The 55627-nt window shown below is 67.4% G+C and carries 55 protein-coding genes (1 of these 55 running past the window's edge); 24 read left to right on the forward strand and 31 right to left on the reverse strand.

What is annotated here, in order from left to right:
- Window positions 1–16 precede the first annotated feature (16 nt).
- The 6 genes from VIK36_RS00845 (at window position 17) to VIK36_RS00870 (ending at window position 6984) form a co-directional block, all read left to right on the forward strand.
- Complete coding sequence (locus VIK36_RS00845) at window positions 17–1057, forward strand: Gfo/Idh/MocA family oxidoreductase (protein WP_324643739.1); 1041 nt, start codon at window positions 17–19, stop codon at window positions 1055–1057.
- Window positions 1054–1869 carry a hypothetical protein gene (locus VIK36_RS00850; protein WP_324643740.1) on the forward strand — a complete coding sequence of 272 codons (816 nt, stop codon included), beginning with the start codon at window positions 1054–1056 and terminating at the stop codon, window positions 1867–1869. The genes VIK36_RS00845 and VIK36_RS00850 overlap by 4 nt, the downstream gene beginning before the upstream one ends.
- 148 nt (window positions 1870–2017) lie before the next feature.
- Window positions 2018–3514 carry an MFS transporter gene (locus tag VIK36_RS00855; RefSeq protein WP_420716238.1) on the forward strand — a complete coding sequence of 499 codons (1497 nt, stop codon included), beginning with the start codon at window positions 2018–2020 and terminating at the stop codon, window positions 3512–3514.
- 16 nt (window positions 3515–3530) lie between these two features.
- Window positions 3531–5096: a GMC oxidoreductase gene (locus tag VIK36_RS00860; RefSeq protein WP_324643742.1), complete on the forward strand. Its 1566-nt coding sequence runs from the start codon at window positions 3531–3533 to the stop codon at window positions 5094–5096.
- Between the two features lie 74 nt (window positions 5097–5170).
- On the forward strand, window positions 5171–6127 hold the full coding sequence (locus VIK36_RS00865) for a LysR family transcriptional regulator (RefSeq protein ID WP_255173973.1): 957 nt from the start codon (window positions 5171–5173) through the stop codon (window positions 6125–6127).
- A 116-nt stretch (window positions 6128–6243) separates the two neighbouring features.
- Window positions 6244–6984 (forward strand): SDR family NAD(P)-dependent oxidoreductase, encoded by a 741-nt coding sequence (locus VIK36_RS00870; protein WP_324645341.1) that lies wholly within the window; start codon window positions 6244–6246, stop codon window positions 6982–6984.
- 22 nt (window positions 6985–7006) lie between these two features.
- Here VIK36_RS00870 and VIK36_RS00875 read toward each other — a convergent pair whose 3' ends face one another.
- From VIK36_RS00875 to VIK36_RS00915, 9 genes are all read right to left on the reverse strand, one after another.
- Window positions 7007–7783, reverse strand: coding sequence for an SDR family oxidoreductase (locus VIK36_RS00875; protein WP_324643743.1), 777 nt, complete (start codon window positions 7781–7783; stop codon window positions 7007–7009).
- The gene (locus VIK36_RS00880; RefSeq protein ID WP_324643744.1) at window positions 7784–8782 is read right to left on the reverse strand and encodes a fumarylacetoacetate hydrolase family protein; all 999 of its coding nucleotides are present in this window, start codon (window positions 8780–8782) and stop codon (window positions 7784–7786) included.
- Between the two features lie 11 nt (window positions 8783–8793).
- Window positions 8794–9867 (reverse strand): amidohydrolase family protein, encoded by a 1074-nt coding sequence (locus tag VIK36_RS00885; protein ID WP_255173977.1) that lies wholly within the window; start codon window positions 9865–9867, stop codon window positions 8794–8796.
- Window positions 9864–10988 carry an FAD-dependent monooxygenase gene (locus VIK36_RS00890; RefSeq protein WP_324643745.1) on the reverse strand — a complete coding sequence of 375 codons (1125 nt, stop codon included), beginning with the start codon at window positions 10986–10988 and terminating at the stop codon, window positions 9864–9866. Before VIK36_RS00890 ends, VIK36_RS00885 begins: the two co-directional genes overlap by 4 nt.
- 51 nt (window positions 10989–11039) lie before the next feature.
- Window positions 11040–12071, reverse strand: coding sequence for a cyclase family protein (locus tag VIK36_RS00895; RefSeq protein WP_324643746.1), 1032 nt, complete (start codon window positions 12069–12071; stop codon window positions 11040–11042).
- On the reverse strand, window positions 12068–13030 hold the full coding sequence (locus VIK36_RS00900; RefSeq protein ID WP_324643747.1) for a fumarylacetoacetate hydrolase family protein: 963 nt from the start codon (window positions 13028–13030) through the stop codon (window positions 12068–12070). The genes VIK36_RS00895 and VIK36_RS00900 overlap by 4 nt, the downstream gene beginning before the upstream one ends.
- Before the next feature lie 6 nt (window positions 13031–13036).
- Window positions 13037–14056, reverse strand: a complete 1020-nt coding sequence (locus VIK36_RS00905; RefSeq protein ID WP_324643748.1) for a VOC family protein — start codon at window positions 14054–14056, stop codon at window positions 13037–13039.
- Between the two features lie 133 nt (window positions 14057–14189).
- On the reverse strand, window positions 14190–14966 hold the full coding sequence (locus VIK36_RS00910; protein ID WP_324643749.1) for a matrixin family metalloprotease: 777 nt from the start codon (window positions 14964–14966) through the stop codon (window positions 14190–14192).
- A gap of 471 nt (window positions 14967–15437) precedes the next feature.
- Window positions 15438–16616, reverse strand: coding sequence for an ABC transporter substrate-binding protein (locus VIK36_RS00915; protein ID WP_324643750.1), 1179 nt, complete (start codon window positions 16614–16616; stop codon window positions 15438–15440).
- Between the two features lie 299 nt (window positions 16617–16915).
- Here VIK36_RS00915 and VIK36_RS00920 point away from each other — a divergent pair, with 299 nt between their 5' ends.
- A complete protein-coding gene (locus VIK36_RS00920; RefSeq protein WP_159634671.1) occupies window positions 16916–17062 on the forward strand; it encodes a lmo0937 family membrane protein in 147 nt (48 codons plus the stop codon).
- Window positions 17063–17169: 107 nt separating this feature from the next.
- Here VIK36_RS00920 and VIK36_RS00925 read toward each other — a convergent pair whose 3' ends face one another.
- Window positions 17170–18468, reverse strand: a complete 1299-nt coding sequence (locus VIK36_RS00925) for a Y-family DNA polymerase (RefSeq protein ID WP_324643751.1) — start codon at window positions 18466–18468, stop codon at window positions 17170–17172.
- Between the two features lie 23 nt (window positions 18469–18491).
- Window positions 18492–18923 carry a LexA family protein gene (locus VIK36_RS00930; RefSeq protein ID WP_159634668.1) on the reverse strand — a complete coding sequence of 144 codons (432 nt, stop codon included), beginning with the start codon at window positions 18921–18923 and terminating at the stop codon, window positions 18492–18494.
- 141 nt (window positions 18924–19064) lie between these two features.
- Between VIK36_RS00930 and VIK36_RS00935 the strand changes: the two genes are divergently transcribed.
- The 4 genes from VIK36_RS00935 (at window position 19065) to VIK36_RS00950 (ending at window position 22058) form a co-directional block, all read left to right on the forward strand.
- On the forward strand, window positions 19065–19868 hold the full coding sequence (locus VIK36_RS00935) for a hypothetical protein (protein WP_324643752.1): 804 nt from the start codon (window positions 19065–19067) through the stop codon (window positions 19866–19868).
- Window positions 19869–19972: 104 nt separating this feature from the next.
- Window positions 19973–20791: an HAD family hydrolase gene (locus VIK36_RS00940; protein WP_324643753.1), complete on the forward strand. Its 819-nt coding sequence runs from the start codon at window positions 19973–19975 to the stop codon at window positions 20789–20791.
- A gap of 123 nt (window positions 20792–20914) precedes the next feature.
- The gene (locus VIK36_RS00945) at window positions 20915–21178 is read left to right on the forward strand and encodes a hypothetical protein (RefSeq protein ID WP_324643754.1); all 264 of its coding nucleotides are present in this window, start codon (window positions 20915–20917) and stop codon (window positions 21176–21178) included.
- Between the two features lie 40 nt (window positions 21179–21218).
- Window positions 21219–22058, forward strand: coding sequence for a glycerophosphodiester phosphodiesterase (locus VIK36_RS00950; RefSeq protein WP_420716239.1), 840 nt, complete (start codon window positions 21219–21221; stop codon window positions 22056–22058).
- A 21-nt stretch (window positions 22059–22079) separates the two neighbouring features.
- Here VIK36_RS00950 and VIK36_RS00955 read toward each other — a convergent pair whose 3' ends face one another.
- Complete coding sequence (locus tag VIK36_RS00955) at window positions 22080–22439, reverse strand: hypothetical protein (RefSeq protein ID WP_324643755.1); 360 nt, start codon at window positions 22437–22439, stop codon at window positions 22080–22082.
- A 134-nt stretch (window positions 22440–22573) separates the two neighbouring features.
- On the opposite strand from VIK36_RS00955, the gene VIK36_RS00960 reads away from it, so the two are divergent.
- Window positions 22574–22810 carry a DUF6480 family protein gene (locus tag VIK36_RS00960; RefSeq protein ID WP_324643756.1) on the forward strand — a complete coding sequence of 79 codons (237 nt, stop codon included), beginning with the start codon at window positions 22574–22576 and terminating at the stop codon, window positions 22808–22810.
- Window positions 22811–22873: 63 nt separating this feature from the next.
- Here VIK36_RS00960 and VIK36_RS00965 read toward each other — a convergent pair whose 3' ends face one another.
- From VIK36_RS00965 to VIK36_RS00975, 3 genes are all read right to left on the reverse strand, one after another.
- Window positions 22874–23938 carry an EAL domain-containing protein gene (locus VIK36_RS00965; protein WP_324643757.1) on the reverse strand — a complete coding sequence of 355 codons (1065 nt, stop codon included), beginning with the start codon at window positions 23936–23938 and terminating at the stop codon, window positions 22874–22876.
- A gap of 170 nt (window positions 23939–24108) precedes the next feature.
- Window positions 24109–25659, reverse strand: coding sequence for a putative bifunctional diguanylate cyclase/phosphodiesterase (locus VIK36_RS00970; protein WP_324643758.1), 1551 nt, complete (start codon window positions 25657–25659; stop codon window positions 24109–24111).
- Between the two features lie 20 nt (window positions 25660–25679).
- Window positions 25680–27323, reverse strand: a complete 1644-nt coding sequence (locus VIK36_RS00975; protein ID WP_324643759.1) for an ATP-binding protein — start codon at window positions 27321–27323, stop codon at window positions 25680–25682.
- A 207-nt stretch (window positions 27324–27530) separates the two neighbouring features.
- On the opposite strand from VIK36_RS00975, the gene VIK36_RS00980 reads away from it, so the two are divergent.
- The 4 genes from VIK36_RS00980 to VIK36_RS00995 all read left to right on the forward strand — a co-directional run bounded on the left by VIK36_RS00980 (window position 27531) and on the right by VIK36_RS00995 (window position 31164).
- Entirely contained in the window at window positions 27531–28307 is a 777-nt protein-coding gene (locus VIK36_RS00980; protein WP_255175706.1) for a class I SAM-dependent methyltransferase, read from the forward strand.
- Window positions 28308–28678: 371 nt separating this feature from the next.
- Window positions 28679–29125, forward strand: coding sequence for a hypothetical protein (locus VIK36_RS00985; RefSeq protein ID WP_324643760.1), 447 nt, complete (start codon window positions 28679–28681; stop codon window positions 29123–29125).
- Window positions 29126–29143: 18 nt separating this feature from the next.
- The gene (locus VIK36_RS00990) at window positions 29144–29953 is read left to right on the forward strand and encodes an SDR family oxidoreductase (protein ID WP_324643761.1); all 810 of its coding nucleotides are present in this window, start codon (window positions 29144–29146) and stop codon (window positions 29951–29953) included.
- Window positions 29954–30039: 86 nt separating this feature from the next.
- Window positions 30040–31164: a glycerate kinase gene (locus VIK36_RS00995; RefSeq protein ID WP_324643762.1), complete on the forward strand. Its 1125-nt coding sequence runs from the start codon at window positions 30040–30042 to the stop codon at window positions 31162–31164.
- On the opposite strand, the gene VIK36_RS01000 is transcribed toward VIK36_RS00995, so the two are convergent.
- From VIK36_RS01000 to VIK36_RS01010, 3 genes are read right to left on the reverse strand one after another with little or no spacing between them, the layout of a single operon-like run.
- Window positions 31161–31496, reverse strand: a complete 336-nt coding sequence (locus tag VIK36_RS01000) for an LPXTG cell wall anchor domain-containing protein (protein ID WP_324643763.1) — start codon at window positions 31494–31496, stop codon at window positions 31161–31163. The two genes, VIK36_RS00995 and VIK36_RS01000, sit on opposite strands and share 4 nt — an antisense overlap.
- Window positions 31497–31530: 34 nt before the next feature.
- Window positions 31531–32193 carry a DUF6766 family protein gene (locus VIK36_RS01005; RefSeq protein WP_255173996.1) on the reverse strand — a complete coding sequence of 221 codons (663 nt, stop codon included), beginning with the start codon at window positions 32191–32193 and terminating at the stop codon, window positions 31531–31533.
- A 2-nt stretch (window positions 32194–32195) separates the two neighbouring features.
- Complete coding sequence (locus VIK36_RS01010; protein ID WP_324643764.1) at window positions 32196–32714, reverse strand: DUF6328 family protein; 519 nt, start codon at window positions 32712–32714, stop codon at window positions 32196–32198.
- A gap of 221 nt (window positions 32715–32935) precedes the next feature.
- Between VIK36_RS01010 and VIK36_RS01015 the strand changes: the two genes are divergently transcribed.
- The 3 genes from VIK36_RS01015 to VIK36_RS01025 all read left to right on the forward strand — a co-directional run bounded on the left by VIK36_RS01015 (window position 32936) and on the right by VIK36_RS01025 (window position 35409).
- Window positions 32936–33835, forward strand: a complete 900-nt coding sequence (locus VIK36_RS01015) for an SDR family oxidoreductase (protein ID WP_255173998.1) — start codon at window positions 32936–32938, stop codon at window positions 33833–33835.
- Between the two features lie 89 nt (window positions 33836–33924).
- Window positions 33925–34302 carry a hypothetical protein gene (locus VIK36_RS01020; RefSeq protein WP_255173999.1) on the forward strand — a complete coding sequence of 126 codons (378 nt, stop codon included), beginning with the start codon at window positions 33925–33927 and terminating at the stop codon, window positions 34300–34302.
- Window positions 34303–34533: 231 nt separating this feature from the next.
- Window positions 34534–35409, forward strand: coding sequence for a glycosyltransferase family A protein (locus VIK36_RS01025; protein ID WP_324643765.1), 876 nt, complete (start codon window positions 34534–34536; stop codon window positions 35407–35409).
- Here VIK36_RS01025 and VIK36_RS01030 read toward each other — a convergent pair.
- The 10 genes from VIK36_RS01030 to VIK36_RS01075 all read right to left on the reverse strand — a co-directional run bounded on the left by VIK36_RS01030 (window position 35381) and on the right by VIK36_RS01075 (window position 45743).
- Window positions 35381–36313, reverse strand: coding sequence for a biopolymer transporter Tol (locus VIK36_RS01030; protein ID WP_324643766.1), 933 nt, complete (start codon window positions 36311–36313; stop codon window positions 35381–35383). The two genes, VIK36_RS01025 and VIK36_RS01030, sit on opposite strands and share 29 nt — an antisense overlap.
- Window positions 36314–36321: 8 nt before the next feature.
- Window positions 36322–37323: a sugar phosphate isomerase/epimerase family protein gene (locus tag VIK36_RS01035; protein ID WP_255174002.1), complete on the reverse strand. Its 1002-nt coding sequence runs from the start codon at window positions 37321–37323 to the stop codon at window positions 36322–36324.
- A 51-nt stretch (window positions 37324–37374) separates the two neighbouring features.
- On the reverse strand, window positions 37375–38553 hold the full coding sequence (locus VIK36_RS01040) for a Gfo/Idh/MocA family protein (RefSeq protein WP_255174003.1): 1179 nt from the start codon (window positions 38551–38553) through the stop codon (window positions 37375–37377).
- 56 nt (window positions 38554–38609) lie between these two features.
- Window positions 38610–39737, reverse strand: a complete 1128-nt coding sequence (locus tag VIK36_RS01045) for a Gfo/Idh/MocA family oxidoreductase (RefSeq protein ID WP_324643767.1) — start codon at window positions 39735–39737, stop codon at window positions 38610–38612.
- Entirely contained in the window at window positions 39734–40486 is a 753-nt protein-coding gene (locus tag VIK36_RS01050; protein WP_255174005.1) for a sugar phosphate isomerase/epimerase family protein, read from the reverse strand. The genes VIK36_RS01045 and VIK36_RS01050 overlap by 4 nt, the downstream gene beginning before the upstream one ends.
- A gap of 41 nt (window positions 40487–40527) precedes the next feature.
- Window positions 40528–41418 (reverse strand): carbohydrate ABC transporter permease, encoded by an 891-nt coding sequence (locus VIK36_RS01055; RefSeq protein WP_255174006.1) that lies wholly within the window; start codon window positions 41416–41418, stop codon window positions 40528–40530.
- Complete coding sequence (locus VIK36_RS01060) at window positions 41418–42380, reverse strand: sugar ABC transporter permease (protein WP_324643768.1); 963 nt, start codon at window positions 42378–42380, stop codon at window positions 41418–41420. Before VIK36_RS01060 ends, VIK36_RS01055 begins: the two co-directional genes overlap by 1 nt.
- Window positions 42381–42392: 12 nt before the next feature.
- Window positions 42393–43721, reverse strand: a complete 1329-nt coding sequence (locus VIK36_RS01065; protein ID WP_159634565.1) for an ABC transporter substrate-binding protein — start codon at window positions 43719–43721, stop codon at window positions 42393–42395.
- Window positions 43722–43833: 112 nt separating this feature from the next.
- Entirely contained in the window at window positions 43834–44655 is an 822-nt protein-coding gene (locus VIK36_RS01070; RefSeq protein ID WP_255174008.1) for a hypothetical protein, read from the reverse strand.
- Window positions 44652–45743: a Gfo/Idh/MocA family protein gene (locus VIK36_RS01075; protein WP_420716280.1), complete on the reverse strand. Its 1092-nt coding sequence runs from the start codon at window positions 45741–45743 to the stop codon at window positions 44652–44654. The genes VIK36_RS01070 and VIK36_RS01075 overlap by 4 nt, the downstream gene beginning before the upstream one ends.
- Before the next feature lie 195 nt (window positions 45744–45938).
- On the opposite strand from VIK36_RS01075, the gene VIK36_RS01080 reads away from it, so the two are divergent.
- The gene (locus tag VIK36_RS01080) at window positions 45939–47156 is read left to right on the forward strand and encodes an ROK family transcriptional regulator (protein ID WP_324643770.1); all 1218 of its coding nucleotides are present in this window, start codon (window positions 45939–45941) and stop codon (window positions 47154–47156) included.
- Between the two features lie 36 nt (window positions 47157–47192).
- Here the strand turns inward: VIK36_RS01080 and treS are convergent, their stop codons facing one another.
- Window positions 47193–49472 carry a maltose alpha-D-glucosyltransferase gene (gene treS / locus VIK36_RS01085; RefSeq protein ID WP_255174010.1) on the reverse strand — a complete coding sequence of 760 codons (2280 nt, stop codon included), beginning with the start codon at window positions 49470–49472 and terminating at the stop codon, window positions 47193–47195.
- Window positions 49473–49749: 277 nt separating this feature from the next.
- Here treS and VIK36_RS01090 point away from each other — a divergent pair, with 277 nt between their 5' ends.
- Both VIK36_RS01090 and VIK36_RS01095 read left to right on the forward strand, forming a co-directional pair.
- Window positions 49750–50634 carry a GAF domain-containing protein gene (locus VIK36_RS01090; RefSeq protein ID WP_324643771.1) on the forward strand — a complete coding sequence of 295 codons (885 nt, stop codon included), beginning with the start codon at window positions 49750–49752 and terminating at the stop codon, window positions 50632–50634.
- Entirely contained in the window at window positions 50631–51539 is a 909-nt protein-coding gene (locus VIK36_RS01095; protein WP_324643772.1) for an SGNH/GDSL hydrolase family protein, read from the forward strand. The genes VIK36_RS01090 and VIK36_RS01095 overlap by 4 nt, the downstream gene beginning before the upstream one ends.
- Window positions 51540–51601: 62 nt before the next feature.
- On the opposite strand, the gene VIK36_RS01100 is transcribed toward VIK36_RS01095, so the two are convergent.
- The gene (locus VIK36_RS01100) at window positions 51602–52954 is read right to left on the reverse strand and encodes a uracil-xanthine permease family protein (protein WP_159634544.1); all 1353 of its coding nucleotides are present in this window, start codon (window positions 52952–52954) and stop codon (window positions 51602–51604) included.
- 201 nt (window positions 52955–53155) lie between these two features.
- Between VIK36_RS01100 and VIK36_RS01105 the strand changes: the two genes are divergently transcribed.
- Together VIK36_RS01105 and VIK36_RS01110 are read left to right on the forward strand one after the other, a co-directional pair.
- A complete protein-coding gene (locus VIK36_RS01105; RefSeq protein WP_255174012.1) occupies window positions 53156–53761 on the forward strand; it encodes a malonic semialdehyde reductase in 606 nt (201 codons plus the stop codon).
- 133 nt (window positions 53762–53894) lie between these two features.
- Window positions 53895–54422 carry a hypothetical protein gene (locus tag VIK36_RS01110; protein ID WP_255175708.1) on the forward strand — a complete coding sequence of 176 codons (528 nt, stop codon included), beginning with the start codon at window positions 53895–53897 and terminating at the stop codon, window positions 54420–54422.
- Here VIK36_RS01110 and pgm read toward each other — a convergent pair.
- A protein-coding gene (gene pgm / locus VIK36_RS01115; protein WP_324643773.1) for a phosphoglucomutase (alpha-D-glucose-1,6-bisphosphate-dependent) crosses the window boundary here: on the reverse strand, window positions 54419–55627 show its 3' portion. The gene runs 444 nt beyond the window's last position; 1209 of the gene's 1653 nt are visible here — the last part of the coding sequence; its start codon lies off the right edge, out of view; the stop codon is at window positions 54419–54421. The two genes, VIK36_RS01110 and pgm, sit on opposite strands and share 4 nt — an antisense overlap.

The following is a 55627-nucleotide window of genomic DNA, read 5'->3' on the forward strand; positions in this document are numbered from 1 at the left end:
AAAAGAGGAGGTTGCCATGCCCTGGAATGTCGGGATCCTGGGGGCTGGCCCAGGCGTTTCCGCGCTGCATCTGCCCGTCCTGGGACAGCTGCAGGAGCTCTTCACGGTGGTGCACATTGCCGACTCCGGAAGCGGCCGCGCCCGGGCCCTGGCCGAACGGACCGGTGCCCGTTGCTCAACAGGGGAGCAGGACCTGCTCGAGGACCAGCGCGTGGACGTGGTGGCCATCTGCAGTCCGCCGGCCCAGCATTCCCGTCAGATCCTGGCGTCAGTGGCCGCTGGAAAACGCGCCATCTTTTGCGAGAAGCCGCTGGCTACCACCCGCCAGGAGGCCGAGGCGGTGATCGAGGCCTTCCGGGCCGCCGGTGCCATCCTGATGGTGGGGACGAACCACCTCTTCGACGCCGCATGGGGGCGTGCCAGGCACCGGCTGGTGGCACTGGAAGGCAAGGTGCAGGCAGTTTCCGTTACGTTGGCGCTTCCGCCCAACGAGAGGTACCACCAACTCGTGGCGGAGGGTGGTCCGTTCCAGGCCGCCCGCCGCGACGCTCCCGATGTCCGGGACCCCGCAGTCTCGGCCGGTGTCCTGCGGCAACTGCTGACGGGCCTGGCCATCCATGACCTGCCCGCGGTGCGGGACATTGCGCCCGGAATCGACGAGGTTGTCTACGCGCGGCTGGTGCCGCCGATCGGATACCTGGTGGGATACCGCGCCGGCGACGTGCTGGTCCAGCTGGCACTCACCATGCTGCCGGACGGGCCGGATGCCCTCTGGCGGATGGCCATCACCACCTCCCATGACCGCATCGAGGTGGACTTTCCGCCGGCTTTCGTGCACGCCGGAAGCGCCGCTGTCCGGGTGCGCAGCGTGGACGGACGGTGGACTTCTTATCGGCGCCAGCCCGTGGACGGGTACGTGGCGGAGTGGCGCCTGCTGGCATCCCTCCTTGAGGGGGATGTGCCCGTGGAATACGACGAAGTGCTGGCCGATTCGCACTATGCCGTGGACCTCGCCAACGCTGCTGCCGCCAGGATCCTGGAAGGTGCAGGGCAATGACGGCGACCGGCCGCAGGCTCGGCGTTTTCACCCGCCTGCCGTCCTACCTGGGTGCGGCTGCCGGGCTTTCGGCCGCTCTCATTCCCGCTGGGGAACCTGACGGCGCGGTGGTGGTGGTCCCTGGATCGGGCGACTGGTTGCAGGGCATGCTTGCCGCCCGGAACCAGGGGGCGGCGGCGGTAATCATTGCCGATCCCAGGGTGCTTCCACGCGAAAATCCCGACGCCGGATGCTGGCCCGGGGACATCCCTGTGGTGGTCGACCGTCCACGCCTGCGCCCCGACGTCGTCGCGGACGCCGTGCAGGCAAGGCGTGGGCACCAGGCCCGGGCCGTCACGGTGGAATGCGCCGCGCCTGCGGCCGAACTGGAAGCGGTGGTCAGCGATGGCTTCGGTTGGGTCCGCTCCCTCGGGGAGGGGCCTTTGGCGCTCCGGGCGGCCGGCGGCGCCTCGCTTGGCCTGATTGCACTGATGGACGTGCAGTCCGCGGGCGCAAGCCTTCCAGCAACTCTTGCGGGAACTGCCCTGGGCGGGGGACGTGGCCCCGGGGGCCTCCTCCAGGTGCTCGCCCTTGGTGAGGTGCGGACGGAGGTGGTTGTGGACCAGCCTGCCGGGTCAGTCCGGGTGGAAACCTCCACGGCGGACGGAATCCTGAAGGCGGCTGAACGCTACGAGTCCCCGGCCCGCCTTGCGCTGCGCCGCGCTCTTGATTCCTGGCGGTCCGGGGACCCTGCGGCGGATCTGGAGGAGTTGCTGGCGGACCAGGCGCTGGCCCGGGAAGTCCTCCAGGTGCCGCGGAACCAAGGTGTCTAAACCAAGCAATCTTTTGTTGCTTTCCAACTTAAGTGGCGGTAGGCTCATCAATGGCGCCGGGGTTCCCCGCGGACCCGTTCTCCGTCGTGATGGTGCGCCGGAGGCACACCACGTCGCGCCGACGGCCCGATCGTTCGGGCAGACCACTATGCCACTCTCTCCCGTAAGACTCCGTCTCCTGGTCGCTTCGCTGTTGACCGTTTCCTTCCTCGGTGCGCTGGACCACACCGTGGTTTCCACTTCCCTGGCAACCATTTCCGGCGAACTGGGCGCGCTGCAGCTCATGAGCTGGGTGGTGGTCGGCTACACCCTGGCCAGCACCGTCCTGCTCCCCGTGCTCGGCAAGCTGGGCGACGTGCTCGGCGCCCGGCGGATCTTCCTGGTCTCCCTGGTGATCTTCCTTGCCGCTTCCCTTGCCTGCGGTTTCGCCACGGACATCGCGTGGCTGATTGCAGCCCGCGTGCTGCAGGGCATGAGCTCAGCGGGCCTGCAGCTGATGTCGCAGACCATCATTGCGCGGGTCACCACGCAGCGGGAACGGCCCCGCCATATGGCCATCATCGGCGCAGCATTTCCTATCGCCATCCTGGTTGGCCCCGTCCTGGGCGGTGCCATCACTGATTACTGGGGCTGGCAATGGGTCTTTTGGATCAACATCCCTGTGGGCGCGGCCGCCTTTGCCTTCGCGCTGGTTGCCGTTCCCCGCCTGGAACCAGGGCCGGCGCCCCGGAGCTTTGACATCGCCGGCGCCGCCGTCTTCACCACCGCACTGGTAGCCCTGGTGCTGGCCGCCTCCTGGGCCGCTGACCAGAGCGGCGGGGCGACGGCCCTGACCGCGCTGGCGGTCAGTGTCGCCGGTTTCATCGCTTTCTTCCTGATCGAACGGCGTGCTCCTGAGCCCATCATTCCGCTGTACTTCTTCGCCAACCGCACCATCGCCGCCGGCACGGCGCTCTCGGCGATCATCGGCGTCGGACTCTTCTCCATCACCGCCTACCTGCCCACGTACTTCCAAATGGCGTACCGGACCACCGCTACGGTGTCCGGCCTGGTCCCCATCGCCACCGTCTTCGGGATGCTTGCCAGCAACCTGCTGACCGGATGGCTGGCAAGCCGCACCGGGCGGTACCGGATCTTTCCCATCGTTGGCACCATCCTGGGAGCGGCCGGCCTGCTGGTCATGGCGCTGCTGCCCGCGGGCCTTCCGCTCTGGGCACCCATGATGGTGATGGCGGGTGTGGGCATGGGCACTGGCGCGTTCATGAGCCTGATCGTCGCCGTCGTCCAAGGAGCCGCGCCGGCCAGCCAGACCGGCACCATCACGGCCACCATCAACCTGGTGCGGCAGGTGGGATCGACAGTGGCGACGGCGGTCATCGGCGGTGTGGTCGGCTCAGGTGTCGCCGCCCTCCTGCCGGCGGGGCTGGACGCGTCAACGCTGACGCCGCACCAGGTGCACGGGGCGTCCGCGGCAGTCCAGGCCAGCGTCGCGCAGATCTACGGCACCGTCTTCACCCCCATCTTCATCGCGCTGGCCGCCGCCTACGCCCTGGGGATTGTGGCGGCTGTCCTGCTCCCGCACGGGCGCCTCTCCGACGAACCTGTCCCCGCAACCCGCACGCCTTCCGAAACCCTTCCGGCCTGATCTCAAAGGAGACATCATGTCCAATCCCACCATTGCCGTTGTCGGCAGCGGCCCCATCGGATCCACCTACGCCCGTGTGCTGCTGGAGCAGGCCCCGAACGCTCGCGTGATCATGTTTGAAGCCGGACCCCAGCTGACCGCCGTGCCCGGGGAGAGCGTCCGGAACATCCCGGACCCGGCCGAAAAGGCGCGGGCCCGGGAGATGTCCCAGGGCCCCCAGGCCGGCGCGTACCGGGAGTCACTCGGCATCCCCGCCGCAACCGTCACCGAGGGCATGTTCACCGCACGCCAAGGCACTCACCTACTGGACTTCGGCGGAGTTGGCTCCGCCCACGCACCATCCTTCCCGGCCGCGGCTGCCGCCACCAACGTGGGCGGCCAGGGTGCCCACTGGACCTGCGCGACGCCGTCCCCCGCTTTCAGCGAAAAGGTGGCCTTCATCGGGGATGACGAGTGGGACAGCCTGATCGAGGAAGCCAAGGGGCTGCTGCACGTCCACAGCGCCGCGTTCGCGGATTCCAAGGTCGGGGAAGCCATCCGCCGCCTGCTGGACGGGGAGTTCGGGGCGGAACTGCCCGAAGGCTACGGCGTGGGCACGCTCCCGGTGGCCGGGGACCCGCAGCCGGACGGGTCCGTGCGCTGGGCAGGGGCCGACGTCGTCCTCGGGCCCCTGGCGGATAAAACCAGCCCGCTCTCCCAACGGTTCGAACTCCGCGACCTGACCCTGGTGCGCCGCGTGGAACTGGACGGGCACCGCGTCACCGGCGTCACCGTCCACGACCTGCGCACGGGCGATGAGTCATTCGTACCCGCCGACGTGGTGGTGGTGGCGGCGGACGCCTTCCGCTCCCCGCAGCTCCTGTGGGCCTCCGGCGTCAGGCCCAAGGCGCTGGGCCACTACCTGACTGAACACCCGGTGGTGATCTCCACTGTTGCCCTGGACGCCGACAAGATGAAGCAGTTCGCCACTGAGGAGGACCTCGACGCGGAACTGGCCCGGCGTGCCCAGAACCCGGCGGACCCGGTGGCGGCCGTGAACCGTATCCCGTTCTCCGAGCCGGAGCACCCCTTCTCCGTCCAGGTGATGTACTCCGAGTCGACACCCTTCCCCATGGAGCCTGGTACGCCCTACTCCGACAACCGGTGGGGGTACGTCAACATGGGCTACGGCATGCGCAAGCATCCCCGCTACGAGGACGCGGTCACCTTCGATGAGGACGAACAAGACTACCGCGGCTTCCCGAACATGACCATCGAGTACGCCCTCACCGAGCGGGAGGAAAAGGAAATCGCGGAGGCCACCGAGCGGCTCCGGCGTGCCGGCAAGGCGCTGGGGGTATTCGTGGCGGAGCCCCGGCTCATGCCCAACGGCTCCAGCCTGCATTACCAGGGCACCATGCGGATGGGGGAGGCCGACGACGGGAGCTCGGTGGCTGATCCATGGTCACGGGTGTGGGGCTACGAGAACCTGGTGGTGGGCGGAAACGCGCTCATCCCGACGGCCACCGCCATGAACCCCACCCTGATGAGCGTGGCCATCGCCGTCCGCGGGGCACGGAAGATCGCCAAGGAGCTCTCGTAAACCAGCGGCGCCCACCGTGCGGCGGCGTGCCAGCCGGCGCCGCCGCACCGGCGGGGCACGGATAACCTGTGGGTATGAAGAACCTGGACCTGAACCTGCTGCCCCACCTGCAGGTCCTGCTGGAGCTGCGGAACATCACCAGGGCCGCGGAGCGGCTGCAGTTGAGCCAGCCTGCCACTAGTGCCGCGATGGCCAGGCTGAGGCGCCACTTCGACGACGAGCTCCTGGTCCGCAACGGCCGCACCTACGACCTCACGCCCTTCGCGCAGTCCCTGGTGCCCCTGGTCGACGAGGCGATGCTGCACATCCAGCGCGCCACCCGGATCCGGTCCGGCTTTGACGCTGCCACCAGTGAGCGTGAGTTCGTCATCGCGGCATCCGACTACGCAGCAGCGCTGATTGTGGGTCCGCTGCGCGGGATCCTTCAGGATGAGGCCCCGGGTGTGTCCGTCGATTTCGTTCCCACCACAGGCTTCCAGGGCCAGCTGGCGGACTATGCAAAGATCGACCTGCTCGTGGGACCTACCGGGTACCGGATGCAGGGCCTGAGCAAGCAGGTGTTCCGGGACAGCTTCGTGGCGGTCGTCGACGCCGGCAACCTGCTGCTGCAGCAGCCCAGACTGACTCTCGACGACCTCGCCACGGTGCCGCACGCCGTCGGCTACTTTGGCGAGGGGATCAGCACTCCGGCGGACAGGTTGTTCGAGGCCCGTGGCATCCAGCGCCGGGTGGCCGCGGTGGTGGCAGGGTTCCTGTCCCTCCCGCTGCTGGTGGAAGGGACCGACCTGGTGGCCCTGGTGCCCGGGATGCTGGCGGCCAGGGCCCAGCGGGGAGCCAACATCGCCGTCCTCCGGCTTGACGACGACGCGGAGGCATCCCTGGTGGAAGCCATGTACTGGCACCCGTCACAGGCCGAGGACCCCGCGAGCGTCTGGCTGCGCTCGGTGGTTCAGCGGTCCTGCTCCCGGCTGGAAGAGCTGTTTCCGGCCAGCACGCATCCCTTGACTATCCGCGGGGCGGATACCACCTAGACCCGGAACGCCGTTCCCGGCACGGACCTTCCCTGCAAAAGTCTTAGGGAAAGACCCTCCCGGAAGGAACCCCCATACCCGTTTCCACCCAGCGCCTGGCCGGCAAGACCGCCGTCATCACCGGAACGGCCAGCGGCCAGGGGAGGGCCGCCGCGCTGGCCTTCGCCGAGGCAGGAGCGTACGTGGTGGGCTGCGACATGGACGACGACGGCGCCGCGGCCACGGTCCGGACGGTCACCGGGGCCGGGGGACGGATGAGCAGTGCACGGGTGGATCTGACCGATGAGGCAGCGGTGGCGGCATGGGCTTCAGGCGTCGCCGCGCAGCACGGCCAGGTCCACATCCTGTACGCCAACGCCGCCGTCACCCGGTTCGCCCCTGTCGAGGAGCTCACGTATGCCGACTGGAAGTGGAACGTTGAGCACGAAATGGACGTGGTGTTCCTGCCGGTGAAGTATTTCTGGCCGCAGCTGGTCCAGGCGGGGAACGGCGCCATCGTCCTGGTGGGCTCCACCGCAGGCGTCACCGGGTCCATGACCAATGGCCGGCTGGCACACACCGCCACCAAGGGCGCAGTGGTGGCCATGACCAAACAGCTTGCTGCCGAAGGGGCGCGGCACGGGCTGCGCGTGAACGCCGTCAGCCCCGGAATGATCCGCACCGCTGCCACCGATGGCAACCTCCTCGCTGCCGGCCACCCCAGGCGGACCATCGCCGGCAGCATCCCGCTGGGGCGGATCGGCGCACCCGAGGAAGTGGCCAGGTGCGCGCTGTTCCTGGCCTCCGATGAAGCCTCCTACGTCACGGGGGCCAACCTGATGGTCGACGGCGGGTGGTCGGCAGTGCTGCCCGGCTGACCTTCCCTGCCTGGAGGGGGAGTCAGCGCAGCGCGTCGGAGATGGACTTGGCCCCGCCGTGCGCTGACTGGCCCCCGTCCACGGGGATCTCCGCGCCGGTCACAAAGGAGGAGAGCGGGCTGAGCAGGAAGAGCACGACGGCGGCCACTTCCTCCACGCATCCCGTGCGGCCGAGCGGGGTTTCGGCCACGCTGGCCTGCCGGAAGTCCGGCTTGGCGCCGGCCGTCATGGGCGTCTCGATGAAGCCCGGGTGGACGGTGTTCACCCGGATGCCCCGGGGGCCCAGCTCCATGGCTGCCACTTGCGAGAGCCCCCGGAGGGCCCATTTGCTGGCGGTGTAGGCCACCGGGTAATGCGCCGTGAGACCCGCCACGGAACCGACGTTAACAACCGCTGCCCCGCTGCCCATCAGGGGAGCCAACGCCTGGATGCCCAGCATGCTGCCGGCCACGTTCACCTCGTAAACCTTCTGCAGGTCAGCAACCGAGGCATCCAACAGGCGGCTGCGCTGCGTGATGCCGGCATTGTTGACCAGCCCGTCCACCTGCCACCCCTGGGACCTGACCCACTCGGCAAGTCCGGCCCACGCGGAAGCATCGCTGACGTCCAGCTGCCGGTAGAGCAGCTCCCCTCGGGAAGACGGTGCAGCCACAGCCAGTCCGGCCGGTGTGTCAGGCGCCAGGTCCGTGGCGATAACCCGCGCTCCAGCCTCCGCCAACAGGCGTGCTTCTGCTGCGCCCTGCCCCTGGGCCGCGCCGGTGACCACCACGGTGCGGCCGTCGAGCTGAAGGGAAACCACTTAGATCGCGGACGGAGCCGGCTGGACCGTCCGGTTCCGCGGGCGTGTCCGGGAGGCAACCCTGGTCGAGGCCTCGCGCCGGTCACCGACGGTGTTTTCGATGGTGCCGATGCCCTCCACGGTCATCCGGACGGTATCTCCGGTTTTCAGCGGCGGCGGGGTCTGGGCGCCGTTGCGCCCCCACAGTTCGGCCAGGCAGCCGCTCCCGCAGGTGCCTGAGCCCAACACGTCTCCAGGGCGCACCACGGAGTCCTGGGAGGCGTAGGCCACGAGCTCGGCGAATGGCCATCCCATGTTGGAGAGCAGGTCCTGGCCAATCTGTTCGCCATTGACGTGCACGGACATGGAGATGGGCAGGAACCCCTCGGCATCGTGCCGGTCCTCGAACTCATCGGCGGTGACAATCCAAGGCCCCAGGGTGTTGGCGAAATCCTTGCCCTTGCATGGGCCCAGGCTGACCTTCATTTCCCGGCGCTGCAGGTCCCTCGCGGACCAGTCGTTGAGGATGGTGTAGCCGAAGATGTGCCGGTGGGCCTCCCCGGCGGACAGGTTGCTGCCGTCACTGCCCGGCACATGGCCGACGACGGCGGCGACTTCCGTTTCGAAGTCCAGGTCCGTGCAGCCGGCGGGAATTCCGATGACCGCACCGGTCCCGGTCACCGTGTGCGGGTTGGTGAAGTAGAACGTGGGTGCCTCATACCATTCCGCTGCCACGCCGGCCACGCCGTCGATGCTCTTCCGCACACCCTCGACGTGCTCTTCAAACGCCACGAAGTCGCGGATGGTGGCAGGCGCCAGCGGGGCAATCAGCTGCACGTCCGCCAAAGGAACGGCAGGACCGTATCCAATGGTGTGCCGGGCAATATCCAGCGCCCTTTCCAGTCCGGCGTCGAGCAGCGCCTGCACGTCCTGGCCCTGGGGGAGGGCGTGGCAGGTGCCGCCGTCAACAAAGCCGGACTGCGTCCCGCCGTCGTGGTTCCAACGGGCGATCTTGACCATGAATCTGTTCCTTAGGCTGGGTGGCTGGCGGTGCGGACCGAAGCGGGCGTTATGCCCAGTGTTGCGGCGTTTCCGGCCAGCACGCTGGCCCGGTGGTCCCCGGGGAGCTGTGCCTCAACGACCTCCGCCACGGGCTGGTCCGAGCCCATGTCGAACGGGTAGTCCGAGCCGAGCAGTACCTGCTCGGGGCCGGCCGCGGCCACAAGCGCCCGCAGCTCGGCCGCGCTGTGCACCAGCGAGTCGAAGTAGAGCCTCTTCAGGTAGGACGACGGCGGCTCGGCGCACCCATGTGCCTCGGGCCGGACGCGCCAGGCGTGGTCGGACCGGCCCAGGGTGGTGGGAAGGTAGCCGCCGCCGTGCGCAGCCAGGACCTTGAGGCCAGGGTGGCGGTCCAGGACGCCGCTGAAGACCAGGTGGGACAGGGCCACGGCGTTTTCGGCGGGCTGGGAGACGGTGTTGGCCAGGTAGAACCGGTCCAGCCGCTCATCGAGGGAGCAGCCGAACGGGTGCAGGAACACCAGCGCGCCCAGCTCCTCCGCCCGTGACCAGAAGGCCTCCAGCCGGGGGTCCGAGAGCTCAACCGTGCTGCGCTCCGGGTCCGCGGGGGTGGCGGCGAAGGAGCCGATCTCGACGCCCAGCAGGCCGCATTCCAGCACGGCGTGGTCCAGGGCTTCGACCATCAGGCCGGGGTGCTGGAGCGGGACCAGGCCCAGCCCGTTGAGCCGCTCCGGGGCCCGGTCCACGAAGTCACGGACTGCCTGGTTGGCCTGCTTTGCCAGCTCCAGCGCCAGTTCCTCCCCCGCGAAGTAGTAAAAGTGCGACGGTGACGGCGAGACCAGCTGGACGTCCACACCCTGGGCGTCCATATCGGCCAGTCGGCGGTCCAGGTCCGTCAGCTGCGGCCAGCGTTCCTTGATCATCCTGCCCGAAGCCGCCATCGACTCAGGTCCGTTGCGCCGCACCTCCAGGGCCTGCTGCGCGCCGAAGCCCTCGGGGTCGGCTTCTGCCACCAGTTGCTGGAGGGCCGGAAGCAGGATGTGGGCGTGGACGTCCACCGTGGGGGACCCACCGGAGCCGGTGCTCATGCCGGCTCCTTCAGCATCACGGAGAGGCCGTGCATCAGGCCCGGCACGTCGGCGTCACGGACGCCGTCGAGCATCCACTGGCCCAGCTGGACGGAGGCGTTGACCACTGCCTTGGCCCGTTCCAGCCGGCGGTCGGTGAACTCCTTGAACAGGGTTTCGGTCACGTGGTCGGCGTTGATCAGCAGTTCGGCCAGGACGGCGGCGTCCTCCAGCGCCATAGCCGCACCCTGCGCCACCGTGGGCGGGCAGCTGTGCGCGGCATCGCCAATGATGACGGTGCGGCCTCGGTTCCACGGACCATCGACGAGGTGGGTGGTGAACCACGTGTAGTTGATGCGGGCACTCTGGTCCAGGTTCGCGCGGATTTCGTTCCAGGGGCCGCCGTAGGCTGCGGCGAGTTCAGCCATGATGCGGGGGCCGTCCCCGTGTTTGCGTTCCTGTGCCTTTTCCACCAGGTAGGCGTAGATGGTGTCCGGGCCGGTGGGGCAGTACCCGGCGATGAAGCAGGGGCCGCCGTAGGTCAGGTCCGTGCGGACAACCTCTTTCGGCCGCGGCACAAAGGCACGCCAGATGCCCATACCGGTGGACTTGGGCTCGACGTCGATGCCGATGGCCTTGCGGACCGCGGAGTGCAGGCCGTCGGCGCCAACCAGGAGGTCATAGGCCGCGGTGCCGCCGTCGGCGGTGCTGACGGTGACGGACCCGCCGTCGTCCGCTATCCCCGTGACTGTCTCCCCGTAGCTGATCCGGGCGCCCGCCCGCTCAGCCCGTTCCCGAAGGATGGCCGTCAGGTCCGGACGGTACATACCCATAGTGGCCGGGAGGTCGTCGCCGCCGGTGCGGATGTCCTCAAGGACCGCGATGACGGTGCCTGCCGGGTCCGGGGCGCGCAGGCCCAGGGTGCTGAAGCCGTAGCCTTTCGCCTCGACCTGCTCCCAGACGCCGAGTTGGCGGAGGACACGCAGGGCGTTCCCTTGGAGGGTGATCCCGGAGCCGAGGGTCTGGGGTGCGTCCGCCTTCTCCAGGACTTCCACCTGGATGCCGGCGTCGGCCAGGAGGATGGCGGCTGCCAGCCCCGCGGCTCCCGCACCCACGATTCCGACGTTCTGTACTGCTGCCATCGCTGACTCCTTTGGTGTGACGGCGTTACTGCTGGTGGTTGTTTGGAAAAGTTACCGGAGTGCGATCGGGTTGACCGGCGAACCGACGGCCCCGGTGATGGGCAGGGGCGCGGCGGTGAGCAGGAAGTCGTACCTGCCGTCCGCCGCGCACGCTTCCGCCAGCCCGTCCGGGTCCCACATCTCGCCCAGGAACAGGCCCAGGTTGGGGATGGCGATCTGGTGCAGCGGCTGGAACGCGCCGTCGAATTCATTTGGGCGGACCTCGAAGCCCCAGGTGTCGGTGGCGATTCCGGCGATCTCACTCTTGTGCAGCCACGGCGCGGTGCTGAACGACAGGCCGGGGGCGGACCCGCCGGCGTAGTCGCCCCAGCCGTCACGGCGTACCCGGGAGTACTGCCCGGTACGGATCACCACGATGTCGCCCCGGCGCACTTCGGAACTGGGGCCTTGGAGCCCGATGGTCCGCTGGAGGTGGTCCGGGGTGATCGCAAAACCGTCCGGCAGCTCGCCGTCGTCCCGTCCCAGGTCAGGACCCAGCGCGCGGCCCACGTCGAGCAGCACACCCCGGGTGGCGATCTTGGCTGCCGCAGTCTCGATCCCGGTCACCAGGTCGCCTTCCGAGGTGACCACATCTCCCGCGGCGCGGCCGTTCCAGGCCTTGCCCTGGTCGAAGATGTGGCCCAGGCCGTCCCACTGGGTGGAGCACTGCAGCGGCATGGCGATGACGTCGTCCGCGCCGCCGAAGCCGTGCGGGAAGCCCTGGTTGCCGCGCTCGGCGTCCACTCCGGTGTCCGTCATGGTGTGGACGGGATTCGTGCGGCGGCGCCAGCCTTTTTGTGGTCCGTTGGTGTCGAACGGCTGGGACAGCGAGAACGCCTCGCCGGTCTTCACCAGGGCCGCTGCTTCGATCCGCTTGCCGGTGTCGATGAAGTTCAGGGTGCCCAGGACGTCATCGTGGCCCCAGCGGCCCCAGTTGTTGTGGGCCACTGCCATGGCGCGGATGCTGCCGAGCGGGTCTTCACGCCGGACAACCGGGGAATCGGTTGATTCCCCGGTGCCGGTTGCTGTGTCCTGGGTGGTCACGGCTTGCTGCTTTCGGTGGGAGTTTCGTCTTTGCAGTGGATGAGCTGGGTGCCCAGTCCGGTGATGGTGCCCTCCATGACGTCGCCGTCCTGGAGGAGCCGGCCCCAGTGCTGGCCGTTGCCGGCGGGGCTGCCCGTCAGGACCAGGTCCCCCGGGCGCAGCGGCATGATCTGGGAGGCTTCGCTGATCAGCTTGGCCACGCCGAAGATCATGTCGGACGTGGATTCGTCCTGCATGGCCTTCCCGTTGAGCCTGAGCGTCACCTGGACGTCCTGGGGGTCGCCGAAGAACTTGGCGGGCACCAGCAGCGGGCCGGTGGGCAGGAACCCGGGAGCGTTCTTGGCGCGGTACCAGTCCGAGCCGATGGCCGGCATGTCCTTGCGGAAGACGTACTCGCGGGTGGTGATGTCGTTGACCATGGTGTAGCCAAAGACATGGTCCAGCGCTTCTTCGGGGGTGACCCGGAAGGCCGTCTTCCCGATCACGGCCGCCAGTTCCAGCTCCCAGTCGTGGGACTTCGAGTAGGACGGGAGGGTGAGGTCATCGGTAGCGGACGCGACCGCCGTCGGAAGTCCGATGAAGAAGTACGGCGTGCCCTGGCCCGCGCGCGTATCCATCATGGCCGCCGTCGTGGCGCGCACCTCCTCGGCGTCCTCCCCAGGTTCGCGGTGCGCGACGGCCAGGTCGATGACGTGCTTGCGGTAGTTCGCGCCGGTCTGCAGGATCTGGGCCGGTTCCACTGGGGCAAGGACCTCGACGTCGGCCAGCGCCAGGCCGGTGTCCTCACCCGCGGAGGCGGCCAGGGAGTCCAGCTGGCTTTCGGTGGCGTCCCAATGCTCGATCAGGGAGTTGATCTCCCCGTCCAGCGGCAGGACACGGTTATTAACCAGCAGGCCTGCCCCGGCCTTGCTGTCCCCGGCTTCCTGGAACCGGATGAGCGAATAGGTTGCTTCAGACATGGCGCGTTAGCCCCGGCCGTGCTTGGCGTAGGGGTTCAGGAGGGCTTCCTTCATTTCGGGGGAGGCGCCTTCCTCGGTGGCGGTGAAGCCTTCGGCCGGCGGGAAGGACTCGGTCATGGAATGCGGCATGGCGCCGTTCTTGTAGAAGTTGTTCGAACCTTCGGACGGCTTCCAGGTGTTGGCCTCCCAGTCCGGGACATAGTTGCGGTAGCCGCCGGAGTTCAGCTCGACGCGCAGCCCTGACGGCTCACGGAAGTACAGGAAATTCTGCTCGCCCACGCCGTGGATGGAGGGGCCGTACTCCATCGGGGTGCCGTGTTCCATCATGACGTCCGCGGTGCGGAGCAGGTCCTCGGTGGTGTCCACCCAGAAGGCGATGTGGTTGACGCGGCCCGGGCGGCCGGAGGTGTCAGCCACCACGCCCAGGTCGTGGGACTTTTCATTGGTGGTGAGGACGGAGAAGACCGTGATGGGGGCTTCGTCCAGGTCCACGAAGGCCATGACGCGGAATCCGAGGGCCTCGTTGTACCACTTGGCGAAGCCGCGCACGTCGGAGCAGGCCACAGTGACGTGGTCCAGGAAACGGGGTGCGGCGGCGTGGCTGCTGCGGCGCTCCGGGCGGTCCGGGTAGGTGGACTCGAAGCCCGGCTCGGCCACGAACTTGTCCACCTCGTAGAAGAGGCGCATGTGGTGGCCATAGGGGCCGGTGAACTCGTAGGCCTTGCCAAAGCCGTGGCCGCCGGCGCTCCAGGAGCCCTGCACGCCGGTCGCTTCGATGCGCTGTGCCGCGGCTTCGAGAGCTTCCTGCGAGTTGGTGCGCCACGCCATCCGGCCCAGGGAGGCTTCGGGGCCTTCGGTGATGACCAGGCTGTAGCGGTAGTAGTCGCCCCAGCAGCGGAGGTAGACGTTGCCGTCCGTGCGGTCGATGATGCGCATGCCGAACTTGTCCTCGTAGAACCGGGCCGAGGCTTCGACGTCCGGGCTGGTGATCTCGAGGTGGGCAAGATGGGAGAGGGGAGTTTCCACGGTGAAGTCCTTCTGGTTACTGGCTGCGGGTCGGTCGGTGCAGGTCCTGGTATCCACTGTGAAGTACTTCATATATTTGGGGAAGACGAGCTTTTCGATATCAGATATTCGCCGCGCTTATGTCCGCCTGGTCCTAGAGTTGCGGGACGCAGGGCCCGCTGCCCAGCATGGCCAGCCCGGCGAGGTCACCCGCAGCGAAGTTCCTGACGCCCATGTTTTCCGCATACATCAGTTGCGTCGGATCATTGACGTGGTCCAGGCCCAGCACGTGTCCGAGTTCGTGCATGATGATGGCGCGCACCTCCGCCGCGCCGTCCGGGCGGCCGGCGATGATGCCGGCAAGGTCCGGGGCATCAAGGCGCACCTGGCCGGCTTCGAGGACCAGCGGCTGCCCGGCGGCCTCCACATAACCGCTCCCGCCAAGGCCGGCAACATTCCCTGCAAGGCCCGGCGTTTCCACGGGCGTTGACCAGGCGATGAGTACCGGTACCCACCGCTTTCCGTAGCGGTCCGGCTGGAAGGCAGACCGGTCATCCGACGGCGCTTCCGTGGTGGGTCCGTCGTAGACAAACTGCAGGCCGGAGGCCTGGGAGACTGCTGCCACTGCTTCCCGGACCAGGACATCGCCACCCGGCAGCGCATTGTCCGGCCGGACAACGTAATGGACCTGGCGGCAGGGATCGTACGCGACCAGCCGCTGGCCCTCTTTCGGTGACTCCTGCAGCACAAAGGCGGTGGAGTCCGTGCTTGCGGGTGGTCTGCCCAGGGGTGCGGAGGCTGCCTCATACCCGGGCGGCGGCATTTTCGCCCCGGGCAGGTAGGGGGCTGCGGCGGGAAGAACCACACGGTCGAAGAGCGTCGGCGTGAAGTACAGGCAGACCACCAGGGCGATCCCAAGGACGGTCCGCAACTGGACTGTCCGCGACGGGGTGGTCCGCTTCGACCGGGATCCTGGTCTTCCCGCCCTGCTCCGGAACTTTTTCCGGCGCCGGTGAGGGGCTTCAGCACCGCGCCAGGGCGAAGGAGCCTCTGCCCTGCCGTACGCTTCATCGATGGCCCATTGCGGGATACGTCCACTGGGGGAGCGCCGGACGTTTGGCGGGGCGAACCCGCCAGGCATGTCCCGATGAGAATTATCGTCATTCCCGAAGCCGTGCACCGGCACCCCCTGATTCCTGCCGCCCGCCGCCGGTCAACCCTCCCAGCCTAGGGGCGTGCTGCCCGGCCTTGCCGCGGGAAAGGCGCAGGATTTAAGCAAGAAAGGCGGCCGCGCCGGATGCATGCCGCTCCGGGGCCGAAGCGGGCCGGCGGCCACATCGATTGCTCCGTAGATGCCGTTATGGGAGGTCAAAAGGGCATTTACGGAGCAATCGGTGAGGCTTTACTCCTTGCCGAGTCCTGCGGCGGAGGTCTTTCCGTTCGAGACGCTGTTGAGGGCGCGCAGGTCGAAGATGCCGTTGAGGTCGGCCTGCTTGGTGGTGCCCGCGGTGACGCCGTCGGCGAGGAGCTTCTGGTAGGTTCCAGCCAGCGGGTCGACGGTGAAGACGATGTTCTTCAGGGAGCGGTCGATGACATCCGCCTTCAGTTCCGCGCCGGCTGCTTCCTTGAGGGCTGCATTGATGACGGTGGCCTTGTCGCCGGCTGGAGCGCTGTTCAGCCATTCGACCGACTTCGCGTGGCCCTTTAGGAGTGCCTTGACGGTGTCCGGGTGCTCTGCCGCGAACTTCTGGTTCACGATCAGGATGGTGGTGGGGAACTCGCCCGGCTTGCCGGACAGCGAACCGTCCCAAAGGTCCTTTTCGTCCACCAGCACCTTCGCGCCGGCATTCAGCACCAGGCGTGACGCCCACGGCTCAGGCAACCACGCGCCGTCGAGCTTTCCGTCCTGGAACAGCTTGAGGGTCTGGGCATTCTCCGTGGGGTTGATGGCCACGTCACCACTGCCGTCCACGCTGGTCTTGTACCCCTGGGACGAGAGCCAGGCGCGCAGGGCCACGTCCTGGGTGCCGCCCAGCTGCGGGGAGGCGAGCGTCCTGCCCCTGAGATCGGCGGCGGAGGTGATTTCCGGCTTGACCACCAGCTGCGCCCCGCCTGCTGCGGCGCCGGCGATGATGTTGATTGACTGGCCCTGGCTCTTCACGAAGGAGTTGATGGCCGGGTTCGGCCCGATGTAGGTGGCGTCGATGGCCCCTGCGTTCAGGGCTTCGATTGCCGCGGGGCCGGCGTTGAACACCTGGGTGCTGAGCTTGGTGCTGCCGAGTTCGTCCTTGATGAAGCCTTTGCTGACGCCCACGAGGGCCGGGGCATGCGTGACGTTTCCAAAGTAGCCGAGCTTCAGTTCGGCCGCGGGGTTGCCTGACTGGGCAGCCTCCTGCGAGGCTGCCGGTGTCCCGCTGTTCACGGCGGACGCGACGGCGGCGCCCCCACCGATGAGGGCCAGGACGGCTGCGGCGATTCCGATCTTCAGGCCAACCGGGCGTGTGGGCTTGGCTGGCTGCCCGGCGACGATGCGGGTGGAGCCGTGCTGGTCTTCCGGACTCTTGTCCTGCTGGTTTGCCATGGGGAAATCCTTTGCTGGGGCGGATGCTGAGACGAGATTACGGAGCGCCCGGCGGCCCCACAATCAATCCCGTAGCGGGCGTTCACGCGGCGACGCGAACGCTCAACGCGGCGTAGTGCGGCGTCAAAAATCGTCGTGCGGGGACTCTGTTCGGAGGTCCGGCGGAGGGGGCTGTTCGCACCCGGGACGCAACGGCGGCCTTGAATGCCCATCAGCAGGTGCGGGCCGTGATTCGCGTGCAGCCTTGGTGGGTACGTGCACGGCATGGGGATTTTGTAAAACTAATCAAGGAGACTCTCATGTTGCTTTGGATTGCCATCATCATCGCCGTTCTCTGGCTTCTCGGATTGCTCGCGAACATTGGCGGCGGCCTGATCCACATCCTGTTGGTTGTCGCAGTGGTGGTCCTGATCTTCCACTTCGTCCGTGGCAGGTCCCGCGTCTAGCAACCCCGCGTCCCCGCCGCCGGCCCAGCGTCCGGCGGCGGGAACCGGCGGCCCAGGCCGCCTTGAACCGTCACGCCGCCGTGAACCCCTCAGGGCGGCGAGACCCCTCACGCCGCCTTGACCAAAGGAAGCTCGTCCCAGTGCGTTGTATAGCGGGGCGAGCGCATGTCCCGTTTCATGGTCCAGTCCAGCCCGGACTTGATGCCCGCGTGCCCCAGCCCGATGGTGCCCCGCCCGAAGCGGCGGCTCACATCCTCAAGCAGCGGCCCGATGCCGCGTTCCTCATGCCGGTTCTCGAAAGGCTCCAGGGGCGGCTGGTTTCCCGTGGGCCGCAGGTCGGTGAGCATCAGGCCCGCCTTGGCGTATTTGAGTCCGTCCCGGATGCTGGGCAGCAGCGCGTGCGCCGCCCTGGTGAGCAGCAGCGGATCCGCCGTAGGCATTGGCAGCGGGACGCATACCGATGGGTACGCCTGTTCGTGGTCCCGGAAGGGGGACGTGGCAGCAAACGCCGTCAGGACCTTTGCCTGCAGCCCGTGCTTTGAGAGCCTGGCGCTCGCCTGCTGCCCGTAGATGCTGAGCACCTCCCGAAGTCCGGCGGCGGTGGTCACAGGAGTGGCGAAAGAGCGGGAAAAGATCAGCTGGTCGCGACCGATACGCTCTTCTTCCATCGGGATGCAGGGGGTGCCCCGCAGTTCCAGGACCGTGCGCATCAGCACCACCGAGAACTTATCCCTGATCATTACCGGATCCGCCCTGACAAGGTCCTGGACAGTGAAGATTCCCAGCACATTGAGCCGCTTTGTCAGCCGTCCGGCAATGCCCCAGATCTCATCGACAGGCAGCCGGGCCATCAAACCCTCCCGCACGTCAGCCGGAACGGACTCCCACAGGCAGACTCCGCCAAAGGCGGGATTGTTCTTGGCCCATTTATTGCAGAGTTTTGCCAGGGTTTTGGTGGGGGCGATGCCAACGCACACGGGAACCCCCACGTGCCGCCGGACTGCCTCTTTCATCCTCCGGCCAAGGGACAGCAGCTCGTCCGGGGCGCCCTTGACGCCCAGGAATGCCTCGTCGATGCTGTAGACCTCCAGCCAGGCCGAGTACCTGCCCAGCAGTTCCATCACGCGGGAACTGATGTCGCCGTACAGCTCATAGTTGCTGGATTTTGCCACCAGGCCCCACTCCTTGGCCCGCGGCGCAAGTTTGAACCACGGTTCGCCGGTGGCGATGCCCAGTGCCTTCGCCTCCGGGGAGCGGGTCACGGCGCAGCCGTCATTGTTGGACAGCACCACCAGCGGCCGCCCTTCCAGGGAGGGGTCGAAGGCGCGCTCGGCGGAGGCGTAGAAGCAGTTGACGTCCACGTGCGCGATCTGCGGCATCTGCCGCATGTGGACTGGCTTAGCCATGCTGCTCCCCAGGCGCGGGCAGCTCAGACATGGTGCAGGCACCTGGTGGCAACGCCCCAGATGGTCAGCTCGGACAGTGCGGGCACATGGATGTCCGGGTATTTGGGGTTCTCCGCCTGCAGCACCACGCCAGTGCGGGTGATGCGCAAGCGCTTGACCGTCAGTTCCCCGTCCAGGACGGCGATCACCACGGCCCCGTCCCTGGGCTCGAGGGCACGGTTGACGATCAGTTCGTCCCCGTCGCTGATGCCGGCACCCTCCATGGAATCCCCCGTCACCCGGACCACGAAGGTGCTGGTGATGTCCTTGATCAGGTGCGCGTTCAGGTCGATCCGGCCGTCGAAGTAGTCCTGTGCCGGCGACGGAAAGCCTGCCGCCACCGCCACCGGCGAAATCAGCACCGAGAACAACGAGGCGCCCGCATCTATCACGCGGGGACCGACAATAACGCCCACAACACACCTTTATTCGAAAATATGTTCGATAGTTTCAGTGTAGACCCGAGGGCTGACAACGGGCACTCTCTGACGCACTGATAAGTTGCAGAGCCGGGGACTAGACTCGGGTCGAAGCGAGCTCTGGGGGAAGCGATGCGGATGCGTTCAGCAAGATGTTGGTTCGTTGCAGGTGTGCTGGCCGTTCCGCTGGCCGGATGTGAGTACGCCGGTCCAGCGGACACCGTAACCAGATCCCATGCCCAGCCCGGCAGCGGGCAAAAGCCATCGTTCGAGGAAAACGCCGGGCAGGTGGCACGCCTGCTCCAGGCGTCTGCGGATGAACCTGGCTTGCCGACCGACGAGGAACCGTCAGGGGAACTCTCGATTGTTCTCGCTCCCGGTGACTACGTGGTCAAGGGCGCATGTGCGGGCGTTCATGGCGTTAAGGTGTCCATTGTTCAAGGCGAAAAACCGCCGCTGACAGTTCCCTACACGTGCGACTCCGTCCTGGAGCGGTTCATCCGGCACACGGGCGGCCCGATCACCGTCAGCGCCGTTGCGCCCGTCGATAAGCCCGCCGCCGCCGGTGTGCTGCTCCAGCCGAACACTGATCCGCGCGCTTCGGAATTGGAGGACTTGTCGCAGTGGGCAGCCCAACAGCTGCAACCCTGGCTGCCGGGTGAGTTGGGCGGATACGCAGGCTCAAGTTCCGCCATTGGCCAGGGAATATCAGCCGATCCGGGCAGCTACGAGGTGCGGTTCCTCTGTGAAGGAGCGCCTGAGGTTGAGTTTTCAGTGTCCAGCCCGGCGGGGGCAGAAGTTTTGGCTCCGGTGAGCGTCCCTTGCAACGGCGACGTCTTTAGGGCCCCGGTGGAGTTGCGGACCAAGGGGGCAGACCTCACCATGGCCCCAAGTAACGGGGTCAAGAGCCGCTATGCCTTCCGGCTCGTCCCGGCACCGTAGGTAGCCCAACTCGAGGGAGCTGGACGGGATGCCGCCGAGCTTACGCACGGCTCCTGTCCGTGGAATCGGCGCACGGGAGCCAACCGCCCACGTAGACTTGCAGGATGCGGTTGGTAGCAAGCGATATTGACGGAACGATCCTCGGACACGACGGAAAAATCAGTGACCGCACCATCCGTGCCTTCCACGCCTGCCGGGATGCCGGCGTCGAACTGGTGTTTGTGACCGGCCGCCCGCCCCGCTGGCTGCACCCGCTGGAGGAACAGCTGGGCCACACCGGCCGCGTGATCTGCTCCAATGGTGCCGTGGTCTGGGACCTCGAGGCGGACCGCCTGGTCTCCGCCCGCACACTGGCCATCGAGACCGTCCTGGAAGCCCGGCGCATCATCAAAACTCTCCGCCCGGCTGCGCTGTTCGCCGCGGAAACGCTCACCGGATTCCACCTGGAACCCGGCTTCATCGAAAACGAGTCCAGCGAACTGCTCGCCGAATTCACCCCGGCGCCGCTGAAGCAAACCCTCACGGACGATGACTCCGTGGTCAAGTTCCTCGCCATTGTCCGCGACGGCACCCCGGACGACTTCCTCGCGGAGGTGGCGCCCGCCGTCGAACACCTGGCCGCCACCACCCACTCCTCCCCGGGCGTTGCCATGCTGGAACTGTCGCTTCCCGGCGTGAACAAGGCCGTCACGCTTGCTGAATACGCAGGCGCGCTGGGCATCGACGCCGCAGACGTAGTGGCCTTCGGTGACATGCCCAACGACATCGAGATGCTCCGCTGGGCCGGTCACGGGTACGCGATGGCCAGCGGTCATCCGGAAGCCATCCGCGCGGCCGGGCAGCAGGCGCCGCATTTTGACGACGACGGCGTGGCCCAGGTTTTGGAGGCCCGGCTCGCTGCCCTGGGCGTCCAGTTTTCCTGACCCCCGGGCTGCCCCGGACCCGGCACCCCATTTTCACAGGCTGCGCTCACCTGGTGTTCACCTTTACTTCGTAGCGTGAAGCGTGGAGGGCAGGCGCCCTCCCGCCGCTCGAAGGGGGCAATGATGGCACGAAACATCAGGCAGCACGCGGCCGATGCGCCGCAGCGCAAAGCAACGCCCGCTCCGCACTGGAAACAGCTGCGCCAGGGTGACCGGGTCCGGGTCCTGTTCGCGCCCGGTTTCGAGGCAGGCGGCGTGGTGGACACCGTCACGGCGGACCACACCGCGGTGTGGGTCCACCTGGACGCCGGCCGCGGGCGGACCCTGCTGCACTGCGGCGACGGCGTGGACATCCTTCCCTGCGGAGAGACCGCCTGCCTGGACTGACGGCGGGTTTCAATCACGGGTGGGGCGGTAGGCTCGCAGTGTGAGCCTGCCTTTCTTTGAGCACCCTGACGACGCCGGGCGGCAGCTTCCCATCGCCATGGCGCACCGCGGATTCTCGGCTGAGGGCCTGGAAAACTCCATGGCCGCGTTCCGCGCCGGCGTCGACCTCGGCTTCCGCTACCTCGAAACGGATGTGCACACCACGGCGGATGGCGTGCTGCTGCTCTTCCACGACGAAACGCTGGACCGGGTCACCGACGGCAGGGGCCGGGTGGCGGAACTTCCGGCCGCGGACGTGGCCAAGGCACGGATCAACGGCCGCGAGCCCATCCCCACGTTCGACGAACTGGTCACCCAGCTTCCCGAAGCGCGGCTGAACCTCGACATAAAGGACTGGGGTTCGGTCCGCAGCACCGCTGCCGCGATCGAGCGGCACCAAGTGCACCACCGCGTCCTGGTGACCAGCTTTTCGGACCGCCGGCGGCGCGCGGTGCTGAAACTGCTCAGCCGGCCTGTGGCTTCGTCCGCCGGAGTGGCTTCGAACGCCCTCTTCACCTTGCTGGGGCCGGCGCTTCCACGCCCGGTGTTCCGGTGGGTCATGCGCCGGGTGCTCCGGGACGTGCATGCGCTGCAAGTGCCCGTCCGCTATGGGCGGGTGCCTGTAGTCACCCCCGGCTTCATCCGGCGGGCGCATGACCTGGACCTGGTGGTACATGTGTGGACCATCAACGATGCCGGCGAGATGCACCGGCTCCTCCAGCTGGGGGTGGACGGCATCGTCACGGACCGGGCGGACCTGCTCCGCGACGTGCTGCGCGTCCGCGGCCAGTGGCCGGAGAGGCCCGGGCAAGCCAACCGGACGCCCGGCCCGGCCGGCTAGCCCCGGTCTGTTCCAGGCTGCCTAGCCCCGGTCTGTTTCGGTGGGCGCCGTGGCGTCCCCGGCCAGGCCGGCGTCGTCCGCTGTGCCGTTCTGCTCCCGGTCCCCGGGCGCCCTGCCGTTGTGCACCTTGTCGCTGTCGGCGTCCCCGCCCAGCGGGCTGTTGGAGACCGGAGCCGGGGCAGCCCCGGTCTTGAGGCCGGGCGCCTTCTGCTTCTCCGCCTCCATCGCGTTTGAGCCTTCGCTCAGGGACGAGTGGACCTCCACGTCGTCGTTGGGATCTGCCGGGTCCGGCACGTCCGTTTTCTCCGTCGGCTTGGATGTCCCGGCCAGGTCCTCCATGGCGTTTTCTGCTGCCTTGCCAATGCTGTCGCCGATACCCATGTGACTGCTCCTTCCGGCGTTGCGTGCCGGCCGCCCCAGCGGCGTACCGGCCCTACTCCTCCAGAATTATCAGCATGCTTACAATTAGTCCAGTGCTGGGGAACCGAACCGCAGCCGGAGAGGAAGGAAAGGCAATGAGCACTTACCATCCGGAAAATGACCCCGCGAACCCCGACCGCCCGGGCAAGGAAGAGGTGGGCGCCGCCCAGCCCCATCCCGCGGAGCAGCGCAGCCGGGAGTCGGCCGGGTCGCCGAACCCGGATCCGCTGGAAGGCAACGTCACCGGCCTGGAACCGGGCGGGGGAGTCCCGCCGGGAGAGACGCCGCCCGCGGAGGACCAGATGAGCAGGGACCAGGGCCACTCCGAATAGGGCCTGGACGTGCAGCGGGGCGGCGCGCATGCTGCCCGCCGCCCCGCTGCCTGCGTCAGGTCCTCAGGAAGACTCTGTTCCCCGGGCAGTGGCGCGGAGTTCCCCCGGGCCGGCCAGGTGGCGCTCCAGGCCGTCCATATCGAGGCGCGTGTTCCAGCTGGCCCAGTCCTTGGGCCGCACCGACGGCCGGCCGAGCAGGTAGCCTTGGCCGGCGCTGATGCCCAGTTCGGTGAGGACCTTGAGCTCTCCCACAGTTTCGATGCCCTCGGCCACCAGGGTGATGCCGATTTGGTCGGTGAAGTCCACCAGGCACGCAGCCAGCGCACGCTGGAGGCCGTCCTTGTCGACGTCGCCGATCACGTTGCGGCCCACCTTGAGGAAGTCGGGCCGCAGGTGGATCATGCGGCTCAGCGCGCCGGCGCCGGTGTGGGTGTCGTCGACGGCGATGCGCAGGCCCTTTTCCCGCAGCGGATTGATCGAGGAAAGGAACTGCAGGTATTCCTCTTCGGGAATGTCCTGGGTCAATTCGAGCACCACCCGGTGGGTGGGCAATTCAATGTGGTCGAAGAGCTCCGGCAGCCGCGGGTCCAGGCAGGACGTGGGGGAAATGTTGAGGGAAACGTAAAGGTCTTCGGGCAGGTCCTTCGCGGCTGCTGCCGCCGAACCCAGAGCGGAAAACTCGAGGTTGGCGCCCAGGCCCACCGCGGCGGCCTCCGCAAACCACAGCTCCGCGGCTGCGCCGTCGTCGCTGACGAACCGGGAGAGCGCTTCGGCGCCCACCACGGTTCTTCCTTCCAGTCCGTAGATGGGCTGGAACGCGGTCATCAGCATTTGGTTCTCAAGCAGGGTGCTGATCCGTGAAGCGCTGCGGATGGCATCCAACTGCTCCGCAAACTGCGGCGGAAGCGCGGGCGGCGTGAGTCGCATGTCCCTGGCGGCTTCCAGTGTCTCCGTCACGTTGGCGTCGCTGCGCCGGGTCTCGAGGAGATACTCCAGCAGGGCCCGTTCCGGCACGCCTGGATTCTCATCGAGGCTGTTGCTCAGCCGCTGCCGGACGGCGGTTCCCGCAGGATCCGTATCCGCCAGCACGGCGGCGATAATTCCCCATGCCTGTACCCGAACCGACATTAGCAACGCCCCCAGTTGACGAAGTAATGACCCGATGGCCCCATAATGTTCAAATTTCCAAACGCCTTATAAAAGAACGGTGCTGCCAACCTGATTTCCGAGGCGGCGAAAAACCAGACACCGCACGCTGATCGTATAACGGCGGCCACGAAAGTGCAGTAGTTTTTGCGTTACTGGTTAGCGCTTTCCTGCTGGTCAGCCAGCAGTTCCGGAATCTGGTCCGGGGGAATGGGCCGGCTGAAGTAGTAGCCCTGGGCGCTGCGGCAACCCAGGCCGCGGAGGATTTCTGCCTGTTCCGCCGTTTCGACGCCCTCCCACACCGCTTCCAGCCCGCATGCCCGCACCAGTTGCAGGACTGCCGCCACCAGCGCGGGCTGGCTGGGATCGCTCTCCAGCCCGGTGATCAGTGACCGGTCCACCTTGACCCGGTCCACCGGCAGCCGGCGGAGGTAGCTGATGGACGAGTAGCCGGTGCCGAAGTCATCGATCTCGATGCCCACACCCAGGCCGCGGAGCCCGCCCAGCGAGTACCGGTCCAGCTCGTTGCCTTTGACGATTGCCACTTCCGTCAACTCCAGGACAACCTGTTCAGGCCTGACGCCGGTCTCCTGCAGGGTGTTGCGCACGTCCTCGATGAACTGCAGGCTCTGCAGGTCCGTGGCGGAGATGTTGATGCGCACGGAGAACCTGCTATCCACCAGGGCGGCATCAATCCAGGCCCGCAGCTGCTTCACCGCGGTCCTAAGGACCCAGAGTCCAAGTTCGGAGATCAGGCCCGCCTCTTCGGCAAGGGGAATGAACTCGTCAGGCATGATAAATCCGCGGGTCGGGTGGTTCCACCGGACCAGTGCCTCCACGCCTTCGATCCGCCCCGTTCCAAGTTCCACCACCGGCTGGTAGTACAGCGTAAGCGCATCACCCTTGATGGCGGCCCGCAGGTCATCCACCAGCTGGCTGCGGAGCCGGCGCACCAGCAGCAGAGCGGGCTCGAACCGGTGCAGCTTGTTCTGCCCCTCGGCCTTCGAGGCATACATGGCGACGTCGGCCTCCATCAGCATGTCCTCAGGGCTCTGGCCCGCGCTGCCCACGCTGAGTCCGATGCTGGCACCACAGCGCACGCTGCGGCCGGGAAGTTCAATGGGTTCGTTGAGGGAGGCCAGGATGCGGTGTGCCACGATCGCCGCCTGGTCCGCCGATGCGGAGGGCATGACGATGGCGAATTCATCCCCGCCCAGGCGGGCTACGACGTCGGAGGCGCGCACCGCGGTACGGAGCCTTTCACCCACGGTCACCAGGACCTGGTCCCCGGCCGTGTGCCCCAGGCTGTCGTTGATGGATTTGAATGCGTCAAGGTCCATCAACAGGATGGCCGGCCCCTCTTCGGACCCCCCGCCGTCCGCCGCGGCACGGGCCTCCAGTGCGGCGCGAAGGGCTTCGAGCAGCGCCGACCGGTTGGCCAGCCCGGTCAGCGGGTCCTGCATGGCCATCTTCTGCATCTCAAGGTGGGCCTCGTGAAGGAGCTGGGTCCGGACCTGCACCCGCTGCTCGAGTTCCTCGTAGATGACCTGCAGGTCTTCGGCCAGCAGATTGGTGCCCATGATGATCGCATCGAGCTCGTCCCGGGCCGGTGAGACTTCTATCCGGGAGGTGAGGTCGCCGGAGGCAAGCCGGACAATGCCTTCCAGGAGCTGGGAGAGCCGGGGATCGTCGTTGGCAAACATGGCCAGTCCTCCTTCGGCGCCTAGTTGGCCTGGACGCGGTCAGTGCCGAGGGGAAGGCTGACGGTGACGGTGGTCCCGGTGCCCAGGGTGGAAGCGACATCGATCCGGCCGCCGTGGCGGTCCACAATGTCCTTGGAGATGGCAAGGCCCAGCCCTGTGCCGGGGATGGCGCCGTTCATCGCGTTCGAGGCCCGGTAGAACCTGGTGAACACATGGTTGATTTCGTCGTCCGAGATGCCGATGCCGGTATCGGCGATGCGCACGGTGGCCCACTTGGACCCGTCCGCCGCGGCGTGGGATTCGCTGCCCACCTCGATCCGGCCGCCGCTGGGGGTGAACTTGATGGCGTTGGACACGAGGTTGGTGAAGACCTGCTGCAGCTGCACCTCATCGGCCAGGATCTCCGGATCCTCCGGAACCGGGTCCACATCGATGGTGACGTTCTGCAGGGTGGCCAGCGGGCGCAGCGCCGCGGCAACCAAATCCAGGGTGCGTCCCAGGCGCACCGGTGCGAGCTGCATGTCCGCGTTGTCCAGCCCGCCCCGGGAGACGCTGAGCATGTCCTCGATGAGGGTCCGGAGCCGTTCGGTGTTGCGGACCACGATGTCCAGCATCTGGTGGACCTCCTTGGACACCGGGTGCTCGGTGCTCTCCTGGATCATGTCCAGGTACGCCATGATCGAGGTCAGCGGCGTGCGCAGCTCGTGGTTCACCGTGGCCAGGAAGTCCGTCTTTGCCTTGTCGAGTTCGCGCAGCTGCTTGACCACCTGCTGCTGGCTGCTGATCAGGTGGCTCTGGATGAGTCCGTAGGCCGCGTTGCCGGCCACGTGCTGGATCAGGCCCAGTTCGGCGCTGGACCACGTCCGTGGCCGGTCCATCATGGCGATCCAGATGATGCCCAGGGAGGAGTTGCCTTCGCCGATGGGCACCGCCAGCGTGGAAGCCGCCCCCGCCACGGCCCTGGCCGGCTTTTCGTCGGCCCTGGGCTCGGTTTCATTTCCGTCCGACGAGAGCGTCTCTGTCCCGGCCCAAAGCGCATCGGCCGTGGCGCGGGCCTCGTCCTCGCCGGGAAGGTCGTCCTTGGGCAGTTCCGCCAGCCCCTGCCGGTGCCAGGTCGCCATGATCACCGGGACGCGGTGGTCCTCGAAGGTGGCCAGCACCACGTGGTCGGCCTTGAAGGTCCGGCCGAAACCAGAGACCACGTGGTTGGCGATCTCCTGGGGATCGTTGGTGGCGCGTACCGCGGCTGAGACCTCGCGCAGCTGCTCACGGAGTCCCTCGGCCTCCTGCCGGGCGGCGCGGCGCCGGGACACCTGCTCGATGAGGACGGATGCGCGGTGGACCAGTTCTTTGGGCTCCGGCGGCTTGGTGATGCAGTCGTGGACGCCGGCCGGGTTGGCCGCGGCCACCTCCTGCGGATTGTCCAGGTCCACCATCACGAGGACGGGGGCCGCGGACTGGGCAGGGGACAGAAGCGCGTCGGCGACGACGATGGAAGGCTGGCCTGCGTTCAGCAACGCGGCGAGGCTGGCGGCGTCCGCCGCTTCCCGGACGCCGTACCCCGCGTCCCGCAGTGCCTGGGCGTTACGGGCCAGCCGGCCGGCGTCGGGATCAGCGACGACGGCGGTGCGGGTCAGGCGCACGCCACTCGGCACAGCCGTCACAGTGTTCCCTTCCTCCCAGTTGAGTACATTCTAGGGGGACGGCGGCCACAGGGGTCCAGAGCGCCCGCGCCCACCCCTTATTCGCGCCCCGTGGGCAGGGCACGCCGTAATGTGGCCGAAGCTGCGCCGGTTGGCAGGGACGGAACATATATTTGAGCCGTGTCCTCCCCAACGAAGTCGCCGCGGTCCGTCCTGCAGAAGTACCTGATGATTCCCAAGCTCGTCAGGTTGTCGCGGGGCGCGCCGAAAGACCGGCACCAGGCGTGGGACACCTACTGGGCACGAATCACGGCCACGGGCCCCGGCGGGGAGGTCCTGTGGGATTCGGGCAGCGACCATGAGTTCCTGGGCTACAAGGACAGCCTCCTGCGCTACCTGGACCCCGCGCTTCCCGTGGTGGATACCGGGTGCGGCCATGGCAGTTTCACCCGGGCGCTCGCAGGCGTCTTCCCCCGGGTGGTTGGCGTTGATGTCTCGCCGCACGCCGTTGACCGGGCCCGGGCGGAGTCCGCGGGAAGCGGCAACACGACCTTTGAAGCGCGGGACATGACGGCGGAGGGTGCCGGAGCGGCCCTGGCCGGGTCCCTCAACGCAGGCAAGGACGGGGCCAACGTCTTCATCCGCGGCGTCCTGCACGTCCTTGCCCCGGCGCACCAGATGGCGCTGGTCGAAAACCTCCGGCTCCTGGCCGGGCGCCGCGGCACCGTCTTCATGGCGGAAACCAACTTCCAGGGCAACCCGGTGGAGTATGTGTCCCACCTCGGGGCAACCACGCGGGGCATTCCGGCGCCGTTGGAACTGGCCATCCGCGGGCTCCCCATGCCGGGGCACTTCGGGCCCGAAGAGCGCGAACGGACGTTCCCGGCGTCGGCCTGGGAACTCCTTGAAGATGGCCATACGGCCATCGAAACCAACCCGGTGACCGGCGTGCCCGGCCAGGACCGGGTGCCCGGGTATTACGCAATCGTCCGCCCACGCCGGTAGACCCCAGGGCAGGGCATTCAACCCTCCCCGCAGACTTGTCCGGATTCCCGCAGCCAGTCCGCAGGCCGCCGTCCTTCCCCTTGACACCGGCCCGATCCAGAGGCTCCATGGTAAGTAGACTTACTAGTTAGCCCCGAGGTGAAAGGAAGGCCACGCCAGCCGGGGGGACGGTTCTGCACCTTCGATTCCCGGACACACTGAATTTCATCCACCAGCAACCGCGCAGCGACGGCATCCGTCGAATTTCTTCCGGCTGGAAAACCCCAGCCGGGAAGACGCCCAAGCCGCACCCGCGCCCCAGCGCCATCGGGTTCCGGATTACCCTCCGGTACCCCGCACCGGCCGCCGGCGCAAGACCCACAGGAACCACCATGAGCAACCTCATTCCGTCCGGCGACCTCCGCCGGATGCTGCTGCCCCCCACCTACGGGCGGCACGTCACGTCAGCCACCGAATTCACCATTCTGTCCGTGGAGGTATGGGCCTCCGGGTTGGTGGTAAACATTCACCTTCCCTCCGATGACGCCCCCGAGCCCCGGCTCTTGCTCCAGGACCACTTCGGGACCGAATACACGCTGCAGGAATCGGCCACCGTCGGGGCCCGCAACCTGCAGGTCTTCACCCCGTCCGTGCCGCCGGGCACCAGGAGCCTGACCATCAGATCGGCTGACGACGCCGGCAACAGGCCCGTGGTGACCTTCGCCGTGCCCCTCATGGCTGTGCCCGAAGGCCGGCCAAACCTGGAGGCGGCAGGCCGCGGGGGCTCCGCCGCCGTTATTGACGAGTCCTACGAGTCCGACCTCCGCCGCCCTGCCTGACCTACAGAAAGGCCCGCCATGCCCGATACCAGCAACTTCACGCCCACTGCCGCCATCGTCACCGCCTCCGACTCGGGAATCGGCAAGGCCACGGCTGTTGCGCTGGCCCGCGCCGGGATGGACGTGGGCGTCACCTGGCATTCGGACAAGGCGGGTGCGGAGGGGACGGCCGAAGAGATCCGCAGCCTGGGGCGCAAGGCCGTGGTCCGGCAGCTTGACACCACAGAACTCCGGGCTGCTGCGGGCGTGATCGACGACCTCGCCGGGGAACTGGGCGGCCTGGACGTCTTCGTCAACAACGCGGGGACGGGGGCCAGCACCAAGTTCCTCGATATGGGCATCGACGACTGGATGAAGATCCTCGACACGAACCTCAACGGCGCATTCGTCTGCCTGCAGGCCGCGGCGCGGCGCATGGTCAAGGCAGGCAAGGGCGGCCGGCTGGTGGCGGTGTCCAGCGTGCATGAGTTCCAGCCGCGCGTGGGTTCATCCGCCTATGATGCCTCCAAGCACGGCCTGGGCGGCCTCATGAAAACGCTCGCCCTGGAGCTGGGCCAGTACGGCATCACGGCCAACACGGTGGCCCCCGGCGAGATCGCCACCCCCATGACGGGGCAGGAGGACCAGGATCCGACGACGACGGCACGGCCCGGGGTGCCGCTCGGACGGCCTGGCCACGCGCGGGAGATCGCTGACGTCATCGCCTTCCTTGCCTCGCCGGCGTCCAGCTACGTGACGGGTGCGGCCTGGGTGGTGGACGGCGGCATGCTCCAGATGGGCCCGCAGGCCGGCTCGCACCTCACCGGCAATGAGTGGCGTGAGGGCTAGGCCGTTCCGTCCGGTTGAGGAGTCACTCAGTCCGCATCGCGGATTTGGCAAGCGCTTTCCAACGCCGTGCTGGCATGATGGAGCGCATGCGCATTCTTATCGCTCCGGACAAGTTCAAGGGGTCCCTGACGGCAGCTGAAGCCGCCGCCTCCATCGCCGAAGGGGCACTCCGGGTCTACCCGGACGCCGTCGCCACCCAGTTTCCCATCGCCGACGGCGGCGAGGGCACCCTGGAAGCGGCCGTGGCGGCAGGATATGAGGAGCGGTTGAACGCCGTCGTGGGGCCCATCCTCGCCCCGCTTGGCGCCGCCTGGGCCATCCACAAGGCAGGCGACGGCAAGGTCACGGCGGTGATCGAAACCGCCCAGGCGTCCGGCCTGGCGGACATGGAACCAACCCCGGCCAACGCCTTGCGCGCCCACAGCTATGGGTGCGGCCAGCTCATCGCCGCAGCCCTCGACGCCGGCGCCACCGAGATCGTCCTGGGCCTGGGCGGGTCCGCCATGACGGACGGCGGCAGCGGCGCACTACGCGCCCTCGGCCTGAAACCCCTGGACTCAGCAGGAAACGTGGTGCCCCTGGGCGGAGGTTCGCTGGCCGACGTCACAGCGCTGGACACGAGCGGGCTGGACCCGAGGCTCTCCGCCACCACATTCCGCATCGCCGTCGACGTCCGCAACCCGCTGTACGGGACGTCCGGCGCCGCCCACGTCTTCGCGCCGCAGAAAGGCGCGGACCAGGACGCAACGGAAATGCTCGACGCCGGGCTCCGCAACTGGGCGTCGGTGCTGCGGGAAGCAACGGGCCGGGACGTGAACGTCCCCGGCGCCGGCGCCGCCGGTGGCTTCCCGGCGTCGTTCCTTGCGTTCACCAACGCCACGCTGGAAGGCGGCTTTGCGCTGGTGGCGGGGCTGACCGGCCTGGCCGCCCAGCTGGACCAGGCTGACCTGGTGATCACCGGTGAGGGATCCATGGACTCCCAGTCGCTCACCGGCAAGGCGCCGATCGCGCTCGCGAACGCGGCCCGGGACCGCGGCATCCCCGTCATTGTGGTGGCCGGCAGGATCCTGGTGACCTTCGAGGACCTCGCCGGACACGGCGTGGTGGCCGCGGCCCAGCTGCTGGATGTGGCGTCGAGCCCGGAAGATGCCGTAGCAAACGCCGGCAAGTACCTGGCCTGGGCAACGAGCCAGGTACTCGAAGGCGCCTAGCCCACGATGGTGGTGTTGCGGCGGCGCCGGAACACCAGGATGGCAATCACCAACAGGGCAGCCACGCCGGCGATCACCCACGGGGTGTAATTCAGTCGCGTGGACTCATTTTGTGCGGACTCGCCGGTGCCGGGGTTGGCCGGACCGGTGGACGCGGTATCCCCGGGGGAAGGCGTGGGAGACGTGGCTGCCGGCCATGCCGCACCGGCCGATCCCGGGGCCACCTGGCCTGCCTGTACTGTGCCTGCCGCAGCGGTTGCTGCCCCGGCGGAAAGCGCCGGGGCTGCGAGGAGCAGCAGGGCCAGCAGGGTGGTTCGCACGAACGTTCGCATACAGTCTCTCCTCATGGATGGGCTGGTTGGGCCGTTAGGCGCCGGTTTCGTAGTGGGGTTCGGCAACAGGCTTCGATTCCGGGGATCCCTTCTCCCGCAGGTACACCGACGCTCCCACCAGGACGCCGACGGCCAGGAACTCGCTTTGCCAGTTCTGGAAGGACTCGAACCAGAAACGGCTGGTGCCCAGGTACTGCAGGAACGTGATGGCGGGCTGGCCGTGGCTTTGCTGGTCCTGGTTGTACTCGTCCACCCCGCCGGCGGCGTGGAGGAGGAACGAGGCAAGGAACAGCACGAAAAACAGGATCGACAAGGAGTGCTCGTACACCTTCAGTGCCACGCCGCCGCGCCGGATCGGCCACGGGGTGGCGCTGCTGATACGCGCTTCCCGGGGGTCTTGGTCCTGAGGGGCCTTCCTGCCCATCGGCTTGGACTCGGATGAGCCCTTCTGGAACAGGAACACCGTGAGGACCACGTACATGGCCATCTGCAGGAACTCCGATTCCCAGTTCTCGAACGTGGCCTCAACGAACGCGCCGGTTCCCAAGAACTGAAGTACGGACACCGCCGGTTCGCCGTGGGCCTGCTGGTCTTCGCTGTACGACGCTGCACCCGAGAGGACCATTCCCACGAAGAACGCCAGGAACAGGCCCAGGTTGGCTACCAGCAGCCCGTGCTCTTTGGCCCACTTACGCATCCTTACTCCTTATCTTCGGCCGGGAGGATCCTCCCGGTGGCCCGTTTGTTCAGGCGAAGCGGAACGAACACCAGCATCACCACCATGACGCCCAGCAGCGCGCCGCCGGCCATGACCCCGGCGGACCGGCCGGCCGCAACATCGAAGACCAGGGCGGCTGTTCCCGCACTCAACAGGGCGATGCCGCCAAGGGCGATCTTGGTGATGGTGTCCGCGCTGGACACCAGCATTTCCTTCAACCGTTTCCGGAAAAGCCGCCGGTGCACGCTGACCGGGAGGAGGATGAAGGCGGTGGTCAGGGCGGCAATCACCACATTGGTGAGGTAGAGGCCAACCTCCCAGTCGTCCAGCTTTTCAAAGCGCTGCTGGAACGGCAGGGTCAGCAGGAAGCCGGCCAGGATCTGCACCCCGGTCTGGAGCACCCGCAACTCCTGCAGGAGTTCGGCCCAGTTGCGGTCCAGCTGTTCCTCGCGGGTCTCGTTCCGGCCCGTGCGGCCCGTGTAGTCCTCAACTTCGGACATCGGCGCTCCTTCCTCTCCGGCGGCGGTCCAAGTCTTCTTTCTACTCCTCCCGTACCCAGAAACAAGGCTGGCCGTTGCGCCCGCTACAACATTTGATAAGTTTACTGATTATTACCTGCGGTGGTGGACTTGGTCCCCTGCCCGGGATAGCTTCAAAGGGCCGGAGCACGGCGGAGCCCTTCTATATCGACACAGGTCAACCGATACCAGGCAGGCGGACTATGAGCGACACGGACAAGCAGACAGACCAGCCGCAGGATCCGCGCGGTGGCTACCACTCGGGCCCCTTTCCCGAGCAGGAACAAAAGCAGCCCGGGCTCACAGCACCCATGAACCCCAAGCCGGACCACGGGGAGCTCAGCTACGAAGGACACGGCAAGCTCGAAGGCAAGGCCGCCCTCATCACCGGCGGCGACTCCGGCATCGGAAAGGCTGCAGCCATCGCGTTCGCCCGGGAAGGGGCCGACGTCGCCATCTCCTATCTGCCGGAGGAGGAAGACGATGCGCAGGATACCGCCGAGTGGATCCGCAAAACCGGGCGCCGGGTCCTCCTTCTTCCGGGTGACGGACGTGAAGAGGAGTTCAGCACCCGGATCGTGGAGGAAGCCGTTTCCGAATTCGGGCGGCTCGACGTCCTGGTGCTGAACGCGGCCTACCAGAAGAACCGGGAGAGCCTGGAGACACTTCCCACCGAAGAGTTCGACAGGGTCTTCCGCACCAACCTTTATTCACTGCTGTGGTCGGCGCGGGCAGCCGTGCCGCACTTGAAGGCCGGGGCCTCGATCATCACCACGGCCTCCATCCAGGCCTTCAACCCTTCGCCGGAGCTCATCGACTACGCCATGACCAAAGCAGCGCAGGTGGCCTTCACCAAGGCCTTGGCCCAGGAGCTCGGCCCGAAGGGGATCCGCGTCAACGCGGTGGCCCCCGGCCCCATCTGGACACCCTTGATTCCCGCCACCGAGTGGCCGGACAAGCTCCCTTCCTTCGGCCAGGACACGCCGCTGGAGCGCGCTGGCCAACCCGCCGAGCTCGCCGCAGCCTACGTACTTCTTGCATCCGAGGACGGCTCCTACATCTCCGGCGCAGTCCTGCCCGTCACCGGCGGCAAGGGGCTCTAGGCAGGACCGCGCCCCAGGCAGTACCGGGTTCCATCGCCCGGGCAGTATCAACAGACCAGCAACATCGGCAACGCACAACAGGAGGAAGCATGACGCAGGAAAACCAGCAGGCTGAACCCGAGTCGGCCCCGGGCGGCTACGGCACCCCCACCGCCGAGCAGGAGGCTGCCGGCACCCAGGGCGGCCAGCAGTCCAGCGGCGGCGCCCAGCAGTCCGGCGGCGCTTCATCGGCCGGCGCGGACACCAACGAACCGCAGTCCGGGACGGGCCAGAACCCGGTCCCGCACGACATGGACCTCCCCTCCAGCGCGGCGGAGATCGACGAGTCGAATGACGATTCCCAGGGGTCGGCGCCTGTCTCCTCGGAGTCCGGGCAGGAAGCCACGGGCATTCCGGACGGCAGCGGAAATGACCTTCCGCAGGAGAAATCGCCGAACGACGACGACGAAAGCTTCGACGCCGGATAAGTCACCCTCGCACCTGGCCTCTGGCCCCCGTTCCACTGCCCGCTGCGGCAGGGGAAACGGGGGCCTTTGCCGTTCCCGCGGCTCCTCCTGCCGGCGCGTCCCGCGGTCCGCGCACTGGCATACATCCCGTCCGGCTGGGTACGGAACACGCGAAACCACATCAGCCGGCAGGCAGCAGAAGGCACCCCATCCTGCCCGCCGGCGTCAATTTCGACGCCAGGAGGTGGACCCGTGGGCAAGACTTCGGAGCAGTGGGCGCGGCAACCGGACCGGCCGGACAAAGCGGCGGTGGACGTCCTGGTGCCCACCTGCAACCGGCCGGCTGAGCTGGCCGTCACCCTCGCGGGACTGGCAGCGCAGCAGGAACCCGCGTTCGCCGTCGTAGTCAGCGACCAGTCAGCGGGGCAGCCCGCGTGGGACCATCCGGCGCCCGCTGCGATGGTGCGGGTGCTCGAGGCGCAGGGCCGGCCCGTCACGCTGCTGCGCCACCTCCCACGGCGGGGACTAGCTGAACACCGGCAGTTCCTGCTGGACCAGTCCACCGCGGAGCAGTGCCTTTTCCTGGACGACGACGTTTGGCTGGAGCCCGGCGCCCTGGAACGGCTGAGCCAGGCCCTCGCCGAGCTGCAATGCGGGTTTGTGGGCATGGCCCCGCAGGGGCTGTCCTTCCTGGACGATCGCCGGCCTGAACAAACGGCGGCCTTCTCAGCCTGGGAGGGCCCGGTGGCGCCGGAGCGCATCCGCCCGGGCAGCCCGGAATTCGAGCGGTGGCCGCTGCACAACGCCGCGAATCTCAGCCATCTCAGTGCCGAGCTGGCCCTGCAGCCCGGCGACTGGGTGCCCTACCGAGTAGCGTGGCTGGGCGGCTGCGTCCTGTACCGCAGGGAGGCGTTGAACGACGCCGGCGGGTTCCGTTTCTGGACCAGCCTCCCGGCAGACCACGCCGGCGAGGACGTTGTGGCCCAGTGGCAAGTGATGGAACGGTACGGCGGGGCAGGCATCCTGCCCTCCGGCGCGGTCCACCTTGAAGCGCCCACCACGGTGACGGACCGGCGGGTGGAGGCGCACGACGTCGTCCTCAGGCAGGATTCCGCCGAGGCGCCCTAGTGGGGGCAGGGCCCCAGGCTCCGCTGCCGCCGGCTGCCCCGGACAGCGGGTACGCCACATACGCGAAGCGGTCTGAATCCGGCGACCAGCTGTTGACGTTCAGCGTGCCTTGGCCGCCGAACACCGGCCAGGTGTGGAGCGGTGTGGTCCAGTCAGTGGTGGAGACGAGGACGACGTCGACCGGCAGGTCTGCGGGGTGGCCTTGCGTTCCGGCGGGGAAGCGGATGTAGCCGGCCAGGCGGCCGTCGGGGGAGAGGTGCGGGAACCAGTCCACGGAAGCGCTGTGCACCAGCCGCTCGAACTGGCTTCCGTCGGGCCGGACGCGGGCCAGCTGGGCATGGCCGGGGACCGTGGTGAAGGACTCCGTATTGAGGTACAGCCAGTCGCCGTCGGGCGAGTACTCTGGCCCGTCGCAGTGCCCGGGCCCGACGTCGACCCTTGCGGCAGTACCGCCGTCGGACTTTATGGTCATCAGGCGGCCGGGCCGCGTGAAGTCGCCGCCCTCAATCCCGACATATGCGAGCTCCGTGCCGTCGGGACTGACGCCGTGCAGGAAATGGAAGGACCCGTCGTCGGCCGTGATCCTGGTTGCCCGTCCACCCGCCAAGGGGGCCCGGTAGATGTGTCCGTCCTCCCCGGACAGGAAGATGGTCTCGCCGTCCGGGGCCAGGACATGGTCGTTGTTGAGGGCCGGGAGGTCCGTCAGCACGATCCCGGCAAGGGACCCGTCAGCCAGGTCCAGCCTCCACAGGAGGCCGCCCCCGTTCAGGATCAATGCCCGGCCATCGAGCGTCCAGTTGGGTGCCTCCAGGAGCATATTCCCGGTGGCGTATGCCAGTTCGAGTCCGCCGCCGGCCGATGCGATCCAAACCTCGCACTGCTGGCCCGGCTGCAGGGCACGCATGGTGTGGATCAGTCCTTGCTGGTGAAGGCGGCGTCGAAGCTGGTTTGGGATGGGGGGAAGTCGTATTTTTTGAGTGCTGCCAGTGCTTCGGGGGCGCCGTGGAGGCGGTCCATGCCGGCGTCTTCCCATTCGATGCTGATGGGGCCGTTGTAGCCGATGGCGGCGAGGGCGCGGAAGGAGGCTTCCCAGGGGACGTCGCCGCGGCCTGCGGAGACGAAGTCCCAGCCGCGGCGGGGGTCGCCCCAGGGCAGGTGGGAGCCCAGGACGGTGTTGCGGCCGGTTTGGCGGATCTTGGTGTCCTTGCAGTCCACGTGGTAGATCCGGTCCTTGAAATCCCAGATGAAGGAGACGGGGTCAATGCCCTGCCACATCATGTGGGAGGGGTCCCAGTTCAGGCCGAACGCTTCGCGGTGGCCGATGGCTTCGAGGGTGCGGACGGTGGTCCAGTAGTCGTAGGCGATCTCACTTGGGTGGACTTCGTGGGCGAAGCGGACGCCGCATTCGTCAAAGACGTCCAGGATGGGGTTCCAGCGGTCGGCGAAGTCCTGGTAGCCGGCGTCGATGACTTTTTCCGGAACCGGCGGGAACATGGCGACGTACTGCCAGATGGAGGAGCCGGTGAAGCCGACCACGGTGTCCACGCCGAGGGCCTTGGCGAGCCGGGCGGTGTGTTTCATTTCCTCGGCGGCGCGCTGGCGGACGCCTTCGGGGTCGCCATCGCCCCAGACTTTGGACCCGACGATGGCCTGGTGCCGGAAGTCGATGGGGTCATCACAGACGGCCTGGCCCTTGAGGTGGTTGGAGATGGCCCAGACCTTGAGGTTGTACTTGTCCAGGATTGCGAGTTTGGACTCGACGTAGCCCGGTTCATCCCAGCGCCAGGCGTCCAGGTGGTCGCCGGAGACGGCGATTTCGAGGCCGTCGTAGCCCCAGCCGGAAGCAAGCTTCGCGACTTCTTCGAAGGGCAGGTCGGCCCACTGGCCGGTGAACAGGGTGAACGGGCGGGGCATTCGGGGCTCCTTGGCTTAAGGCTGGGCTGGCGGGCGCTGCCGGGGCAGGCGTTAGTGTCGGACGACGGTGAGGGTGCTTTTGTTGGCGGCGGATTCCTCCACGGCGGTCAGGATGTGCTGGACGTTCAGTCCTTCTTCGAACGACGGCGAGGGCTGGGTTCCGTCCTTGATGGCGGTGAGGAAGTCGCGGATTTGGTGGGTGAAGGTGTGTTCCCAGCCGATGATGTGGCCCTGCGGCCACCAGGCTTCCAGGTAGGGGTGGCCGGGTTCGTTGACCAGGATGCGCCGGAAGCCCTGTTCGCGGACCGGGGCGGTGGCGTCCAGGAAGCCGAGTTCGTTGAGGTTTTCCAGGTCGAACAGGAGGCTGCCCTTGTCGCCGTAGATCTCGATCTGGAGGCTGTTTTTCCGTCCGGTGGCCACCCGGGAGACTTCCACTGAGGCGATGGCCCCTGAGGTGAGGGACAGCGTGGCCCAGGCGGCGTCGTCGACCGTGACGTCCTCGGTGCCGTTCTCGCCGGGGCGCCGGTCCACGAAAGTGTTGAGCCGGCCGGACACCTCGGTGACCTGGTCACCGAGGAGGAACAGGACCTGGTCGATGGCGTGGGAGGCGATGTCGCCAAGGGCACCGGACCCGGCCGTTTCCTTCCGCAGCCGCCAGGTCATGGGTGCCTGGGCATCCGCGAGCCAGTCCTGCAGGTACGCGGCCCGGACGTGCCGGACGGTGCCCAGCCGGCCTTCGGCGATCAGTTCCTTCGCGAGGGCCAGGGCCGGGACGCGCCGGTAGTTGAACCCGATCATCGACTGCACCCCCTTGGCTCGGGCCTTGGCCGCTGCGGCGGTCATCAGTTCTGCCTCGGCCAGGGTGTTGGCCAGGGGTTTTTCCACCAGGACATGCTTGCCTGCCTCCAGGGCGGCGATGGCGATCTCCGCGTGCATCCAGCCCGGGGCACAGATATCCACGATGTCGATGTCATCCCGGGTGATCACCGTGCGCCAGTCCGTTGCCGATTCGGCCCAGCCATACCTTTCCGCGGCCTCCGCGACCGCGGTGGCGTCCCGGCCCACGAGGACTTTCTGCTCGAAGGCCGGGACGTCGAAGAAGCTGGCCACATTCCGCCACGCATTCGAGTGGGCCTTGCCCATGAAGGCATAACCAATCGCGGCCACGCCCAGCGGGCGCGAAGCCGGTCGGGAGGCCGGGGGTTCGGACGGGTGTGCGGCTGCGGTCATGATGCGTTCCTGCGTGCTTCCTGCTGGCTGGACTACGTGCTGGATTACTTGCTGGATCAGAGCGTGGCGGTTTCCGGCGCCCAGTCCTCGGGGAGGGCGGGGGCTACCGGGGCCGAACTTTCGACGTTCACGAACGTGCCGGAATCGACGGACTCCGAGATGGAGACCATGGTGTCCAGGACGTGGTACGCCAGTTCACCCGTGGCGCGGTGCGGGACGCCCGAGCGGATGGAGCGGGCCATGTCCAGGACACCCATGCCGCGGCCGTTGGCCGGCCCGGTGGCGGGAACCGTGGTCCAGTCCTCGTCGCCGGCACGCCAGAGCTTGATGTCGCCGGTGAAGTAGTTGGGGTCCGGCAACGAAATGGTCGCGTCGGTTCCGGTAATCTCCACGAAGCCCATCCGGGTCCGGGGGGATTCGAAGGAGAAGACGCTGTGCGAGGAGGCGCCGGATTCGAACTGCGCCATGGCGGAGACGTGGGTGGGCACCTCGACGGTGAACTCCTCGCCTGCCTTGGGCCCCGAACCGATCACGCGCACGTCCTTGGCCTTGGAACCGACGGCGGCCACCTTGCGGATGGAGCCGAAGGCCTGGACCAGGGTGGTCAGGTAGTAGGGGCCCATGTCGAACAGCGGGCCGGCGCCGTGCTGGAAGAGGAAAGCCGGGTTCGGATGCCACGACTCCGGGCCGGGGGTCTGGAACGTGGTCATTGCAGTCAGCGGCGTGCCGATGTCGCCGCGCTGGATCAGGCGCAGCGCCGTTTGGATACCGGCGCCGAGGAAGGTGTCCGGGGCGCAGCCCAGGCGGATGCCGGCGGCGTCGGCGGTCTTGAGCAGGCCCAGGCCGGATTCGCGGTCCAGGGAGAACGGCTTTTCGGTCCAGACGTGCTTGCCCGCGTTGACGGCTGCGGTGGCCACCTCCACGTGCGCTGCGGGGATGGTGAGGTTGACGATGATTTCGACGTCGGGGTGGTTCAGGGCCTTGTCCACGCCTCCCCACTCAGGAATGCCGTACTCCTTGGCACGGGCCTCGGCGGCGTCCTCGAAGAGGTCGGCGATGACGTGGACCTTGAGGTCAGGGAAGGCGGTGAGGTTGTCCAGGTACTGCTTGCTGATCACGCCGGCGCCGATGACGCCGACGCCCACGGGGCCGCTGCGGGCAGGCTTGCTGGCGGGGGTGCTCATGCGTTGGCTCCTTCGGCTGCGGTGTTGTTCTCCAGGAAGGCAAGGCTCTGGGCGATGCCCTCGAAGATGTCGCCGTCGTAGTCGTCAAACTCCACCACGCCTACCTCGAGGGACTGCGCGGCGGCGATGACGTCCATGACCGGGACCTTGCCCTGGCCCGCCGGCCGCTGGGCCTTGTTGTCCTTGTTGAGCGGGCCGTCCTTGATGTGGATGAACTTCACGCGGTCACCGAGCTTGGTGAGGATGTCGATCGGGTCCTGGCCGCCGACGGCCACCCAGTAGGTGTCCACTTCGAGGACCAGTTCCGGGTCCAGCAGGGACTCGAAGTACTCCAGGGCGGTGCGGCCCTCGATGGTGGACTCCAGTTCCCAGGCGTGGTTGTGGTAGCCGACCCGGATGCCGTACCCGGCGCCTTTCTTTGCCGCGGCGTTGAGCTTGGCTGCGGTGGCCTGGATGTCCTCGGCCGTCTGCCAGTGCTCGGCGGGCAGGAATGGATCGATGACCGTGGTGATGCCCAGTTCCTTCGCCGCGGCGAAGATTTCGTCCTGGTCCTGGCTCATCAGGGGCGCGTGGCCCGACGGTGCGGTGAGGCCGTTTTCCTTCAGGGCGGCGCCGAGTTCCTTGGCAGTGGCCACGAAGTTGTAGGGCTCAACCTGGGTGTAGCCGATTTCGGCAACCTTCCGGATAGTGCCAGGGAGGTCCTCCGCGATCGCGTTGCGCAGGGTGTACAGCTGAAGTGAGTAGGACATGGGTTTCCTTAGCGTCTGTAGTGAATCGAAGGGGACTGGGGTCAGCGGCCGGCGAGCGAGCCGCCGATGCCGCCGACGCTGAAGTATTTGTTCAGCGTGGCGAAGACGATGACGGGCGGGAGCATCATGACCACGGCCAGGGCCATGACGGATGTCCAGTCCGTGGCGTTCTGCTGGAAGAAGGACTGCACGCCCATGGGAAGGGTGAAGATTTCGTTGGAACGCAGGAACACGATGGCCACGAGGTAGTCGTTCCAGGCCAGGAGGAAGGCGAAGATCGCGGTGGAGAGTACGCCGGGCAGGGAGTTCCGCAGGACCACCTTGGTGAACGAGCCGAACACGGAGCACCCGTCGATCCAGGATGCTTCCTCAAGGCTGATGGGGATGGAGTCGAAGTAGGCGGCCATCATCCAGGTGGCCACGGTCATGGTGGAGCCCACGTAGATGATGGTCAGGCCCAGGAGGTTGTCCACCAGGCCCATGCCGGCGAACAGGATGAACAGCGGCACCACGGAAGTGATGATGGGCAGCGACTGCATGACGAACAGCAGCAGCGAGTACCCGGACACTGCCTTGCTGCGGCCGCGGGAGAGGACGTAGCCGGCAGGGGCGGCAACAGCCACGGAGACCACCACGGTGGACAAGGTGGTTATCAGGCTGTTCTTCAGCCAGGTGGCGGCCAGGGTCTTGGAGAAGACGTTGCCGAGGTTCTCGAACGTCAGGCCGGTGGCAGTGCTGTTGGGTCCGGGCGTGAAGGCCAGCAGCACGGTGACCATGATGGGCACCAGCACGATCCCCGTGATGATGAGGATTGCGGCGAAGCGCCACCAGCGGCCGCGCTGGCCCGCTTCGGAGAGGACCCTGCGCCGCTTGCCGGCGTCGATGCCGAGCGCGGGGCCGGATTCGGGATGGGCGTGGAGGACTGCGCTCATTATTCGACGCTCGACTTTCGGATCTGGCGGTACAGGATGACCGAGATGACCACCAGGGTCATGGTCATGAGGAAGGCGATGGCCACGCCGGGGCCGGTGGCGAAGTCCTGGAACACGGTCCGGTAGGCCAGGACCACCAAGGAAGTGGTGGCATTGACAGGGCCGCCGCCGGTGAGCAGGTAGATGGTGGGAAAGTCGTTGACGCAGAAGATGGTCATCAGGATCCAGCTGATGTACGTGGAGCGCGCGATCAACGGCAGGGTGATCTGGGTGAACTGCTGCCAGCGGCTGGCGCCATCCATGCTGGCGGCCTCATAAACGGTGGTGTCCACCGAAGCCAGGGCGGCCGAGATCATCATCATCATGAACGGGAAGCTGACCCAGACCTTGAACACCATCACGGTGATGGAGGCCAGGGTGGGATCGGCCAGGAAGAGCGGCGTGCCCATGCCCAGGTTCCGGAACAGCGACGGGATCAGGCTGTCCGGGGTGGCCACCAGCCAGTTCCAGGCCGTGGAAGACACCACGATGGGCACCACCCCGGGCAGGAGCAGCAGGACCTTGAACGTGCCGCCGGCCGGGATCTTGGTGCGCAGGAGCAGGGCCAGGCCCAGCCCCACCAGCCAGGACCCGAAGACGCCCACGATGGTGAACCACAGCGTGAACTGGGCAGCCTTCCAGAACGCCGGCGAGGTCAGGACGGTGGCGAAGTTCTGGCCGCCCACGAAGTTGCCGGTCTGGAGCAGGTCTCCGTCGTGCGTCGCCTGGATGGCGGCGTAGATCAGCGGGTAGCCGTGGATCAGGACGAGGAGGACCACGGAGGGGAGCAGGAGCCAGAAGAACGTCCTGGTGGCCTGCGCGGAGAGCTTGCTCTTGCGTTTTCCGGGGACGGCCCCGGACCCGCCGGGGGCAAGCCCGCGGCGGGCCCGGCTTAGGCCGGACTGGGTGGTGGTGCTGGACATGGGCGCTCGGTCCTACTTCTTCAGGACCGATTCGAGGCCGGACTGGAAGGTCTGCAGGGCAGTCTTGGCGTCGGCCTTGCCGGTGATGATGGTTTGGCTGAACTGGTTCAGTGCCTGCCCGCCGTCAAGGGCCGCGAGGTTGGCATTGAGCCTGCTGCCCTGGGCGGCGAAGGTCTTGGCAATGGGCTGCCAGTCCTTGACGATCTTGACGTTGTTGGGGTCGTTGGCGAACTCGGGGATCTCCGTGATCGATTTGAAGACCGGCAGCGCGGACATCAGCTTCTTCTGCCACAGCTGCTTCAGCTGGCCCAGGTAGTACACCAGGAACTCCTCCGAGGCTTCCTGCGACGGGGTGTTGGTGTACATCATGATGTTGTTTGGGAAGACGATGGTGGCCTTGTCCCCGTGCGGGCCCTTGATGGGGTCGGCCACCAGCAGGTCGCCCGAGGTGTCGCCCACGCGCTGCGGGACGTTCACCTGGAAGAGGCCGTAGCCGGCCTTGCCGTCCTTCCACTGGGCGGACATGTTGTCCGTGGTGTAACTGACCGCGGCCGGGTCGACGATGCCGTTGGACACCAGCTCCAGGACGAATTCCATTGCCTCGACGTTGCGGTCATTCATCAGGTCCAGCTCGCCGTCCTTGTTCCAGACGCCGCCGCCGTTGTTGACCATCATCATGATCATGGAGTGGTTGGCATAGTTGTTGCCTGCGCCTGCGCCGGTGGTGAAGCCGAACGCGCCCACTTTCTTCAGTGCCTTGCCTGCTTCCAGCAGGGACGGCCAGTCCGTGGGCAGGGCAACGTTGGCCTTCTCGAACAGGGACTTGCGGTACCAGAAGACGCGCATGTCCAGCTGCCATGGGACCGCCACGTAGCCCTTGTCCGACTTGAAGGGGTCCAGTACGCCGGGTAGGAAGTCATCGAACTGGCCGTTGGCCTTCAGCTTCTCGATCACCTTGTCCGCATAGGCGATCTGGCCCTGCTGCTCGAACTGGAAAGCCTGGAAGCCGCCGCCCGTGGACACAGCCGGGCCCGTCTTGGAGGCGATCGCGGAGGAGAAGGTCTGGTAGAAGTTGTTCCACTGGATGATCTGGTAGCTCGCCTTGGCGCCGTTGGCACCGGAGAAACCTTCCGCGATGCCCTTGGCGGCATCGTTGTAGGCCGGTGTGGCCCAGGGCATGTCCCAGAACTTCACGGTGCCGCCGGCCCCGCCCCCGCCGCCTCCCTGCGATGCCGAGCCGCCGCCGCAGGCGGCGAGCAGGGGTACGGAGGCTGCGGCAGCCGTCAGGCCCAGGAAGCCGCGCCGGGAAAAGGAGCGGCGCTGTTCGGGAGTTGCGTTCATGATGTGTCCTTTCGGGACCGTCTTGCGCTGTGCGCCGTTGGTGCGGTCCTGCTCATCGTTGAGAGTGGAGGTGGGACTGGACTGCTTGTTCGGTTGCGTATAGGTGGGCTAATTACGTGGCAGCGAGGGTTGCGTAGAGGTCGGTCAGCCGGGCAAACCCGGCCAGGTCGTCCGGGAGGGTGCCGGCGCTGAGATGGTTCTTCAGGCGCCGCCACGCCGCCCGGTGGGCGGATTCGTAGAGGGTGGGAAGCAAAAGTTGGCCGTGGGCCCCGGTGACCCTGACTTCGGCGGGCCACGCGGCGTCTGGATCCGGGACCTGGACATCCACGCCGCCGTCGGCCGTGTAGAGGTGGATGCCGACGCCGGCCGGGCGGGCTGCGGTGAGTACGCCCTGGGCGGTAAACGGTGCGCCGTTGGCCAGCCGGCCGGTGACGGTGTACCCGGTGGTGCCGCTGCGGAGGACGCTGACGCCGTGGAGCTGTCCGCTGACGGCGAGCACGGCGGCGAGGTGCCGGGCCAGGAGCCGCTGCACGTCCGTGCCCGGGGCTGCCGTGGCAACAGTGTCCAGCAGCGACGCCGTGCCCAGGGCGCTGCGTACAGCGTCGCGGGCGTCGGGGTCGCTGCTTTCGCCGATCAGCGCGGGGTTGGAGGCCCAGTGGAGATCGAGGACGACGGCGGCACCGGCCGCCCGGGCAGCGTCCGCCAACTGCGTGGTTTCCTCGGGGACGGGATCCACCACCAGGATGCCGCGCGACCCGGAGTCGACGGCGCGGGCGGCTTCCGTGGTCCAGCCTGCCTCGCCGGCGAGCACCGCAACGTCAGCCGCCCGGTCCTCCGTCGCGGGGCCGAAGGTCGCCGGCAGGGAGGCCACCGCAAGGGCCACCGCGCCTGCTTCTTCGGCCTGCGGCGTTGCTGCCACTGTGTACGCGCTCATGCGCTGGCTCCTGCCGTTTCCGTGGTGGCCGCGTGTCCTGCGGCCACGTTCTCCATGGTGGCCGCAGAGATGGCCAGGGCGAACGTGAGGTCGTCGATCAGGGCCTGGGCCGAGGGGACCGGGCGCGTGCCGCGGGCCAGTTCAGCCAGTTCACGCCACTCGCCTTCGTAGCCGTTGTGGCCGTACGGGCCGAAGGTGCTGGTTTCGCTGCCCCAGGAGAAGGTGGCGACGGCGGAGCCGGCCTGGACGTAGGAGGGCGTGAAGTCGATGCGGAGTGCGGAGTCGTCGCCGATGGCCTCGAAGGTCCACTCGGGCTTCCAGGTGCTGTTCATGACGGCACGCAATTCGATGACGCGGGTGGGGGTGCGGAGTGAGACGGCGTAGCCGGAGGGCCGGACGTGCAGCGCCTGGAGTACCTCGATCTCGCCGAAGTCCGGCGTGAAGCGCCGCACCAGGGGCAGGTCGTGGATGGCCAGGCCCATGATGCCGCCCTGCATCATGGCCTTGATGACCTCGACGTCCGAGTAATCGGGTGTGCCGGGGGCAGGGCGGGTAATGATCTCGGTGGCGAAGTCTTCGAAGCGGGCGTTCGGCGGGAGGACGATGGAGGAGCGGATGGTGTGTGCCTGCGCGGGAAGGTCGCCCCAGTTCTGTTCCGCCGCGATCCAGCCGGGGTCGAACGTATGCATGGCCCCCACCACGATCGGCACCCCCGTTTCGGCGCTGACCTCGGCGATCCTGGCTGCCTCGTCGCTGTTCATCGCGAAGGGCTTCTCGCAGAGGACGGCTTTTTTGCCTGCCCGGCAGGCGGCAATGACCTGGTCCGCGTGGAACTGATGGGGGCTGCAGATCGCCACGATGTCCACGCCGGAATCAGCCAGCAGGGCGTCCAGGCTGGTGCTGGATGCGGCCCGGACCCGGGCCGCCACCGAAGAGGCCACGTCGGGGTCCACGTCCATGATGTGCCGTACTTCCAGGATGTCCCGGAGCCGCGCCAAAGCCGGAAGGTGAATGGCCTGGGTGACGGGCCCGGCGCCGAGGATGCCGACGCCGAGGGGCCGGTCTGCTGGCGCTGCGATGTGGGACAAGTTCAACTACCTCTTTGTAAGCGGACTCTGGAGTAGCGGAGGGATCAGTGCGGTGAATGGTTGCCATCGGAACCGCAAATGTGCCCTGAGTCACAACGTAGAACGACTTTTGACGCGCGTCAAGCAAAAGTTGTTTGTTGCGCGTCATTCTTCTGCTGTGATGACAGCCCTAAGTAACAGTGTTATGACTTAGACATGACTTCAGCGACGGGCAGGCAGGCCGGAAAAGACTCCGACGTCGGCAGCCTGTCGCGTGCCGGGGACCTGTTCCAGCTGCTCCGCGACGGCAGGGCCCGCACCCGCGCCGAACTTGCCCTCAGTACGGGACTCGCCCGTTCCACGGTCGCCTCGCGGATCGACGCCCTCATGCTGTCCGGCCTGGTGGGCCCGGCAGGGGAGGCGCTCTCCAGCGGCGGCAGGCCGCCGTCGCGCTTTGCCTTCAACCCGTCCGCCCGCCTGGTCCTGGCCGTGGACGTGGGGGCCACCCACGTTATCGTCGCGGTCACCGACCTCGGCGGGAAAATCCTCGCCGAACACCGGCTCGAGCAGCAGGTGGCAGAGGGACCGGAAGCCGTGCTGGACCATGTGGTGGCGCAGGGCAAGGAGCTGCTGGCCTCCGCTGGCCGGAGCGTTGCGGAACTTGCCGGCATCGGCATCGGCCTGCCCGGGCCCGTGGAACACGACACCGGAAAGCCGGTCAAGCCGCCCATCATGCCCGGCTGGGACGGGTTCGACGTGGTCAGCTATGTCCAGCGTTCCCTGCCCGTGCACGTGCTGGTGGACAACGATGTGAACATCATGGCCCTGGGGGAACAGTCCGCCCATTGGCCCGAGCACAACAACTTCTTCTTCGTGAAGGTGGCCACCGGGGTCGGCTCCGGCATCATCAGCAACGGCGAACTCCAGCGCGGCGCCAACGGCACGGCAGGCGACCTGGGCCACGTCCAGGTGGCGCGGGGAGCGGATATCCTGTGCGCCTGTGGAAACTACGGGTGCCTGGAAGCGCTGGCGTCCGGTCCCGCCGTCGTGCATTCCCTCCGGGACCAGGGGCTGGACGTGGCCAAGGGCGCCGACGTGCTCCGGCTCGCCGCCGACGGCAACCTGCAGGCCATCCAGGCGCTGCGCCAGGCCGGACGGGACATCGGCGAGGTGCTGGCCACCGTGGTCAACCTGCTCAACCCGTCCGTTATCGTGGTGGGCGGCAGCATGGGCGAGACGGGGGAGCACCTGGTGGCCGGCATCCGCGAGGTGGTGTACCGGCGCTCGCCGCCCCTGGCCACCTCGCACCTGCGCATCAATGTCTCCCGCGCCGGAGGCCAGGCCGCCGTGCTCGGGGCAAGCCAGCTGGTCACCCAGTACGTGCTCTCGCCCGCCGTCATCGAAGCCACCCTGGCGGGCGCCATCGCCGGGTGACGCCGGAGGATCCGCGGCGCCACCCGGCGATCAGCTTTACGCCTCCGCTTCGGGCTCCGGCGCCTCAGTCAAAAGCAGCGCGGTTCCGCCATAGGCGGGCAGCTCCAGGAAGAAGCTGTGCAGGTCATCCACCTGTCCCACGGTTTCGCCGCTGAACAGGTCCTGGACGTTGGCGCCGGACGGCAGCTCGTTGGACTGGATGCTGCCGGCGATGTCCTGCCCCGAGAAGTTCAGCGCGGTCACCTGCAGGGCCCCGTCCTTCAACCGGTTGACCAGCACCAGCGCGGCGCGGTTGGAGACCTCGGGCACGTCCAGCAGGGTGCCCGTGGCGATCCCGTTTTCTTCCCGGACAGCGAGGATCCGCTGGAGGCGGCGGGCAAAGGAGTCCTGGTCCTGCAGCTGGTCCGGCAGCGAGCCGTACAGGCTGCGGGCCCGCGGCATCCCGGCCGACGAGTTGGTGGCGTCCGGGCTGGTCCCCATGAGGTCGTGCGCGCCCCGGTTGATCCAGCGCGTATCGCCCTGGGACGTGAGTTCGCGGACGCTGCTGCGGTCCAGGGCCATGATGCCGGTCAGGTCCCAGCCGGACAGGGCAAAGACGCCGGGCTGGAGTGCGTTGTACATGGCCAGGAGCAGGTGGACGTCCCGGATCTGCGCCTCCTGCTCCGGGGTTACTGTGGCCGGGTCCTTGATTCCCAGGGCCGCCATGATGAAGCTGACCGTGGTGCAGGCAATGCCGTTGGTGGTGAACACTGCGTTGTACGGCGCATTCTCCCCGGTGAGCCGGTCCCGCAGGGTCTGCTGCACATTCTCGGCCAGCTGGGCGCCGGTGAGTTCCTCGCCGTTGAGTTCGAACATCTCGTCCCGGTGTCCGGCAGCGAAGTGCAGCAGCTCATAGGTGAGTTCGTCATGGTTCTGCAGCGCGTGCACCAGCGAGGCCTGGTCCACCCCGATTTCCATGGACAGGCGGAGGGTCAGCCGCAGGAACTCGGTATCGGCCGTCACGAGGGAGTAGTGATAGGCCGGCCGGGTGATGAAGTCGTAGGAAAGGTCCGGCCCGGCCTCCGAGGTTGCCTTGATGTCATCGATGGTCAGGTTCAGCTCCTGGAAGGAGAACCCGCCCACTTTGCGGATCATGGAGCCGATGAGCTGGTTGGCGGCCTCGGACAGCGGGTGCCCCTCCGACCAGCCGGGCTGCTCCTCGGCGCTCTTCTCGACGCCCAGGAAGCCGTTGGCGTCCAGGCGGAGCGCTCCTGTGCCCAGGTCCACCAGTGAGTGCAGGGCATCGCCCACCACCAGGCGCATGCCGGCGAACGTGGGGTCAAGCCAGTTGATGGAGGGCTGGCCGGCCTTGAAGTAGTGCAGGTAGACCCAGCGGCGGGTCTTGCCCGTGGTGTCCACGATGGGCCGCGTGGCGCTCCAGTTCGTCTCCTTGACCCCCGGCTCGTAGAAGATGACCCGCTGCAGGCGGCCGATGATGTAGCCGGCCTTCTGCAGGGCCTGTTCGGAGTCGGGGCTGAGGTTGACCGAGTCCGCACCCTCCGGGACGTCCGGGAGCAGGTTCCAGTCCTCTTCCGGGATGTCCACCATGTGGTAGATCCCGGGGTAGTCCCGGAAGTTCATCTCGGCCAGGCGGAAGTCGGCGCCCTTGCCGGTGTGGCCGGGGACGATGTCATCGATCACCGTGCCCTCGTGCTCAGCCGCGACCTCGCACATGCTGCGGAACTCTTCTTCGGTGCCGAAGACCGGATCAATCGCCATACTGATGCGGTCAAAGTGGCCGTCAACGCTGGGCGTGTGGGACCAGCCGCTGATGCCGCCGGCGAGCTTCACGGGTCCGGTGTGGATCCCGCGGATACCGATTTCGCGGAAAGCCTTCCACATCTCGGGGTCGCCCAAGGCGGAGAGGAAGGACTGGCCGGTCCGGGTGATGAAGGACAGCGGGTAGGCGGTAAACCATACGGAGGCGCGTTCGACGGCGGCCCGCGGGTTGGGATGGGCATACGAGTTCTGCCACATGCTGGCTTGGCCGGACAGCTGCCGTGCCAGCGTATTCGCATCCCCGAGCATGGCCTGGTTGCGCAGCCACTCCACATACGCGGCGTTCCGCCCGTCGAATTCGAAGGACGGCCTGCTGCCCACGAACTGCCGCCGGCGCGCGATGGGCCGAAGTGCCTTGGGCCGGGCAGCGAAGAACTGCTCGTCGAAAGTAACCTCCAGGTCCGGTGACGGCTCCGCAGCGCCCTCTTCCACTTCCGCATTGCCCGCGGCGGCTGCATCCGCTTCTGAAGTACGCTCGCTGGTGCCCGGCTCCCGCATAAGCTCCTCTTTCCGTTGCTCGTTTCCGTGCTGGCATGGATGCTCCAAGACCCCTTGCCCAAGGTCAGGTACCCAAGCGAGCAGGGAGTATTCGGTGTTCCCCCCTCCCGATGCTACTGCGCAGCGGAGCCTGCGGAAGGGACACCGGCGCGCCGCTCCTCCCTAAGCCCGCGAATCCCCCCTGTTTTGCCCGTTTCCCCCACCAACGCGTCCACGGGTCGTATTCTTAGAGCAAAGGTTTTGCAGTGGGCCGAAGCGCTGATAGCAGGGCTGGAGCATGGCCGCTGATCCCACGGGGCAGGTTGGCTGGGGACCGCTTCCAGTTACCCCGGAGCCGGTATTCGACAGCAAGGACGTCGAAGACTACCTCTGGGAGGTCACCCGCGACTTCATGACGGGTATCAAAGGTGAGCGCCGCGGCATCGGCTGGGCGGCCACCCTCTTTCGCCTGGGCAAGGCACGCACCCTCGCGGCCAGTACGGAGCAGGCGCGCGAGGCCGACCGCGAACAGTGCTCGTTTGCCGACGGGCCGGTCATGGACGCCGTGCGCACCGGGGAATTCGTCCTGCTGTCCGACCTGGGCCGGGACCGGCGCTGGCCCGGCTATTCCAGCGCCGCCGCCGGCCATGGCGTGCAGTCCCTGCTTTCCGTGCCCATCCTTACCGAAGGCGCCACGAGCGCTGCCATCACCCTCTACGCAGCGTCCCCGCATGCCTTCACCAGCGACGACCTGATGCAGAGCCAAAGCTACGTACGCCAGGTGTCGCGGGCCCTGCGCGTCGTAGTCCGCACTGCGGAGCGCGCGGAAGCAACAGCCGGTCTCGCCGTCGTCCAAAGCTCGCTGGTCCTGGTGGACCTGGCGGTGCGCAGCCTCATGAACGAATACGGACTCACCCGCGAGGGTGCACTGCGGTTCCTGCAGACGCAGGCGCTGCACCACGAAGTGGACCTGCGGGACGCGGCACTGAACGTTGTGGCCCCCGGCGGCGTGGACCGCGGGGGCGGGCAGGTTCCAGGGCGGCGGCAGGAAACGTTCGACGGCGTGGCGGAGCTTCCGCTCCCGTCGGCGGCGGGGCGGGACTTTCCAACCGGAAAGTCGCCCCGGAAGGAAGCTGCGGCGGGGAAGGAACCCCCGCCGGCGGCGGAAGGAAGGACGGCATGACCATCGAGAAGCAGGAGCTGAGCTCCGTCGTCGAAGGACCGGACAGGCACCCCTGGCACCGGTTCGTTGCCCTGGGGGACTCCTACACCGAAGGAATTGGCGACCCCGAACCGAACAGCCTGGGCGGCCTCCGCGGCTGGGCTGACCGGGTGGCCGAGGAACTCGCCGACAGCCAGCCGGACTTCGCCTACGCCAACCTGGCGATCCGGGGTTTCCTTCTGAAACAAATCCTCGACGTGCAGCTGGAGCCGGCCCTGGCACTGAAACCCGACCTGATCGCCATGTCCGGCGGCGGTAACGACATCGTGTTCCGCCACGGCGACCCGGACAAGCTGGCGGAAAAGATCGACGAGGCCGTCGGTATCCTGTCCGCCACCGGTGCCACGGTGCTGCTCTACGCAGGTCCGGACTGGGGCGATACTCCTGTCTTTGGCAAGATCCGCGGACGCGTGGCGATCTATAACGAGCACCTGCACAGGATCGGCGCGCGGCACCACGCCATCATGGTGGACCTGTGGTGCCTGCCTGAGCTTCAGCACGCACTGATGTGGGACCCGGACCGGCTGCACCTGTCCCCGCTGGGCCATCACTCCGTGGCCGTGGCAACCCTCAACGCCCTGGGGGTAGCGCACACCCTCAAGCCGCTCCAGCCGCGGCCGCTTCCGGCCCATGGGTGGACGCAGGCCCGGGCTGAGGACCTGGTGTGGGCGCGGCAGTACTTTGTGCCGTGGGTGCTCAAGCGGCTGCTTCCCCACCACGCCGGCGACGACCTTGCGGCGAAACGGCCCTCCCCGGCGCCCGTGTTTGGCCTGGGCCGCCCGGGACCATTCCCGCCCGGGCACCCCGTGGCAGGCCCGAACCCTGGAATGGCGGGTGGCCCCGCACCGGAGGGACAGGCAGCTTAGCCCTCTGTCCGGCGCCGTGTGAAAACACCCGCCGCGAGCCCTTGGCCGGTCCCTTGCGGGGCTCAGCGCTTCCTCGGGCCCCGCTTCGCTGCCGCGTTCAGCGCAGACTTGACCGCCGGAGGCAGTACGCCCTGTTCCGTTTCGGGCTCGGCCACAGTTCCGCGCGCCTTCGCGATGGCCTTCATGCCGTGGTAGATCACCAGCGCGGCAGCGGAACCCAGGGCAATGCCGGTGAACTTAAGATCCCCGATGGTCCAGGTGTAGTCGGCGATGCCGATGATCAGGGCGACGGCGGCCGTGGTCAGGTTAACGGGGTTCGAGAAGTTCACCTTGCTCTGCACCCAGATCTTCACGCCCAGGATGCCGATCATGCCGTACAGCATGGTGGCCGCGCCGCCCAGCACGCCGGCCGGGACGGTGGCAATCAGCTCGCCGAACTTCGGTGAGAAGCTGAGCAGGATGGCGAACATGCCTGCAACCCAGTAGGCCGCCGTCGAATACACCTTGGTGGCAGCCATGACGCCGATGTTCTCCGCGTAGGTGGTGGTGCCCGAGCCGCCGCCGAAGCCGGCCAGAACGGTGGCGGCGCCGTCCGCCATCAGCGCGCGTCCGGAGACGCCGTCGAGGTTCTGGCCCGTCATGGCGGCGACCGATTTCACGTGGCCGATGTTCTCCGCCACCAGCACCAAAACCACGGGGACGAACAGCCCCAGGACGCCGATATGGAACTCGGGGGTCTGGAAGTGCGGCAGGCCGATCCAGGCTGCGGCGTCCATCTTGTCGTACTTCACCTCGCCGCGGAGCATGGCCACCAGGTAGCCCACCACCACGCCCACCAGGATGCTGAGCCGGCCAAGGATTCCGCGGAACAGGACGCTGACCAGGATGATGGTGACCAGCGTGACCAGGGCGGTGATGGGGGCGGCATCGAAGTTCTGCTTCGCGGCGGGGGCCAGGTTCAGCCCGATCAGCGCCACAATGGCACCGGTGACGATGGGTGGCATCAGCCGGTTGATCCAGCCGGCGCCGAACTTCTGCACCACCGCACCCACCAGGGCCAGCGTGGCGCCGGCGAGGACCACGCCGCCCAGGGCTCCGGGGATCCCGAACTGCGCCTGCGAGGCGGTGATGGGGGCGATGAACGCAAAGCTTGAGCCCAGGTAGCTGGGCACCCGGCCCTTGGTGATCACCAGGAACAGCAGCGTCCCGATGCCCGAGAAGAACAGGGTGGTGGCAGGCGGCATCCCGGTAATGATGGGAACCAGGAAGGTGGCGCCGAACATGGCCACCACGTGCTGCATTCCCACTCCGATGGTCAACGGCCACGCCAGCCGCTCATCAGGGGCCACCACCTGGCCGGGCTTGATGGTTTTACCGGTGCCGTGCAGCTTCCATTTGATTCCGAGCATGCTCATGGGAAGGAATGCCTTTCAAGGGGGTGCCGCGAAGGGGCGAAGATCAACTCGGTCCAGAATACCGCCAAGTATTTCCCGCGGTCTTCTGTGGTCAAGGTCACGCCCGGTGGCGGGAAGAGGAGCAGAGCACTTGAAGTTGCAACTATAGGAAAGCAACAGAGGCCACCCCGGCAGGCGGGCGGCGCAGCGAAAGGTAAGCCAATGACCATTGCCCATGAAGAAGCGGTTATCGATTCGGCAGCCGTCGACGCCATCTTTGCCCAGGCCCGCACCGCCAACTCCTTCACGGGTGAGGTGACCGAGGAGCAGGCCCAGGCCATCTACGAACTCACCAAGTTCGGCCCCACCGCGTTCAACTCGCAGCCGCTGCGCGTCACCTACGTCCGCTCGGCCGAGGCCCGCGCCACCTTGGTGGATGCCCTGTCCCGCGGCAACCAGGCCAAGACGGCTTCCGCGCCGCTCGTGGCCATCCTCAGCTACGACACCGACTGGGCCGGCAAGTGGGACAACTTCCTCCCCGGCTACAACGCCCCCAAGGCCATGTACGACGCCGACCCGGCCCTTGCCGCAGCCACGGGCAACAACAACGCCCACCTGCAGGCCGGCTACTTCATCCTGGCTGTCCGCTCGCTCGGCTTCGCCGCCGGTCCCATGACGGGCGCGGACTTCGCCGCGATCGACGCTGCCTTCTTCCCGGCCGGCGACCAGAAGAGCTTCCTGGTGGTCAACATCGGCCAGCCCGGTGAGGAAGCCTGGGGCGAGGCAAAGCCCAAGTACTCCTACAGCGAGGCCGTCCGCACCGTCTAACACTCCCCGACGCGCCATCACTTCCTGCCCCCTTTTTTCCCAACGCCCCATCACCTACTGATGGGGCGTTGGGTTTTTAAGGGAGGGAGGTGATGGGGCGTCTGACGGGGAGTGGGAGACTGGGGGCATGCCGATGCGGAACCTGATCTTCGTGGCGTTCGTCGAGCCGGTGGCCGAGGGCCAGGTTTTCCCGCGGACGGACTGGCCGCTGCACATCACGCTGGTGCGGTTTGACATGAGGTTCGACGCCGGCGCTGCCGCCACCACAAACACCCAGGACCCCGCGGACGTCGCGGAACGCATTGCCGGGCTCGCTGATGCGCCGGTCGCCGCTGCGCTGGGTGCCGGGCTCACGGTGGGGGAGGATGCGGCGTTCGGCCGCAACGGCTCGGTACCGGTCAACCTCATCAACCTGCAGCCGGACCTGCAGGCCCTGCACGGGCAGTTGGTTGCCGCCGTCGACGGCATCGGCGGCAGGATCCTGACGCCCGCCCACACCCTCGCCGGATACCGGCCCCACGTCTCGCACCACGGTGACAAGCGCCTCCACCCGGGCGACGCCGTCGTGCTTGACCGCGTCGCCCTGGTGGACATGGCTCCCCACGGCGACCACACCATCAGGCGCGTCCTCCGGCTGTGGTGCCGCGAAGGTGAAAGCTAGGCGATGACGCTGTCCACCAGCGCCTTGGCCTCCGCCTGCACCTGCTTCAGGTGCTCCTCGCCCTTGAAGGACTCGGCGTAGATCTTGTACACGTCCTCGGTGCCGGACGGACGGGCCGCGAACCAGGCGTTCTCGGTGACCACCTTCAGGCCGCCGATGGGTGCGCCGTTGCCGGGCGCCTCGGTGAGCTTGGCGGTGATCTCCTCGCCTGCCAGCGAGGTGGCGGTGACGTCCGCAGCGGACAGCTTGCCCAGCTTTGCCTTCTGCTCGCGTGTTGCGGCGGCGTCGATCCGGGCGTAGACCGGGGCGCCGAACTGGTCGGTCAGGCCCTTGTACAGCTGGGACGGGGACTTGCCCGTGACCGCGGTGATCTCGGACGCCAGCAGGGCCAGCAGGATGCCGTCCTTGTCCGTGGTCCACACGCTGCCGTCCAGCTTGTTGAAGGAGGCGCCGGCGGATTCCTCGCCGCCGAACGCGCCTTCACCGGACAGCAGGCCGGGGACGAACCACTTGAAGCCCACCGGGACCTCCACGAGCTTGCGGCCCAGGCTCTGCGCCACGCGGTCGATGATGGAGGAGGACACCAGGGTCTTGCCCACCACGGAGGCCGGGTTCCAGCCGCTGCGGTTGCGGTAAAGGTAGTCGATGGCGACGGCGAGGTAGTGGTTAGGGTTCATCAGCCCGCCGTCAGGGGTGACGATGCCGTGGCGGTCGGCGTCGGCGTCATTGCCGGTGGCGATATCGAAGGTGGATCCGCCGGCAGACATCCGCTGGATCAACGATGCCATGGCCGACGGCGACGAGCAGTCCATCCGGATCTTCTCGTCCCAGTCCAGGGTCATGAACGCCCACTGCGGATCCACCGTGGGGTTCACTACAGTGAGGTCCAGGTGGTGGCGCTCGGCGATCTCGCCCCAGTAGTCCACGGAAGCCCCGCCCATGGGGTCGGCCCCGATCCGGACGCCGGCCTCGCGGATGGCGTCCAGGTTCAGGACGGACGGAAGGTCGTCCACGTAGCTGCTGAGGAAGTCGAACTTGCCGGTGGTGTCCGCGGCCTGGGCGTCGGCCAGCGGAATCCGCTTCACACCGCGCAGGCCGTTTTCCAGCAGCTCGTTGGCCCGGTTGGCGATCCAGCCCGTGGCGTCCGAGTCAGCGGGGCCGCCGTGCGGGGGGTTGTACTTGAAGCCGCCGTCGGCCGGCGGGTT

The organism is Pseudarthrobacter sp. LT1, from assembly GCF_035621795.1.
Lineage (GTDB): Bacteria > Actinomycetota > Actinomycetes > Actinomycetales > Micrococcaceae > Arthrobacter.

Coding starts and splice junctions, on each gene's coding strand:
- VIK36_RS00845 (WP_324643739.1), top strand. CDS start 17: ATGCCCTGGAATGTCGGGATCCTGGGGGCTGGCCCAGGCGTTTCCGCG.
- VIK36_RS00850 (WP_324643740.1), top strand. CDS start 1,054: ATGACGGCGACCGGCCGCAGGCTCGGCGTTTTCACCCGCCTGCCGTCC.
- VIK36_RS00855 (WP_420716238.1), top strand. CDS start 2,018: ATGCCACTCTCTCCCGTAAGACTCCGTCTCCTGGTCGCTTCGCTGTTG.
- VIK36_RS00860 (WP_324643742.1), top strand. CDS start 3,531: ATGTCCAATCCCACCATTGCCGTTGTCGGCAGCGGCCCCATCGGATCC.
- VIK36_RS00865 (WP_255173973.1), top strand. CDS start 5,171: ATGAAGAACCTGGACCTGAACCTGCTGCCCCACCTGCAGGTCCTGCTG.
- VIK36_RS00880 (WP_324643744.1), bottom strand. CDS start 8,782: ATGGTCAAGATCGCCCGTTGGAACCACGACGGCGGGACGCAGTCCGGC.
- VIK36_RS00885 (WP_255173977.1), bottom strand. CDS start 9,867: ATGAGCACCGGCTCCGGTGGGTCCCCCACGGTGGACGTCCACGCCCAC.
- VIK36_RS00890 (WP_324643745.1), bottom strand. CDS start 10,988: ATGGCAGCAGTACAGAACGTCGGAATCGTGGGTGCGGGAGCCGCGGGG.
- VIK36_RS00900 (WP_324643747.1), bottom strand. CDS start 13,030: ATGTCTGAAGCAACCTATTCGCTCATCCGGTTCCAGGAAGCCGGGGAC.
- VIK36_RS00915 (WP_324643750.1), bottom strand. CDS start 16,616: ATGGCAAACCAGCAGGACAAGAGTCCGGAAGACCAGCACGGCTCCACC.
- VIK36_RS00920 (WP_159634671.1), top strand. CDS start 16,916: ATGTTGCTTTGGATTGCCATCATCATCGCCGTTCTCTGGCTTCTCGGA.
- VIK36_RS00925 (WP_324643751.1), bottom strand. CDS start 18,468: ATGGCTAAGCCAGTCCACATGCGGCAGATGCCGCAGATCGCGCACGTG.
- VIK36_RS00935 (WP_324643752.1), top strand. CDS start 19,065: ATGCGTTCAGCAAGATGTTGGTTCGTTGCAGGTGTGCTGGCCGTTCCG.
- VIK36_RS00940 (WP_324643753.1), top strand. CDS start 19,973: ATGCGGTTGGTAGCAAGCGATATTGACGGAACGATCCTCGGACACGAC.
- VIK36_RS00945 (WP_324643754.1), top strand. CDS start 20,915: ATGGCACGAAACATCAGGCAGCACGCGGCCGATGCGCCGCAGCGCAAA.
- VIK36_RS00955 (WP_324643755.1), bottom strand. CDS start 22,439: ATGGGTATCGGCGACAGCATTGGCAAGGCAGCAGAAAACGCCATGGAG.
- VIK36_RS00960 (WP_324643756.1), top strand. CDS start 22,574: ATGAGCACTTACCATCCGGAAAATGACCCCGCGAACCCCGACCGCCCG.
- VIK36_RS00965 (WP_324643757.1), bottom strand. CDS start 23,938: ATGTCGGTTCGGGTACAGGCATGGGGAATTATCGCCGCCGTGCTGGCG.
- VIK36_RS00970 (WP_324643758.1), bottom strand. CDS start 25,659: ATGTTTGCCAACGACGATCCCCGGCTCTCCCAGCTCCTGGAAGGCATT.
- VIK36_RS00980 (WP_255175706.1), top strand. CDS start 27,531: ATGATTCCCAAGCTCGTCAGGTTGTCGCGGGGCGCGCCGAAAGACCGG.
- VIK36_RS00985 (WP_324643760.1), top strand. CDS start 28,679: ATGAGCAACCTCATTCCGTCCGGCGACCTCCGCCGGATGCTGCTGCCC.
- VIK36_RS00990 (WP_324643761.1), top strand. CDS start 29,144: ATGCCCGATACCAGCAACTTCACGCCCACTGCCGCCATCGTCACCGCC.
- VIK36_RS00995 (WP_324643762.1), top strand. CDS start 30,040: ATGCGCATTCTTATCGCTCCGGACAAGTTCAAGGGGTCCCTGACGGCA.
- VIK36_RS01000 (WP_324643763.1), bottom strand. CDS start 31,496: ATGCGAACGTTCGTGCGAACCACCCTGCTGGCCCTGCTGCTCCTCGCA.
- VIK36_RS01005 (WP_255173996.1), bottom strand. CDS start 32,193: ATGCGTAAGTGGGCCAAAGAGCACGGGCTGCTGGTAGCCAACCTGGGC.
- VIK36_RS01010 (WP_324643764.1), bottom strand. CDS start 32,714: ATGTCCGAAGTTGAGGACTACACGGGCCGCACGGGCCGGAACGAGACC.
- VIK36_RS01015 (WP_255173998.1), top strand. CDS start 32,936: ATGAGCGACACGGACAAGCAGACAGACCAGCCGCAGGATCCGCGCGGT.
- VIK36_RS01020 (WP_255173999.1), top strand. CDS start 33,925: ATGACGCAGGAAAACCAGCAGGCTGAACCCGAGTCGGCCCCGGGCGGC.
- VIK36_RS01030 (WP_324643766.1), bottom strand. CDS start 36,313: ATGCGTGCCCTGCAGCCGGGCCAGCAGTGCGAGGTTTGGATCGCATCG.
- VIK36_RS01035 (WP_255174002.1), bottom strand. CDS start 37,323: ATGCCCCGCCCGTTCACCCTGTTCACCGGCCAGTGGGCCGACCTGCCC.
- VIK36_RS01040 (WP_255174003.1), bottom strand. CDS start 38,553: ATGACCGCAGCCGCACACCCGTCCGAACCCCCGGCCTCCCGACCGGCT.
- VIK36_RS01045 (WP_324643767.1), bottom strand. CDS start 39,737: ATGAGCACCCCCGCCAGCAAGCCTGCCCGCAGCGGCCCCGTGGGCGTC.
- VIK36_RS01050 (WP_255174005.1), bottom strand. CDS start 40,486: ATGTCCTACTCACTTCAGCTGTACACCCTGCGCAACGCGATCGCGGAG.
- VIK36_RS01055 (WP_255174006.1), bottom strand. CDS start 41,418: ATGAGCGCAGTCCTCCACGCCCATCCCGAATCCGGCCCCGCGCTCGGC.
- VIK36_RS01060 (WP_324643768.1), bottom strand. CDS start 42,380: ATGTCCAGCACCACCACCCAGTCCGGCCTAAGCCGGGCCCGCCGCGGG.
- VIK36_RS01065 (WP_159634565.1), bottom strand. CDS start 43,721: ATGAACGCAACTCCCGAACAGCGCCGCTCCTTTTCCCGGCGCGGCTTC.
- VIK36_RS01070 (WP_255174008.1), bottom strand. CDS start 44,655: ATGAGCGCGTACACAGTGGCAGCAACGCCGCAGGCCGAAGAAGCAGGC.
- VIK36_RS01080 (WP_324643770.1), top strand. CDS start 45,939: ATGACTTCAGCGACGGGCAGGCAGGCCGGAAAAGACTCCGACGTCGGC.
- treS (WP_255174010.1), bottom strand. CDS start 49,472: ATGCGGGAGCCGGGCACCAGCGAGCGTACTTCAGAAGCGGATGCAGCC.
- VIK36_RS01090 (WP_324643771.1), top strand. CDS start 49,750: ATGGCCGCTGATCCCACGGGGCAGGTTGGCTGGGGACCGCTTCCAGTT.
- VIK36_RS01095 (WP_324643772.1), top strand. CDS start 50,631: ATGACCATCGAGAAGCAGGAGCTGAGCTCCGTCGTCGAAGGACCGGAC.
- VIK36_RS01100 (WP_159634544.1), bottom strand. CDS start 52,954: ATGAGCATGCTCGGAATCAAATGGAAGCTGCACGGCACCGGTAAAACC.
- VIK36_RS01105 (WP_255174012.1), top strand. CDS start 53,156: ATGACCATTGCCCATGAAGAAGCGGTTATCGATTCGGCAGCCGTCGAC.
- VIK36_RS01110 (WP_255175708.1), top strand. CDS start 53,895: ATGCGGAACCTGATCTTCGTGGCGTTCGTCGAGCCGGTGGCCGAGGGC.